We start from the raw sequence: 56,136 nt of genomic DNA, 5'->3' as shown, positions 1-56,136 counted from the left end.
CCACCCGCCAGCGCCTGCTCCTGCTGCTCGCCGTACTCGCCTTGTCGTCGCTGGCCGGCTGGCAATGGCAGCGCGACACACGCCATGAAACCGGCGACCTCACCACGCTCGATCCAGCCGGCATCAGCCGCATCGTGCTGACCCTGCCCGGCGCGCCACCCCTGCACTACGAAAAGCGCGACGGCCACTGGTGGCGCACCGACGGCCCGCCTGCGCGCGCCGTCGACGCCCGGCTCAACGACCTCGCCGATACTGCCGCGGCGCCCGTGCTGAGCTGGCGCCCGGCCAGCGATTTCGAGCCGGCGAAAGTCGGACTGGCGCCGCCGCGCGCCGTGCTGCAACTGGACGGCCAAACGCTGGAATTCGGCGAGGTGTCAGTCACCGGCCCGCAGCACTACGTGCGGGTGGGTCAGCGGGTTGCGCTGGTATCGTCGCGCTACATGCCGCGCTCGCCGGCGACGGCGACCACCGAGCTGCACTGAATCGCGGGATCACGCCTTGCCCGAACTGCCCGAAGTCGAGACCACCCGCCGCGGCATCGCACCGTACGTGGTCGGCCACCGCGTCACCGGCGTGCTGCTGCGCCGGCCCGACCTGCGCTGGCCGATCCCGCCGGAGATCGGCGAATTGCTGCCCGGCCAGCGCATCGACGCGGTGGAGCGCCGCGCGAAGTACCTGTTGCTGCACACCGAGGCCGGCAGCGCGCTGCTGCACCTGGGCATGAGCGGCGTGCTGCGCGTGCTGCCGCCGGATGCACCGGTCGGCAAGCACGATCACGTCGACATCGCGCTGGATCGCACGGACGCGCAGGCGCCGCGCCTGCTGCGTCTCACCGACCCGCGCCGCTTCGGCTGCCTGCTGTGGCAGCCGCCCGGCACCACCCACGAGCTGCTCGCCGGACTCGGCCCCGAGCCGCTCACCGACGCCTTCGACGGCGACCTGCTGTGGCGGCGCTCGCGCGGCCGCACGGCGGCGGTGAAACTGTTCCTGATGGACAACACGGTGGTCGTCGGCGTGGGCAACATCTACGCCAGCGAAGCGCTGTTCCGCGCCGGCATCGACCCGCGCAAGCCGGCCGGCAGCGTCTCGCGGGCGCGCTACGCGCGGCTGGCCACCGAAGTGAAACGCCTGCTGGCCTGGGCCATCGAACGCGGCGGCACCACCCTGCGCGATTTCCTCAACCCCGACGGCGCTCCCGGCTACTTCTTCCGCGAGCTGACGGTCTACGGCCGCACGGGCGAACCGTGCCACGTCTGCGGCACACCGATCCGACAAGTCACACTGGGGCAGCGCTCCACGTACTGGTGCCCACGCTGCCAGCGGTGAGGGCCACGGAGCTGTCGTGGCTGTAGGGCGGGCATCGCCCGCCGGACTTCCGATCCGTTCCGTGCGCCTGGGTAAGTGCGGCGGGCGGTGCCCGCCCTGCCCAGGCTGGACGCCTTGGCGCGGCGCGCCAGCGGATGTGTCACGACTCACTCCGGCCAGCGGAACTCGACGTGGGTGTTGTTGAACTCGGGGTCGTCGAGGCTGCCGCCCGGCTGCGCCACCAGGCCGCCGGGGATGCCTTCCACGTCGAGCTGCTGGCCGGCCTCGAAGTGCGCGCCGAGCGACAGCAGTTCCACCAGTTTCTCGCACAGCACGCCGGCGCGGTCGATGTCGCGCTCGGGCACGTGGCGCAGGCTGAGGTCGGGGCGGCCGAACTTGCGCATGCCGCGGGTGTGGATCCAGGAGCGGTCGGCAGCCTCCTCGCCGCTGCGCAGGATCAGCACGTGGTGGCGCGGCGGCGCGCCGTCCTTGACCAGGTAGTGGCGGCGCCAATGCGCGGCGTCGAACAGGGTGAGGATCTGCGGGTCCAGGATCGCGGTGCCGCCCACGTCGAGCATGCCGGCCAGCACGCCCAGCGTGTCGCGCAGGTAGTCGAGGCTGGCGCCGTCCTTGAGCACGCCGCGCACCACCAGCACCTCGGGGGCGATGCGCGCCTGCTCGTACGCCTCAGGCGTGTCTTCCCTGATCAGCCGGCCCAGCGCGCCATTCAGCGGGTAGCCCTCCCACTGGCGCAGCACGGCGTTCTGGAAGCGCTGGATCTCCACGCCCGCGGGCAGGCCGGGGCTGCCGTAGCGCGGCGACGGGATCAGCAGCTCCGGCTCGAACTTGCCGAACACGTAGAACTGCAGCACCACCTCGTCTTCGCCAGGTTGCCAGTACGGCCGCGGCCAGCTGGCGGGGGGAGTGGCTTCGCTCATGCGGATTCCTTGGTGGCTCGGTTCATTCGCGCTCGCCCAGCGGCAGCACGGTCTGCTGCAGCTCGATGCGGCCCTGGCCCTCGCTGATCTTCTTGAACTCGGCGCGGCTCACCGAGACATAGCGTTCGTTGCCGCCGATCTCAACCTGCGGACCGTCGGTGACGGCGTGGCCGTGCTCGTCCACGCGCACCACCATGGTCGCCTTGCGCCCGGTGTGGCAGATCGTCTTGATCTCCTGCAACTCGTCGGCCCAGGCCAGCAGGTAGCTGCTGCCCTCGAACAGTTCGCCGCGGAAATCCGTGCGCAGGCCGAACGCCAGCACCGGGATGCCGAGCCGGTCGACCACGTCGCTGAGTTGCCATACCTGCGCCTTGCTGAGGAACTGCGCCTCATCGACGAACACGCAGTGCAGCGGACCGTGCGCGGCGATGTCGGCCTCCACCAGCGCCAGCAGGTCCTCGTCGCCGGAGAAGCGTCGCGCGGCCGCCTGCAGGCCGATCCGCGAGGCGACCACGCCTTCGCCGTAGCGGCTGTCCAGCGCCGGGGTGAGGATCAGCGTGCGCATGCCGCGCTCGTGGTAGTTGTACGCGCTCTGCAGCAGCGTGGTGGTCTTGCCGGCGTTCATCGCCGAGTAATAGAAATAGAGCTTGGCCATGGGGCGCGTTCGGTTGAAGACCATGCATGGTAGCGCGACGGCCGATTGTCGATGGCTTGCCCGAAGACACAAGAGCACCCCACCCCAACCCTCCCCTGCAAGCAGGGGAGGGAGCGCACGTCAGGCCTTGTCCGGCGGCGTGCTGCCGCCGGTGAACGGCGCGCGTGCCTGGGCCAGGCGGTCGCGGCGTTCGGCGCGGCTGCGGCGCCAGTCGCGCAGGCACAGGATTGCGTAGACCAGCTTGAACAGCTGCAGCCGCCACAGCACCTTCGGCGTGTCGAACAGGTCGCCGGCCAGCATCGAGATCACCGCCTGCTCCAGTTGCCAGGTGTTGCGCGGCGAGCGGAGCATCTGCCGCATCACCGGCCCGTTGAAGCGGTGGATGAAGAACGCGAAGCGTGCCATGCCCTTGCGCTGGCGCCGTTCCAGCCGGCGCAGCAGGGCCCGCTCGCGCTGCGGTTCGCGCAACGCCGCATCGACCATGTCGGCGGCCCGCTCCGCACCGTCCATCGCCAGGTACACGCCGGAGGAAAACACCGGGTCGAGGAAGGCGAACGCATCGCCCACCAGCACCCAGCCCGGGCCGCCCATGCGGGTCGCGTCGTAGGAATAGTTGCCGGTGACATGCACCTCGTTGCCGATCAGCCCGGCGCGCTCGACGCGCCGCCACAGCGCCGGGTTGAGTTTCAGCGTGTCGAGCAGGAACTCCACCGTGCGGCCCCTGCGCTGCTTCAGGTAATCCGGCCGGCACACCGCGCCCACGCTCATCACCCCGTCGGGCAGCGGGACCATCCACATCCAGCCGTGCGCGAAGCGGTAGATGCTGACGTTGCCGGCATCTTCACCGGAACGACGATCGGCGCCGCGGAAGTGGCCGAAGATCGCCGCGCTCTGGTGCTGGCAGCTCCGGCGCCGCAATTTCATCTTCGTCGCCAGCAGCGCATCGCGGCCGCTGGCGTCCACCACGTAGCGCGCCCGGACCTCGTAGTCGCGGCCGTCGTCGGTGCGCACCTCCAGCCGGCTCTCGCGCGAGCCGCGCTGCTCCACGCGCCGCACCTCGTGCCCTTCGCGCGCGTCGGCGCCGCAGCCGCGCGCATGCTCGTACAGCATCCGGTCGAAATCCTGCCGCCACACCTGGTACGCGTGCGGCGGGCTGTGTCCGATCGCGCGGGCGAACGCGTAGACGTTGTAGCCGCGCGCGTTGTCGGCCTCGAAATCCGCGCCGGACTTGAACACGCCCAGCGCGCGCACCTTGTCCAGCACGCCCAGCCGCTCGAACACCGGCAGGTTCATCGGCAGCAGCGACTCGCCGATGTGGAAGCGCGGGTGGCGCGCCTTCTCCAGTGCGATCACCTTGTAGCCGCGGCGCGCCAGCAGGGTGGCCGCGGTACTGCCGCCGGGGCCGCCGCCGATCACCGCCACGTCGCACTGCTCGACTTCCTGTTCCGCCATGCCATTCTCCGGTGACTGCCGTGCGGCCGATTATGGCCGAAGCCGACGGGTGCGCCCGGAGCGCTCTGCTACCATCGACCGCCGCCTCACGCCTCGCTCCGATCCATGCTCAATCCACAACAACTGGCCGCCGTCGAACACTGCGACAGCCCGCTGCTGGTGCTGGCGGGCGCCGGTTCCGGCAAGACCAGCGTGATCACCCAGAAGATCGCCTGGCTGATCCAGCGCCGCAAGCTGACCGCCTCGAAGATCGCCGCGATCACCTTCACCAACAAGGCCGCGCGCGAGATGCGCGAGCGCGTGGCGAAGCTGGTCAGCAGCGAGGACGCCGCCGCGCTCACGGTCAGCACGTTCCACGCGCTGGGGCTGAAGTTCCTGCAGATCGAGCACGCCCGCGCGGGCCTGCGCCGCGGCTTCTCGGTGCTGGACGCGGACGACAGCGAGGGCATCGTGAAGGAGCTGGCGCCGAAAGGGGCCAAACCCGACGTATTGTTCGGCATCCGCAACCTGCTCAGCCGCGCCAAGAACGGCGGGCTCTCGCCGGAAGAAGCGCTGGCCGCCGCGCGCAGCCCGCGCGAGCTGGAGGCGGCGACGATCTACGACATGTACCAGCAGCGTCTGAGTGCTTTCAATGCGGTCGACTTCGACGATCTGATCCGGCTGCCGCTGCGCATCCTGGAATCCGACGCCGAGTGCCGCGACGCCTGGCGCGAGCGCCTGCGCTACCTGCTGGTCGACGAATACCAGGACACCAACGACGCGCAGTACCGCCTGCTCAAATGCCTGGCCGGCGAACGCGGCCACATCACCTGCGTGGGCGACGACGACCAGAGCATCTACGCCTGGCGCGGCGCGAACCCGGAGAACATCGACCAGCTCGGCCGCGACTGGCCGAACCTGCGCGTGATCAAGCTGGAGCAGAACTACCGCTGCGGCAAGCGCATCCTGCGCGCGGCGAACGCGTTGATCGCGCACAACCCGCACAGCCATGAAAAGAAGCTGTGGAGCGAGCACCCGGAAGGCGCGCCGATCCGCGTGCTGGAGTGCAAGGAGGCCGAGCACGAGGCCGAGAAGATCGCCTCGATCGCCACCACCCTGGCCGAGAAGCACAAGGCGCGCTGGGACGACATGGCGATCCTGTACCGCGGCAACTTCCAGGCGCGGCCGCTGGAAAAGGCGCTGCGCCTGGCGCGCATTCCGTACCACCTCACCGGCGCCTTGAGCTTCCTCGACCGCGCCGAGGTGAAGGACCTCTTGTGCTACCTGCGCCTGCTGATCAACCCCAGCGACGACGCCGCCTTCCTGCGCGTGGTCAACGTGCCGAAGCGCGAGATCGGCGCGACCACGCTGGAGAAGCTCGGCCAGCTGGCGCAGTCGCGCCATTCGTCCCTGCTCGACGCCACCCGCAGCGATGGCGTGCTGCGCCAGCTCACCCCGCGCCCGGCCGCGGCGCTGGCTTCGTTCGCCAGCCTGCTGGACGAACTGCGCAGCGCCTCGCTGCACGAGCGCGCGGCCGACCTGGTCGAGCTGATCCTGAAACGCACAGGCTACGCCGCGCAGATCGCCGCCGGCACCACCGACGCGACGGTGCGCGAACGCAAGCTGGGCAACCTGAAGGAGCTGGCCGACTGGTTCCGCGCGATGCAGAGACATACCGATAACAGCAGGGGCAACACGGCCGGCGACCTCGCCGCGCAGCTCGCCCTGCTCAGCCACGCCGACCGCGACGAGCCCGGCAACGCGGTGCGCATGATGACCCTGCACGCGGCGAAGGGGCTGGAGTTCCGCTTCGTCTTTATCGTCGGCTGCGAGGACGGCACGCTGCCGCACGAGGGCGCGCTGGACGAAGGCCGCGTCGACGAGGAGCGCCGGCTGATGTACGTCGGCATCACCCGCGCCAAGGAACTGCTGACGCTGTCGTGGTCGGCCAGGACCAAGCGCTACGGCGACGTCCACAACAACCAGCCCAGCCGCTTCCTGCACGAGTTGCCGCAGGCCGACCTGCACTGGCAGGGCAAGGACCCGGAAGCGGACAAGGAAGTGACCCGCGAGACCGCCGAGTCGCACATGGCGCGGATCAAGGCGATGCTGGCAGGCGGCTGAGTTGACGGCCCAGGGCAAATGTTTTCCAGTTCCCGCCACAACAGCCAGCCGCACGCGCCTGCCGGCGCCGAGGGATTCCCATGACCGACCCGACTCACATCGGGTTGCGGGACTGAACCGCCGCCGCGTGGCTCAGATCAGCTTCGCCGCCTCCAGCTCGCTCTTCAGGTACGCGTAGTAGATCGGCGCGGCGATCACGCCCGGCAGGCCGAAGGCGGCTTCCATCAGCAGCATGGCCACCAGCAGCTCCCACGCGCGGGCGCGGATCTGGGTGCCGACGATGCGTGCGTTGAGGAAGTACTCGAGCTTGTGGATCAGGATCAGGAACGCCAGCGCGGCGATGCCCACGCCCAGCGACACCGACATGCCGGCCACCGTGATCGCCGTGTTGGAGATCAGGTTGCCGATCACCGGCAGCAGGCCGGCCACGAAGGTCACCGCCACCATGGTCTTGGCCAGCGGCACGTGGATGCCCATCAACGGCAGCAGTCCCAGCAGGAAGACCGCGGTGAATGCGGTGTTGATCAGCGAGATCTTGATCTGCGCGAACACGATGTTGTGGAACGCGTCGGCCAGGCGCTGGCAACGCAGGCTCAGCGCCGCCGCCAGCGGGCCCATCTGGTGCGCCGGGCCGGTGCGGCCGAGCGCCACGATCGCGCCCAGCACCAGGCCGATGATGATGTGCACGAATACCCGCACCGCGCCCTTGCCCGCCAGTTGCAGCGTATCGGCATGCTTGCGGGCCAGTTCGATCGCACCCACGCGCAGGTCGTCCACGCTGTCAGGCAGGCTGTTCACCAGCGCCGGCGGCAGTTGCTGGCGCGCCTTCTCCACCAGCGGCATCAGCTGCTCCTGCCAGAGCAGTTGCGGATTGCCGATCTCGTGCCGGAACAGGCTGATCGCGCCGAGGATCAGGAGCAGCAGCAGGCCCACCACGATCGCACCCAGCACCGCCACCACCACCACCCGCGCGCGGTCGCCGGAGATGCGCCGGCCCAGCAGCGGCACCATCGCCTGCACCAGCTCGAACACCAGCAGGCCGGCCAGCAGCGCGGGCAGCAGGTGGATCCTGACGACCAGCAGCAGCACGGCCGCCGTCAGCAGGTAGCTGGCGCAGCGGATCACCGACGAGGACTCGCGCAAGGCGGGCAGGGGGGAATCCATGCGGAACGGAACCGTGGGCCAGGGAGCCGCCAGTCTGTCAGCAGCCCGCCACCGCTGCCAGCCCTGCCATGGCGCTGTCGTAAACTTCGCTCATCGTTCCGCCTCGCTTCCCGGCAAGGATTACCGCATGTCACTCCGTTTGCCCGCCGCCCTGCTCGCGCTCGGCCTGCTGGCCGGCTGCGCCACCGCGCCGCGCCAACCGGCGACCACGCTGCCGGCGGCGACGCCTGCCGCGGCTGCGGTGCCGGCGACGGTCGCCGCCAACGACAACCTCAATGCCGTGGCGTGGAGCCAGACCGCGATCGAGCACGACCTGATCTACCTGCAGACCTTCCGCAATGCGCAGGCGCAACTGCTCGCCGCGCTGCGCGACAGGCACTGGGACGCCTTGGGCAAGGGCGATCGCACCACGCCGCTCGCGGGCCTGAAGCCGGCGGTGATCCTGGACGTCGACGAGACCGTGCTGGACAACTCGCCGTTCGCCGCACGAGGCGTGCGCGGCGGCAGCGAATACAACGAAGCCGAATGGGCGGCCTGGTGCCGGGAGGAACGCGCCAGGGCATTGCCAGGCGCGGTCGAGTTCACGCAGTTCGCGGCAAAGCACGGCATCGCGGTGATTTACATCTCCAACCGCGCGAAGGACCTGGACCAGGCCACCCTGGCCAACCTGCGCAAGGCGGGGCTGCCGGTCAGCGGCCCGCAGGCGTTCCTCGGCCTGGGCACCGTGGTGGACGGCTGCGAACAGGCCGGCAGCGAGAAGGGCTGCCGCCGCCAGCTGGTCGCGCGGCACTATCGCGTGCTGATGCAGTTCGGCGACCAGATCGGCGATTTCGTGGACGTCCTCGCCAACACCGCCGACGGTCGCCGCAAGGCGGTCGCCGACTACCTGCCGTGGGTCGGCACCCGCTGGTTCGTGCTGCCCAACCCCACCTATGGCTCGTGGGAGCCGGCGCTGTTCAACAACGACTGGAGCCTGTCGCCCGGGCAACGGCGCCAGCAAAAGCTCGACACACTGCGCTCTGAATAATTTTCACACTGTAAAACAATAGATTGCAGCATAAAGAAAAAGTATTGCCTCAACTTTAACGAGCGGGTAATATCTGGTCCGCCAACACCTGCTGACCAAAATCTTCGCAGGCACGGCCATTTCCCTCCGGCTCTGCCGGATTTCCCCGTGAGGCCCAATGCCCGCGGGGTTTTCTTTTGGGAAATCCGCAAAAATTTGCGCTTCGGCCTTGTTTCGAGGTCGCCACGACCCTTACCCTGCGCGCTCACCTCGGCCGGGCGGCACGTCCGCCGCCACACCGTGAGACCCGCCCATGCGACTCCCTCCCCTGCGCCACGTCCTGTTGCCGCTGCTTGCCGCGCTGTTGCTGGGCGCATGCCACGGCAAGGACGATGCCGCCCAGCCGGGCGGCAGCTCTCCGGAGGCGGCGCTGCGGACCTCGATCGACCTGTTCAAGGCCGGCGACTTCCAGGGGCTGTGGAAGCACGCGCTGCCACCGGCCGACTACGCCCACATGCGCGCGGACTGGAGCCGCCAGCAGCTGGCGCCGGAACCGGTTGCCGCCGGGGACCGCGCCCGCTTCGACGAGACGGTGCGCAAGCTCACCGAGCCGGATGCGGAGAACAAGCTGTACGCCGAACTGCAACCGAAACTGGTCACGATGGAGCAGCAGTACAAGGATCAGCTGCCGGTGCTGGTCAGCATCGGCGAGGCGCTGGTGAAGAACGGCCTGGCACGGAACCCGACCCTGAGCGCGGCGCAGAAGAACCAGGTCACCGGCGCGCTGGACGCGCTGCTGCCGTGGGCGCAGCAGACGCCGTGGTTCGACCAGGCCCGGGCGAAGCAGGCGATCCAGGTGGCCGTGGCCACCACGCGCCAGCTCGACCTGAAAAGCCCGGAGCAGCTGCGCACGATGGACTTCGACGCCTCGATGGCCAGGTACGCCACCGCCTATGGCGGCCTCAAGCAGTTGCTGGCGATCTACGGGCTGTCGGTCGACGCCACGCTGGACTCGATCCGGCTCGGCCCGGTGTCCGGCAGCAACGGCCGCGCGGTGGTGCGGATCGACTACACCCTGCTCGGCAAACCACTGTCGACCGAGTCGATCCTGGTGCGGGAAAACGGCCGCTGGTACAGCGAGGACCTGTTGCACAACGTGCGCCAGGCGCACCAGCGCCGGCTGCAGGAGGTCGCCGGCGCACCGGCGCGCGCAAGCAGCGCCCCCGGCGCCGTAACGAAAGACTGAACATCGCGGCCATTAGAATAGACCGATGCCAATGAACAGCACCGCGGACTCCCCTGCCCGCCAGCGCGCGCCCTGGTGGTTCAACTTGGCCGGCCAGCTGCTGCAGCCGTGGGTGCGCATCCGCCGCGACCCGGCCGAGCCCACCACCTTGCTGCAGGCCGGCGTGCCGGTCTGCTACGTGATCGAGCGCGACGGTTTCTCCGACGCGCTGATCCTGCAGCGGGCCTGCCGCGAGGCGGGCCTGCCCAACCCGATGCAGCCGCTGGCCGGCACCCGTCGCCGGCGCTCGGTGTTCGCCCTGGCCCGGCGCGACGGCTGGCTGTTCGGCCGCAACCGCCGGCGCAACCCCAACGAACCGCTGCGGCAGCTGGTGCGTTCGCTGGAAGGCATCTCCGGGCACGACATCCAGATCATGCCGGTATCCATCTACGTCGGCCGCGCGCCCAGCCGCGAGAGCGGCTGGTTCCGCGTGCTGTTCTCGGAAAACTGGGTGATGGTGGGCCGCTTCCGCCGCATGCTGGCGCTGCTGCTGAACGGGCGCGACACGGTGGTGCACTTTTCCACCCCGGTGTCGCTGCGCCAGATGCTGGACGAGGCCGACACGATCGCCCCGGAACGTTTCGCACGCAAGGTCGCGCGGGTGCTGCGCGCGCATTTCCACCGCATCCGCGCCGCGGTGATCGGACCGGATCTGTCGCACCGGCGCACGGTGGTCGATGCGGTGCTGAACGCCGAGCCGGTGCGGACTGCGATCGCCGCCAGCGCGGCCAAGGAAAAGATCAGCCAGGCCAAGGCCTGGCGCAAGGCGCACAAACTGGTGCTGGAGATCGCCGCCGACTACTCGCACCCGGTGGTGCGCTCGGCCTCCTTCCTGCTCTCCAACTTCTGGAACAAGCTGTACGACGGCATCGCCATGCACCACTTCGACAAGGCCCGCGCCGCCGCGCCGGGCCACGAGGTGATCTACGTGCCCTGCCACCGCAGCCACGCCGACTACCTGCTGATGAGCTACCAGCTGCATGTGTCCGGCGTAGTGGTGCCGCACATCGCGGCAGGGGTGAACCTCAACCTGCCGGTGATCGGACCGATCCTGCGCCGCGGCGGCGCGTTCTTCCTGCGCCGCAGCTTCAAGGGCAATGCGCTGTACTCGGTGGTGTTCAACGAATACGTGGCGCAACTGATCGACCGCGGCGTGCCGATGGAATACTTCATCGAGGGTGGCCGCTCGCGCACCGGCCGCCTGCTGGCGCCGCGCGCCGGCATGCTGGCGATGACGGTGCGCGCGTTCCTGCGCGCGCCGCGCCGGCCGGTGCTGTTCCAGCCGGTCTACATCGGCTACGAGAAGCTGATGGAGGGCAAGTCCTACATCGGCGAGCTCAGCGGCCAGCCGAAGGAAAAGGAATCCCTGCTCGGCCTGCTCAAGGGCCTCAAGGTGCTGCGCCAGCGCTACGGCCACGTGGCGCTGAACTTCGGCGAGCCGGTCGAACTGACCCCGCTGCTGGACGCCGCCAGCAGCGACTGGCGCGTCGCCACCACCGACCCCGAGGCGAAACCGGAGTGGCTGAACGCGGTCACCGACCGCCTCGCCGAGCAGATCCAGATCAACATCAACCGCGCCGCCGACGTCAACCCGATCAACCTGCTGGCGCTGGCGCTGCTCGCCACGCCCAAGCACGCGATGGCCGAGAGCGACCTGCTGACCCAGCTCGAGCTGGGCAAGGCGATGCTGGAGGAACTGCCGTATTCCGACCGCATCACGCTGACCCCGATGGGTCCGGCCACGATCATCGCCTACGGCGAGCAGATGGGCTGGATCCAGCGCGTGCAGCACCCGCTCGGCGACGTGCTCACCGCCACCGGCGAGCGCGCGGTGCTGCTCAGCTACTTCCGCAACAACGTGCTGCACCTCACCACCACCGCCGCGTGGGTTGCCTGCTGCTTCCTCAACAACCGGCGCATGTCGCGCTCCTCGATCCTGCGGCTGGGCCGGATCATCTACCCGTTCATCCAGGGCGAGCTGTTCCTGCCGTGGGACGAGGACGGCTTCGCCGCGCAGATGCAGGCGACGATCGACTTCTTCGTGCGTCGCGGCCTGCTCGAATCGGTCAGCGACGGCCGCGTGCTCGAGCGCAGCCCCGGCCAGGACGACGGCGCCTACCAGCTCAAGGTGATCGCGCGCAGCCTGATCCAGGCGTTCGAGCGCTACTACATCACCATCGCCGCGCTGGCCAAGAAAGGCCCGCACACGCTGACCGGCGCGGAGCTGGAGAACGCCTGCACGCTTACCGCGCAGCGGCTGTCCCTGCTCAACGAACTGTCCGCGCCGGAGTTCTTCGACAAGGCGCTGTTCCGCGGCTTCATCCAGAAGCTGCGCGAGCGCCGGGTGGTGTGGACCGACGACGATGGCAAGCTCGACTACGACGCCGCGCTGGAGGGCATGGTGCGCGACGCGCGGGTGATCCTGTCGCGCGAGGTGCGCCACTCGATCCTGAAGATCACCCCCGGCGGCGACCGGGAGCCCATGGCGGACCAGCCCGCCCACGTCCCCGCCGACAGCGACGACGCCGCGCTGCACGAGCGCCATGTCGCGGCCGAGCACTACCAGCACCAGGCGTCGGGCAGCACCGGGGGGGCAGCGGCCGACCCGACCCCGCGGCAATGAGGCGGCCATGCCGCCCTGCAGCGGCCGCGTGCGGACGGCACCGCCGCCGGGCCCTCGCCTGATGCCGGCACGAGCCCGATAGCCGGCGCGGGGTATCCGGAGGCTTGGAGCAGGCCCTAAGATGGCCGCCCCCTGTCTGGAGTCCTTGCCCATGGCCGCACACCACGCCCTCGTCCTCGCTGCCGCCCTGCTGTCGGTGCCGGCCGGCGCTTCGGCGACCGACGCCCCAGCCCGCCAGGACGTCCGCGTGCTGCATTGCGCGCGCCTGCTCGATACCGCCGCCGGCAGGATGCTCGGCGAGACCAGCGTGGTGGTCGACGGCAACCGCATCCGTGAGCTGCACGCCGGCGCCGTGGACGTGGAGCCGTACCGCAAGGAGGCCAGCGCCGCAGGTGGCGCGTTCCAGTACATCGACCTGCCCGATTCGACCTGCCTGCCCGGCCTGATCGACAGCCACACCCACCTGACCATGGAGTTCAGCCGCTCCACCTACAGCGACAAGTTCCGCCTCGATCCGGCGGACTACGCGATCCGCAGCACGGTCTACGCCAGGCGCACGCTGCTGGCCGGCTTCACCACCGTGCGCAATCTCGGCGACGAGCACAACGAGTCCATCGCGCTGCGCAACGCCATCAACGCCGGCATCGTGCCGGGGCCGCGCATCTTCAGCGCCGGCCAGTTCGTCGGCACCACCGGCGGCCACGCCGATCCCACCAACGGCTACCGCGCGGACCTGGCCGGCGACCCCGGCCCGAAGGACGGCATCATCGACTCCCCCGGGGACGCCTGGAAAGCGGTGCGCCAGCACTACAAGGACGGCGCCGACCTGATCAAGATCATGCCCTCCGGCGGCGTGCTCGACGAAGGCAGCAGCGCCGACAACGCGCAGATGACCCTCGAGGAGATCAAGGCCGTGGTCGCCGCCGCGCACGACTACGGCTTCACCGTGGCCGCACACGCGCACGGCGCCGAGGCGATCCGTCGGGCGGTGCTCGGCGGCGTCGACTCGATCGAGCACGGCACTTACATGAACGACGCCGACATGCAGCTGATGAAGGAGCATGGCACCTGGTTCGTGCCGACCATCATCGCCGGCAAGTTCGCCGAGGAGAAGGCGAGGGAAGGCTGGTATCCGCCGCAGGTCGCCGCCAAGGCGGAGCAGGTCGGGCCGATCATCCAGGCCACCGCCGGCAAGGCCTACAGGGCCGGCGTGAAAATCGCATTCGGCACCGATGCCGGGGTTTATCCGCACGGCGGGAACGCGAAGGAATTCGTCTACATGGTGCAGGCCGGCATGCCGCCGATGTTCGTGCTGCAGGCCGCCACCACGCATGCCGCCGAGCTGCTGCACAAGCAGGACGAGCTGGGGCGGATCGCCGTGGGCCGGCGCGCCGATGTCATCGCGGTGCCGGGCAACCCGCTGGACGATATCGGCGCGATGCAGCATGTCAGCTTCGTGATGAAGGACGGCGTCGTCTACAAGGACGGCGGCAAGCCTACGCTGTAGCATGGCGCCCATGAACGAGCCGCAATCCAAGACCACCCACTTCGGCTTCCGCGACGTGCCGGTGGACGACAAGCAGAAGCTGGTCGGCCAGGTGTTCACCTCGGTCGCGCGCAGCTACGACCTGATGAACGACCTGATGTCGTTCGGCATCCACCGGCTGTGGAAGCGCCATTTCGTGGCGGTCAGCGGCGTGCGCCGCGGCGACCGCGTACTGGACCTGGCCGGCGGCACCGGCGACATCGCCGCGCTGATGAAGCCGGTGGTCGGCGACGAGGGCGAGGTGGTGGTGGGCGACATCAACGCGGCGATGCTCGGCGTGGGCCGCGACCGCCTCACCGACCGCGGCCTGGTCGCCGGCCTGCGCTGGGCCCAGCTCAACGCCGAGGCGCTGCCGTTCCCGGACAACAGCTTCGACGCGGTGACCATGGCCTTCGGCCTGCGCAACGTCACCGACAAGGACAAGGCGCTGGCCGACATCTGCCGCGTGCTCAGGCCCGGCGGCCGCGCGCTGGTGCTGGAGTTCTCGAAAGTGCAGAGCGAGCTGTTCGGCAGGCTGTACGACTTCCACTCGTTCAAGGTGCTGCCGAAGCTGGGCCAGCTGTTCGCCGGCGACGCCGACAGCTACCAGTACCTGGCCGAATCGATCCGCAAGCATCCCGACCAGGCCACCCTGAAAGGCATGATGGAGCGCGCCGGTTTCGGCCGCGTCGAGGTGCGCAACCTCACCAACGGCATCGTGGCGATCCATCGCGCGTACAAGTTCTGAGACAGCGGCCGGTCCGGCTGACCCAGATCAGTGGCCGGCCGTGATGCGCGGCGTATGTTGGGGCTCCCTTTCCTGCGAGCCCCGTCCCATGTCCATCGACACCGTTTCCGAACAGAACGTGCACCTCTTCGACGCGCGCGGGGTGGCCCGGCGCTTCCGCCACTCGGCGATCTTCGGCGCGATCGGCGCGCTGCGCTCGGGCGAGACGATGCGCTTCGTCAATGACCACGACCCGATCCCGCTGATCGCCCAGCTGCGCGAGCGCCTCGGCGACCACCTCACGGTGAACTACCGCCAGCGCGACGCCGATGCGGTGGTGATCGACTTCGGCATCACCGGCCTGCCGGGGGAGTGATGGACTACCCCGCGTTCTACGACCAGGCGCCGCGCATCGCGATGCGCGACCCGCTGGCCGAGTTTCTCGGCGCCGCCGGAGGCGGCCGGCTGGAATACAGCTACCTCGATGCGGTGCGGCTGGCCGGCCACTCCTGCCCCACCGTCGCCGGCGCCTGGCTGATGGCGCGCATGGCGCTGCAGGCGCTGTACCCGGGTGAGCCGGCCGAACGCGGCGGCATCACGGTGCGCATGCCGGCGCCTGCGGACGAAGGCGTCACCGGCGTGATCGCGCAGGTGCTGACCCTCGTCACCGGCGCCGCCGCCGAGAACGGCTTTCACGGCATCGGCGGCCGCTTCGTGCGGCGGTCGCTGCTGGATTTCGCCACCGCCCCGAGCGCCAGCGCGGTGCAGTTCGGCCGCCGCGACAACGGCGAAACGGTCGCGGTGACCCTGGACCTGTCCCGCGTGCCGCCGGCGCCGAACCTGCGCGAGCTGATGGTCGTCGCGCTGCACCCGACCGCCACCGCGCACCAACACGCCACCTTCACGCAGGCCTGGCAGGACCGCGTGCGGCGCCTGCTGCTGGAGCACGCCGACGACCCCGAAGTGGTGCGCCTGACCCGGCTGAACTGAGCGTGCGCTCAACCGGCGCGGCGCAGGTCCTGCAGCCAGGTACCGGCGCGGCGCACGTCGTCCTCGTGCTCCGGGTCGCGCCAGCTCTCGACCAGCGCAGCGTCGTACCACTCGCGCATCGCGGGCAGGTCGAGCAGGCGCTGCGCGTAGGCCATCGCGGTGCCGCCGAGCCGCAACCCGTAGCTCTGGATGCGGAACGCCACCGGTGCGTAGAACGCATCGACCGCAGTGAAGGCCTTGCCGGCGAGGAACGGGCCGGCGAAGCGCGCCAACCCCTCGTTCCACAATTCGTCGAGGCGGGCAAGGTCCCGGCGCAGCGCCGCGTCCGGCGCCTCGACGCGCACGCGGACCCCGCAGTTCATCGTGCAGGCGCCGCGCAGCGCGGCGAAACCCGCGTGCATCTCCGCCGCCGCGCAGCGCGCCCAGGCGCGCGCCAGCGGATCGGCGGGCCACGCGCCGGGATGGCGCTCGGCCAGGTACTCGACGATGGCCAGCGAATCCCACACCGTCACCTCGCCGTCGCGCAGGCACGGCACCTTGCCGGTGGGCGAGAAGGCACGGAACGCGTCCCAGCTCTCGCCGCTGCCGCCGGTGAGCGGCACCAGCCGCTCGGCGAACGGGATGTCCAGTGCGCGCAGCAGCACCCATGGCCGCAGCGACCACGAGGAGTAGTTCTTGTTGGCGATGCAGAGTTCGTACATGCGTATCTCCTGGGGTCAGGCGTCGACGATGAGCAAGGTGCCGTGGCTGCCTTCCATCACCGCATGCGCGACGCCGGCCGGCACCAGGCACAGTTCGCCGGCCCCCACCGTCCGCACCTGATCGGCGAAGCGCAGCCGCATACGACCTTCGAGCACCAGCAGTGCCTCGGCCTGGTCGTGGATCTCCTCCGGGTAAGCGGCGGCATCCATCCGCAGCAGTTTCAGCCGGGCCTGCCCCACGCCTCCGAGCAGCCGTGATCGCCACGCCTGCGGCAACTGCCGCGCCAGCATGCCGAGATCGACGACGTCGGGTGCTGGCGCATCAGGACCGTTCATTGGCGCATGCCTGCGCAAGAACCGGCGCCGGTGGCGATGCGCGGCGCCGGGCGTTTGCCAGCACCACACCGCCCACGGTGATCGCGCCGCCGACCAGGATCAGCGCGTTCGGCACCTCGTGCAGCCACAGCCAGCCGATCAGCAGGGCGATCGGCGGCGACAGGTAGATGAAGCTGCTGACCCGCGACGCCGAGGCGCGGCTCACCGCCATGTTCCAGGCCAGATAGCCGACGAAGGTGGGCGCGATGCCCAGCCACAGCAGCGCGCCGATCCGCGGCCAGCTCGCGACGCCCAGCGCCTGCGGCAACCGCCAGCCGAATGGTGCGGTGGCGAGCGTGCCCGCGAAGAACGTGAACGCCGTGACGCCGAGCATGCTGTTGCGCGCGAACAGCGCCTTCTGGCCCACGAAGTAGATCGCCGAGGCGAGCACGCACAGCAGCACCAGCAGTGCCTTCGGGTCCACCTCCACCCGTTCACCGCTGGCCAGCACCACCAGCACGGTGCCGACCAGTGCCACCGCCAGGCCGACCCAGGTGCGCAACGTCAGCCGCTCGCGCAGCCAGAACGCCGACACCGCCGCGGTGGCGGCCGGCACCAGCGAAATCAGGATCGAGGCGGTGCCACTGGCGATCCGCGTCTCGGCGTAGTTCAGGCACAGGTGATAGACGGTGAGGCCGATCACGCCGAGCAGGGCCAGCTGCGGCCAGTCGCGCCGGGCCGGCAGCGGCACGCGCCGTGCCCGCAGCAACACGGCGAAGCACAGCGAGCCGATCAGCAGCCGCGCGAACGCCACCTCGCCGGGGGTGAACGCGGGCAGCGCATAGGCGATCGCGGCGTACGCCGACGACCAGGTGAGCAGGGCGATCGCGATGCCGGCCAGGGCGCGGCCATCGAGACGTTCGACGGTATCCATGGGGACGGATTCCAGGGGGTGGGAAGTGCGCATCCTAGTCCTGGCGCCCCGGGCGGTGAATAATGCATCGCATCGTGTGCGCCGCGTTTGACCGGCGAATGAAACCATCGCGAGGGCCTCCACCTTGGATTCGAAACCGGAACTCGACGGCAAGGACTGGCAACTGCTGGAAGCCCTGCAGCAGGACGCGCGACTGGGATACGCCGAACTGGGCCGCAAGGTGCGCCTGTCGGCGCCGGCGGTGGCCGAGCGGGTGAAGCGACTGGAGGAGGCCGGCGTGATCAGCGGCTACCGCGCGGTGGTGGAGCCGAAGCGGCTGGGCTACCGCATCGAGGCAATGGTGCGGCTGCGCTGCGACGGCGGCATCTGCGCGCGCATCGGCGTCGTCGTGGCGGACATCCCCGAGGTGCTCGACTGTCGCCGCCTCGCCGGCGAGGACTCCGCCCTGCTGCGCGTGGTGGCGATGTCGATCAGCCACCTGGAAAGCGTGCTCGACCGCCTGCTGAAGATCCACGCCAGCATCAGCACCACCACCCTGGTCGTGCTGCAGGCACCCCATGCGAACCGTGCGATCAACCGCGCGATGTGGGACACCGCGCGCAAGTTCTCCGCCGATTGAGCCGCGTCGCCACGCGCCTGCCACACGGTTGCGGTACTCCTGCCGGTGCACCGCTTCCTTTCGACCAGCCCTGTGAATCGCCATGACCAGACCATTGCCGCCCACCCCGCCCCCCGCCGCAACCGACGCACCGGCCGATCCCGCCCGCCGCAAGCTGCTCGGCGGCATTGCGCTGGCCGGTGCCGCGCTGGCCACCGGCGGCTGCCAGCTCGCCAGCGGCAGCCGCCCCGCGCGCACCGGCCGCGCCGCGGAGGCCGCGCTGGATGCGGCGCTGCGCGAGCACGTCCGCCACGTCGTGGTGATCTACGCGGAGAACCGCAGCTTCAACAACCTGTTCGCGGATTTCCCCGGCCTCGAACGGCCGCTGGCCGCGCTGGCGCCGGAGCAGTACCGCCAGCGCGACCGCGACGGCCGCCCGCTCGATACGCTGCCGCCGATCTGGCACGGCCTGGTGCCGCACGAACAGACGCTGGACAACCGCCGCTACCAGATCGGCGAGGACGCGATCCGCAACCTCGCCAACGCACCGTTCGCGCTGCGCACGCCGCAGGGCGAGCCGCTGCCGCCGGCGCTGGTCACGCGCGACCTGATCCACAACTTCTACAACAACCAGCTGCAGATCAACGGCGGCCGCAACGACGGCTTCGTGGCCTGGGGCGACAGCGGCGCGCTGGTGATGGGCCGCTACGCGGAAGGCGCGGCGGACCTGCAGCTGTGGCGGCTGGCGCGGCAGTACACGCTGTGCGACAACTTCTTCATGGGCGCCTTCGGCGGCTCCTTCCTCAACCACCAGTACCTGATCGCGGCGCAGCCGCCATTCTTCCCGCGCGCGGACCAGGGGCCGGCCAGGCAGCAGATCGCGCAGGTGGAAGGCGACGATCCCGCCGGCATCCGGCTGAAGCTGGCCGAAGATTCCCCCGCCAGCGCGATGCAGGGCCGTCCGAAGTTCGCCTCGCGCAACGTGCTCACGCCGGACTTCTGGGCGGTGAACACGATCGGGCCGCCCTACGCACCCGGCCTCACCCGCAACCCGCACGATCCGCTGCTGGCCGATCCTGCCGACCCCAGCACGCTGCCGCCGCAGAACCACGCCACCATCGGCGACCGGCTCGACGCGCAGGGCATCGACTGGGCCTGGTACGCCGGCGGCTGGCAACTGGCCCTGGACGGCGGCGGCATGCGCGGCACGCACGGGCAGTTCCCCTACGGCCCCAACTTCCAGATCCACCACCAGCCGTTCAACTACTTCCGCCAGTTCGCGCCGGGCAGCGCCGCACGCGCGCAGCACCTGCGCGACGCCGGCACCGGCGACAGCGCCGCCAGCAACCGCTTCATCGCCGCCATCGAGAGCGGCACGCTGCCGCCGGTGGCGTTCTACAAGCCGCAGGGCGATCTCAATATGCACGCGGGCTACTCGGACGTGGCCGCCGGCGACCGCCATATCGCGCATATCATCGATGCGCTCCAGCGCAGCCCGCTGTGGGAACACACCCTGGTGGTGATCACCGTGGACGAGAACGGCGGCTGGTGGGACCATGTGGCGCCGCCGAAGGGCGACCGCTGGGGGCCGGGCACGCGCATCCCCGCGCTGGTGGTGTCGCCGTTCGCGAAAAAGGGTTTCGTCGACCACACCGTCTACGACACCGGCTCGATCGCCCGCTTCATCACGCGCCGCTTCGGCCTGCAGAAACTGCCCGGCCTCACCCTGCGCGAGCAGGCGATGATCGCCGCCGGCGGGCCGCCGCCGGGCGACCTTACGGCCGCCCTGCAGTTCGCCTGATTCGACCGGCCTCTCCCCCGGCAGCGGAGAAGCCCATCTCCACGAGGTTCCCCGCATGCGCGAGCTGTATCCCGAGATCGAGCCGTACCGCCCCCACCGGCTCGCCGTCGACGCGATCCACACCCTGCACGTGGAGGAATGCGGCAACCCCGCCGGCCTGCCGGTGGTGTTCCTGCACGGCGGCCCGGGCGCGGGGCTGTCGGCCTACCACCGCCGCTTCTTCGACCCGGCGCGCTACCGCATCGTGCTGTTCGACCAGCGCGGCGCCGGCCAGTCCACCCCGTTCGCCGAACTCACCGACAACACCACCTGGCACCTGGTCGCCGACATCGAGGCGATCCGCGAGCACCTGGAGATCGAGCGCTGGGTGGTGTTCGGCGGCTCGTGGGGCTCGACCCTGGCCCTGGCCTACGCCGAGGCGCACGCGGAGCGCGTGCTGGGCCTGGTGCTGCGCGGCATCTTCCTGGGCCGGCCGCAAGAGCTGCGCTGGTTCAACGAGCTGGACGGCGGCGCCGCGCAGATCTTCCCCGAGCGCTGGGCGCGTTTCCTCGCCTTCATTCCCGAGGCCGAACGCGACTCGATGCTGGACGCCTACTGGCGCCGCCTCACCAGCGACGACGAAGCCACCCGGCTCGCCGCGGCGCGGGCGTGGAGCGCGTGGGAAGGCGGCAGCACCACCCTGCTGCACGACCCCGACGCCGGCGGCGAATTCGAGGATCCGCACAAGGCGGTCAGCCTGGCCGTGATGGAGGCACACTACTTCCGCCACAACATCTTCCTCGAACCCGGCCAGCTGCTGCGCGACATCGGCCGCATCCGGCACCTCCCCGCCACCATCGTGCACGGCCGCTACGACATCATCTGCCCGATGAAGAGCGCGTACGACCTCAGCCTGGCCTGGCCCGAAGCGCACCTGCAGGTGGTGCTGGCCGGCCACAGCGCGGCCGACCCGGCGATCGTGGACAAGCTGGTTGCAGCAGCCGACCAGATGGCAGATCGCTACTGCTGAGCCGCCAGCTCCACCAGTACCGCAAGGACTGCATGCTTGTGCCGGTTGCCGGCGTCGGCCTGCAGCTCGCTCACGAAGGCGCGGTCAATCTTGATGACGTCCAGCGGCAGGTGCTGCAGATAGCTCAACGAGGCCGACGACCAGGAACTGCACGCTGGAAGCGAACGCGATGCCGATGGTGGCGATCAAGGCCGCGACGAAGTAGCCGAGCGCCGGCGGATCCGCGCCAGTCAGCATGCCTCCCCTCGCCCAGGTCCTGGCCGCCGATGCGCAACCGTCGATCATAGCGACTTCCATGCCGCAAGCTTGCACCTTCCGCCGCCCGGAAAAAAGTTTCCGCGCTGCGCCGCCCGCAACCACCGCCAGCCCGCGCCAGGGTCTTCCGTCACGGGCCAGGCAAGCCGTCGCGATGGCATACTCATCGCCTCCCCCGCACCCGGAGCCGCTGCATGCGCCTGTTTTCCATCCTCGCCTTCGGCACGCTCATGCTGCCACTGGCGGCCCGTGCCAACGACCCGAACTCCTACGCACAGCCCGACCAGGTGCGCGTGACCCACCTGGACCTGGAGCTGGCGATCGACTTCCCGCGCAGGCAGCTCGACGGCGAGGCCACGCTGAAGCTGGACTGGAAGAATCCCAGGGCGCAGTCGCTGGTGCTGGACACGCGCGATCTGAAGATCGCCAGGGTCGAGGCGCTGGCCGCCGACGGCAAGGCCACGCCGCTGAAGTACGCGTTGGCCCCTAGTGACAAGGTGCTGGGCAGCAAGCTGACCATCGCCGCGCCGAAGCATCCGGCGCAGGTGCGCATCGTCTATGCCACCTCGCCCGAGGCTTCCGGCCTGCAGTGGCTGACGCCGGCACAGACCGCCGACAGGAAGCTGCCCTTCATGTTCTCGCAGTCCGAGTCGATCCACGCGCGCTCGTGGGTGCCGCTGCAGGATTCGCCGGCGATCCGCTTCACCTACGACGCCCGCGTCAGCGCGCCGAAGGACGTGCGCGTGGTGATGAGCGCGATCAACGACGCGAAGCACCCGCTGGATGGCAGGTTCGCCTTCGACCAGCCGCATCCGATCCCGTCCTACCTGCTGGCGATCGCCGCCGGCGACCTCGCGGTGAAGGAGACCGGCCCGCGTTCGGCCGTCTACGCGGAGCCGTCGGTGGTCCACAAGGCCGCGCACGAGTTCGAGGACACCGAGAAGCTGATCGCCGCCACCGAGCAGCTGTACGGCCCGTATGCGTGGGGCCGCTACGACATCCTGGTGCTGCCGCCGTCGTTCCCGTTCGGCGGCATGGAAAACCCGAACATGACGTTCGCCACGCCGACCGTGCTGGTCGGCGACAAGAGCCTGGTCTCGCTGGTCTCGCACGAGCTGGCGCATTCGTGGTCGGGCAACCTGGTAACCAGCGCCGCCTGGCGCGACATCTGGCTCAACGAGGGCTTCACCACCTACGTGCAGGGCCGCATCACCGAGGCGGTGTACGGCAAGGCGCTGGCCGACGAGGAGGCGCTGCTGTCCGCCCGCGCTCTGCAGAAGAGCATCGGCACGATGGCCGCCAACGCGCAGAAGCTGGCCCCCGACCCGCGCGGCATCGGCGCCGACGACGCGCTGTCAGACGTGGCCTACGACAAGGGCTCGTGGTTCCTGCGCACGCTGGAGCAGCGCTTCGGCCGCGAACACTTCGACGCGTACCTGAAGGGTTACTTCCACCACTTCGCATTCCAGAGCATCACCACCGAACAGATGCTCGACTACATGAGGCCGAACCTGATCGAGAAGTATCCCGGCAAGATGGGCTGGGACGAAGTGAAGGCCTGGGTCTACGGCGAAGGCATCCCGAAGGATGCGCCGCTGCCCGACTCGCCGCGCTTCAACGCGATCGATCGCGAGCGCAACGATTTCCTGGCAGGCTCGCTGGCCGCAGGCAAGCTGGACGCGAAAGGCTGGAACACGCAGGAGTGGATGTACTTCCTCGACCGCCTGCCCGACGCGCCGCCGCTGGCGAAGATGCAGGAACTCGACGCCGCCTGGCACCTCACCGGCACACCGAACGCGGAGATCGGCATGCGCTGGTACAGCCATGCGATCGCCGCCGGCGACAAGGCGGTGTGGGATGCCGCCGCCGAACACATGACCCGGATCGGCCGGATCTACCTGACCACGCCGCTGTACAAGGCGTTCGTGAAGACGCCCGAAGGCCTGGCCTGGGCCGAGCAGGTCTACGCCAAGGCCAGGAGCGGCTACCACCCGCTGACCCAGCAGGTGGTGGAGGGCATCCTCGCCAAGGCGAAGAAGGCGAAGTAACCAAGCTCCTCCCCCTGCAAAGCTTTAGGGGAAACCAAGCTCCTCCCCCTGCAAAGCTTTAGGGGAAAACCAAGCTCCTCCCCCTGCAAAGCAGGGGGAGGTTGGGAGGGGGTAGGCTTTTGATCTTCGATCAAGACCAAGATCAAAAGCACCCCTCCCCAGCACTCCCCAGCGTTGCAGGGGAGGGGTATTTCCACCACGATCGACAAGAAAACCATCATGCCGCCATCGACGAACACCGCCCCGCTCTGGAAACGCATGCTGCTGCGCCGGCTGAAATTCCTGGCGTGGCTGGTGGCGCTGCTGGCGATCGTGCTCGGCGGCAGCTATCTGCTCGCGCCGCAGTGGCTGCTGCAGGCCAACGTCACGCGCGAGGCGATGGCCGCGCACCTGGAGAAACACTCGGTGCAGGCCGGCGATACGCACTGGGTCTATTACGAAGGCGGCCAGGGGCCGACCATCGTGCTGCTGCACGGTTTCGACGCGGACAAGAGCGTGTGGCTGCAGACGGCGAAGCTGCTGACACCGCACTTCCACCTGGTCATTCCCGACCTTCCGGGCTGGCGCGAATCCTCGCGCGACGCCGGCGCCAGCTACAACATCGACGCCCAGGCCGCGCGCCTCGACAGCTTCGTGCAGACCCTGGGCCTGCAGCGCTTCGTGCTGGTCGGCCATTCGATGGGCGGCGCGATCGCCGGGGTGTACGCCAGCGCACATCCCGAGCACGTGGCCGCACTGGCGCTGGTCGACGCGTTCGGCCTGAACGGCCGGGAGAACGCGTTCGCCCGCGACGCGCTGGCCGGCAGGAACCCGTTCGTGTTCGACGACCGCGCCGGCTTCGAGCGCGCCACGGCGCTGGCGTTCGACAAGCCGCTCGGCCTGCCAGGCCGTTTCGTCGACGTGTTCATCCAGCGCAACCAGCACGATCGCGCCTTCATCGAGCGCACCTTCAACGAGCTGCGTGAGCCTGCACAATACCTTTCCGTGCAGAACCGGCTCGGCCAGCTCACCATGCCGGTGCTGGGCCTGTGGTGCCACGACGACCGCATCGTCGACATCTCCGCGCTGGACAGCCTGCGCAACGGCCTCACCGCCGCCAGCGCGATCAGCACCAGCACCATCAACGGCTGCAACCACATGCCGATGCTAGAAAAACCCGAGCAGACCGCGCAGATCCTCACCGGCTTCGCGTTGTCGCACTGAGCCCCGGCGCAGGCACCATCGGTTGCTGAACGGATCCGCTCCTCCCTAGCGCATTATTGTGAATCGCGTGTGACACCATGGGAGAATACCGCCGTGACGCCGCGGTCGTGGCGTATCCACGCGCGTGAAGGCAGGACGGTGCAGCAAGTGATGAAACGGAACCCCTGGCGCATCTTCGTGGACGCAGTGGTGCGAATGTCCGCCACCCGCACCAACTACTGGGCCGAACTCGGCGTGGACAGCGTGCTGTGCCTGCTGTTGCTGGTGCTGGGCTGGCAAAGGCATGTGGGTGGCGCGCCGACCGCGCTGCTGGCGATCGGCCTGGGCCTGCTCGCCTTCAGCTTCATCGAGTACCTCTTCCACCGCTGGCTGTTCCACACGCGGGTGCCGCTGTTCACCCAGGGCCACGACCTGCACCACGCGCGGCCGCTGGGCTACGACTCGCTGCCGTTCTTCCTGCCCCCGGTGGTGCTGCTGGCGCTGGCCGGCGTGTTCATGCTGGTCATGCCGACGGGCTTCGCCCTGCTGCTGGCCAGCGCGATCACCTTCGGTTACATCGTCTACGGGCTGAGCCACTTCGTCATCCACCACGTGCGCTTCCGCCAGCCGCTGCTGCGACGCTGGGCCGCCACGCACCACGTGCACCACTACCACCCGGACAGCAACTTCGGCGTCACCACGCCGCTGTGGGACGTACTGCTGGGCACGAAATACGTGCGCCAGCCCAGGAACCGTTGAACCGGGTCGCTCGCCGCATCAATCCGCCACGTCGGCGACCAGGCGGTCGAGTTCGGCCTTGAGGATCGCGCCATGCTGGCGCAGCCAGTCGCGCTGCTCGCGCCAGTCCGGAAACAGGTTTTCGACCTGCGCCCAGAACCGCGGCGAATGGTTGCGTACCTTGAGATGGCACAGCTCGTGCGCCACCACGTAGCGCAACGCCGACGGCGGCGCCAGCGCCAGGGCGAGGTCGAGGTTGATGCGGTCGCGGGTATCCAGGCTGCCCCACAGGCTCTTCATCGGGCGGATCCGCAGCGAGGTCGGCGCCAGCCCCAGTTGCGGCACGTAGCCGGCCAGCCAGCGCGAGACGTCGCGGCGGATCAGGGTTTCCAGGTGCGAGGCGAGCAGGCCGCGGGCGATCGGCAGCGCGCGGGTGTGCGGGCGCGGGATCACCAGGGTCAGCCCGGTCGCATGCGGCTCGATCTTCGGATAGGCGCCTTCGGCCCAGTCCAGTTCGGCCAATTCGCCGCGCAGCGGGAAGCTGCACGGATAGCCCACGCGCAGCGGCGGCAGTGGCTCCACGATCAGGTTCAGCTCGTCGAGCTTCTGCTCCAGCCAGTCGGCGTGGCTACGCAGGAACGCGCTGACCTGGGCCGGGTGGGTACCCAGCGGATAGGTCACCCGTGCACCCTGCGGCGTCACGGTCAGACGCAGCCGGCGGGCGCGCGGATGGGCGGTCTTCAGCACCCGGATGATGCTGCCGCCCACGGTCGCCAGTTCCAGCCAGTCGCCTTCCAGATGCTGCGCCATGATCCTGCCTGCTCTTGCCTGGGCCCGTTCAGATCAGAGATGGGAATCCGGCCGCCCGCGGGTGGCCGGACGGCCAGTATGGCGCGCCCGTGGACCGGGCGTCATGAATTTTTTCGTTCAGCCGTCGGCCGGACGCGGCAGGCCGAACCATTCCTCCAGCTTGCCCAGCAGCCGCTCCAGTTCCAGCGTCAGCAGGGCGAAACCGGCGTCCAGCTCGGCATGGGCGTCGGACTGGCTGTCGCCCAGCTCGTCCATCACCACGTCGAGGAACTTCAGCTTGCGCACGATCAGGTCCTCGCCCAGCACGAAACTGATCCGCTCATCGAAGGTGAGACCGAGCATGAACACCTGCTTGCCGTTGCGCAGGTGCTCCTTGACCTCCTCGGCGTCCAGGTCCTGCCGGCGGCAGCGGGCGATCGCGCCGGTGGCGGTGGCCGGGTCGCGCAGTTCGCATTCGTCGCCCAGGGCGAGGCCGGCAGGCAGGTTGCCGTTGGCCAGCCAGTCGGTCATCAGCACGCGCGGGCCTTCCTCCGGCGCCAGCGGCACGGCCGGGAAGCTGCCCAGCGCCTCGCGGATCTGGGTCAACGCGTTCTCGGCCGACTTGCGGCTGGAGGTGTCCAGTACCAGCCAGCCGTTCTTCCTGTCGACGTAGGCGGACATCCGCGAATTGCGCACGAAGGCACGCGGCAGCAGCTCGGTCAGCAGGTCTTCCTTGATCCGCTTGCGCTCGCGTCCGCCCACCTTGCGGCCTTCCTCCTCGGCGATCTTCTGCACCTTGCGCTGCAGCTCGTCGTTGACCACCGCAGCCGGCAGCAGCTTGTCCTCGCCGCCCACGGTCAGCAGGGTGCACTGCTTCACCGTGTGCGTGAGCGGCTCGCCCTCGCCGCGCCCGACCGGCGGCACGAAGCCCTTGGTGAACATTTCCAGCGGCCCGCACGGGCGCAGCCGGTGCTCGGCCAGCGCTTCATCGAGGCGGCCCAGGTCATCAGCAACGGTGAGGGAAAAACGGAACAGCGTGAGGTTGCGGAAGAACATTCGGTATCCGGATCAGTGTTTCAAGAGAAGTGGAGGCTCCCGTGGGCGCCGCTGGATTACTGGCCGCTTCCTGCGGCCAGCCCTTCGGGACGCCTGCGGCGTTCGCTTCGGCATCCTGCCTTCGCGAACCGGCTTGCGCCGGGATGACGATCAGGAGTGTCAGCGGGAAACGGCAGCGACCGCCGCGGCCACGGTGTCGAGGTTGGCCCGGTTCAGCGCGGCCACGCAGATGCGCCCGCTGTCCAGCGCGTAGATCGCATGCTCGTCGCGCAGCCGGTGTACCTGCGCCTTGCTCAGGCCGGAGTAGGAGAACATGCCGGCCTGGCGGTTGATGAAGCCGTAATCCGGCGCACCGTGCACCGCCAGCCGCTCGACGAAGCCGGCGCGCATCGCATGGATGCGCTCGCGCATGCCGCCCAGCTCCTGTTCCCAGCGTGCATGCAGCTCGGCGCTGCCGAGCACGCCGGCGACCAGCGCGGCGCCCTGCGTGGACGGGCTGGAGTAGTTCGCGCGGATGGTCTGCTTGATCTTCGACAGCAGCCGCACCGCCTCGTCGCGGTCGGCGCCGACCATCGACAGCGCGCCGACTCGCTCGCCATACAGCGAGAACGACTTCGAATACGAATTGGCCACCACGAACGCCTCGATCCCCGACGACGCCAGCAGGCGCACGCCGGCGGCATCGGCGTCGGCGCCCTGGGCGAAGCCCTGGTAGGCCATGTCGACGAACGGCAGCAGCCGGCGCTCCTTGAGCAGCGCGATCAGCTGCGCCCACTGCGCCGCGTCCAGGTCGACGCCGGTCGGGTTGTGGCAGCACGCGTGCAGCAGCACCACGGTGCCGGGCTCGAGCCGGCCCAGGTCCTCCAGCATGCCGGCGAAGTCCAGGCCATGGCTGGCCGGGTCGTAGTAGCGGTACTCCAGTAGGGCGAAGCCGGCGGTGCGGAACACCGCGTGGTGGTTGCCCCAGCTGGGGTTGCTGATGGCGATCTTCGCGCCCGCCCCGGCCACCTGCTTCAGCACGTCCGCCGCCACCCGCAACGCGCCGCTGCCGCCCACGGTCTGCACGGTGGCGACGCGGCCGGCCGCCAGCAGCGGCGAGTCGGCGCCGAACACCAGCTGCTGGGTCGCCCGGTTGTACGCCGGCATGCCGTCGATCGGCAGGTAGCCGCGTGGCCGCGCCGCCGCGGCCAGCGCCTGTTCCACCTCGCGCACGCTCGGCAGCAGCGGGATGCGGCCCTGCTCGTCGATGTAGATGCCCACGCCAAGGTTGATCTTGCCGGGGCGCGGATCGGCCAGGTAGGTTTCGGTGAGGCCCAGGATCGGATCGCCAGGGGCCAGTTCAACGGATGCAAAGTAGGACACGGCAGTTACTCGGCTCAGGTGGTGGATGGTTGGAGGGTTCGGGTGGATGCCGCGGCGGACGATGCGCCGAAGCTGAAATCGAACAGCCCGCGGTCGGCCAGTTGCGAGGGCGACACATGGCCCAGCGCGCGGAAGATGTTCTCGCTGCGCCCGGGCTGCTGCTGATCCCATTCGGCCAGCATGCGCTGCACCGCCTTGCGCTGCAGGTTGTCCTGCGAGCCACACAGGTTGCACGGAATGATCGGAAACTGCCGCTGCGCCGCGTATTCGGCGATGTCGCTTTCGCGGCAGTACGCCAGCGGGCGGATCACCACGTGGCGGCCATCGTCCGAGCGCAGCTTGGGCGGCATCGCCTTCAGCTGCGCCTGGTAGAACAGGTTGAGGAAGAACGTGGCGAGGATGTCGTCGCGGTGGTGGCCCAGCGCGATCTTGGTGATGCCGTTGTCCGCCGCCCAGGTGTACAGCGCGCCGCGCCGCAGCCGCGAGCACAGGCTGCACATGGTCTTGCCGGCCGGGATTACCCGCGTCACCGTGCTGTAGGTGTCCTGCTCGATGACGTGGAACGGCACGCCGCGCGCGGTCAGATAATCCGGCAAGACGTGCCCGGGGAAATCCGGCTGCTTCTGGTCCAGGTTCACCGCGATCAGCTCGAAGCGTACCGGCGCCTTCGCCTGCAGTTGCAGCAGCAGGTCCAGCAGGGTGTATGAATCCTTGCCGCCGGACAGGCACACCATCACCTTGTCGCCGTCCTCGATCATCCCGAAGTCGCCGATCGCCCGGCCCACCTGCTGGCGCAGGCGCGCGGCCAGCTTGCCGGCTTCGGCAGCGGCGACAGGCGGATGGGGCATCCCGGGTTGGGTGGACATGGCGGCTGGCAGGACGGGGGAATGCCCATTGTAGCCGGCCGTTCGCCCCGCCACCGGCCGGCGAACGGCGTTAGACTAGGAGAACCGTCCCAGCCGCCGCCGATGCCATGCAGGTTCAGGATCACGCCGAGATCGTCCATCTCCTGGCCGAATTGCGGATGGAGCACCGGGATCTCGACGCGGCGATCGAGCAGCTCGCCTCGGCGATCGGCCGCGACGAACTGCAGCTGACCCGGCTGAAGAAGCGCAAGCTGCTGCTGAAGGACAACATCGCCCGGCTCGAGAGCAAGCTGATCCCTGACCTCGACGCCTGAACACCGCACCGGACTCCCGATGAACCCGTTCGCCCCGATCCGTCTGCACGACGAATACGTCGCGCTGGAACCGCTCAGCCTCGATCACGTGCCGGCACTGGAAGCCGCCGCCGCCGACGGCGAGCTATGGAACCTCACGGTCACCAGCGTGCCGCCGCCGGGGCAGGCGCGCAGCTACGTCGAGAAGGCGCTGCAGGGCCAGGCCGAGGGACACATGCTGCCGTTCGCCGTGCGCGAGGGCGGCAGCGGCGAGATCGTCGGCAGCACCCGCTATTACGAGATCGACGCCACGCTGCCGCGCCTGGCCGTCGGCTACACCTGGTACGCCAAGCGCTGGCAGAAGACCCACCTCAACACCGCCTGCAAACGCCTGCTGCTGGAGCATGCGTTCGAGTCGCTGGATTGCGTGGCCGTGGCCTTCCACACCGACGAGAACAACGAGGATTCGCAGCGCGCGATCGAACGCCTCGGCGCGCAGCGCGAAGGCGTGCTGCGCGCGCACAAGCGGCGCACCGACGGCAGCCTGCGCAACACGGTCTGCTTCAGCATCCTCGCCGACGAATGGCCGAACGTGGCGAACTGGCTGGAGATGCGGCTGAGCCGGCTCGTCGCTTCGTAGGGCGGGCACCGCCCGCCTGCTTTCAACCGTGCCGATACAGCCTGGAACAAGAGCGGCGGGCGCTGCCCGCCCTACGGAACGGCTGTGCGCTCCTACAGCAGGCGGTTGACCAGCCGGTCCAGCCGGGTGCGGTTCAATCGCCGCAGCAGCCGGCGCACTTCGGCCGGGTAGCGCCGCGGGCTTTCCAGCGCGCGGTAATCGGCCACCCGCGTGGCGTGGCGGCGCAGGGCCGCCCACTCCGCCTCGTGTTTCGCCTGCAGCAGATGCGCGGGGTCGCGCAGCACCAGGCCGTTTTCCAGGTCCAGCGACCAGGCGCGCGGGTTGAGGTTGTTGCCGGTCAGCACGGCCACGTCGTCGTCGATGAACAGGCCTTTCAGGTGGTAGCTGTTGTCGCCGTCGCGCCACAGGTGCAGGTTGAGCTGGCCACTGTCGATCTGCCGGCGATGCGCCCGCGCGAAGCGGCGCAGGTTGTTCTCGTACAGGTACGGCAACAGGCCGATCGTCTTGAACGGCTGCTCCGGCGGAATGTAGAAATCGTTGGCGACCTTGTCGCCGACCATGAGGTCGATGGTGCAGCCGCGGCGCAGCAGCTGGCCCAGCACCACCCGCACCGGCCGCGGCAGGTTGAAGTACGGCGTCAGCAGGATCAGCCGGCGGCGCGTGCCGCCCAGCAACGCCAGCAGCGCCTCGTTGAGCGCGTTGTCGCCGCGGCCGAAGCCGAGCAGCGGCGTCACCGCCAGTTCGCCGGCTCCCGGCACCTCGTGCGGCACCTGGTAGGCGGCATGCTGCAAGGCCTGGCGGAATTCGCGGATCGCCGGCTGCAGCGTCCGGGTGGACGGCACCGTGGCCGCGTCCAGCCGGCACACCGCCGCGCTTTCGGCGAAGTACTGCTGCACGAACCCCGCCATGGCATCGGCCAGGCCGCGATGCAGCAGCAGGTGGTAGCGGTCGAGCCGGTAGCGCCCGTGCCGCGCCAGGTAGACATCGTTGAGGCTGGCGCCGCTGTACAGCACCGCATCGTCGATCACGAAGCCCTTCAGGTGCAGCACGCCGAACAGCTCGCGGTTCTGCACCGGCACGCCGTGGATTTCCACCCCAGGCCCAAACCGCGCGGCGTATTCGCGGTACATGCCGGCGTTGCCCGCGCTCTTCTGTTTGCCGATCAGGCCGCGCTGCGCACGATGCCAGTCGACGAACACCGCCACCTGCAGCGCCGGCCGGCGCGCCTTCACCGCGTACAGCGCGTCGAGCACCTCGCGGCCACCGTCGTCGTCCTGCAGGTACAGCGCCACGATCACGATGCGCCGGGTGGCCTGTGCGATGCGCTGCAGCAGCTCGCGCCGGAATGCGGCGGGATCGGGCAGCACGGCGATGTCCTCGGCGGAGACGGCGAAGGACGGCAGCGCGACCGGCGCCGCGCGCGGCTTGCGCCGGAACGGCAGCATGTGCGCGAGTCGGCCGGGGGCGGCGATCAGCTTGTTCATGGCGACACCGGTACGCAACAGCGCCCATCATCGCAAACCGCGGCGGACGCGCCTACCGTCGGCTAGTTTTTAGTTTTCGCCCGCGCGTGGCTGCACCTCGATGGTGGCGGTCATGCCGGCGGCGATCAGCGTATCGGGCGGGAGCCCCGCGGTGTCGATCGCAATGCGCACCGGCACCCGCTGCGCCAGCCGCACCCAGTTGAAGGTGGGGTTGACGTCGGCCAGCAGGTCGTTGCCGGTCGGGTTGTCGCGATCCGTGATGCCGCGGGCGATCCCGGTGATGGTGCCCTTCAGGTGCACGTCGCCGGCCATCAGGCGGATATCGACCGGGTCGCCCACGCGCAGCTGCGGCAGCTTGGTTTCCTCGAAGTAGCCGTAGATGTAATAGCCGTGGCTGTCGATCAGCGCCAGCCGCGGGCTGCCGGTACTGGCGTAGTCGCCGACGCGGATGTCGAGGTTGGTGACGTAGCCGTCCACCGGCGCGCGCACCTCGGTGCGCTCGAGATTGAGCCGGGCCTGGTCCAGCGCGACCTGCGCCTGCTCCACCGCGGCCTGCGCCTGCTCGCGCACTGCCGAGGCCTGGCTGCCGCCGGCCTGCGCCTGGGCCCAGGTAGCGCGGGCGGAATTCGCGGTGGCGGTGGCATTGGTGCGCTCTTCCCTGGTGACGATGTCACCCAGACGCTGGCGGCGCGCAGCCTCTTCCGCACGCATGTCGTATTCGGCCTTGCGCGCCGCGGCGCTGGCCAGCGCCGCGTTGATGTTGGCGCCGGCGGCACGGGCGCTGGCCTCGGCGGCATCCAGGTTCGCCTGCGCCTGGTCGACCGCATAGCGGAACCGCGCGGGATCGATGGCGAACAGCAGGTCGCCCTTGTGCACGGACTGGTTGTCGCTCACCGCCACACGGGTGACCAGGCCGGAGACGTCCGGCGCGATCCGCACCACCTCGGCGCGCACACGGCCATCGCGGGTCCACGGCGAATACAGGTAGTTCTTCCACAGGGCATGGCCGAGCAGGGCCGCCACGATCACGATGATGCTGGTGACGGCAAGGCGCAACAGCAGGGGTTTGTTGTTCATGGGATGGACTCAGTGGATCAGCAACAGTCCGGCGGCGCCGAACAGGCAGGCGAACAGCGCCAGCCGCACCAGCGACGGATGCAGCACGTAGCGGTACAGGCCAAGCCGCCCGATCACCTCGTCGAGCAGCCACATCAGCAGCAGGCAACCCAGGAAGATCACCACCAGGCCGGGCATCATGGCGCCGCCGATCGATACTTCACGAGGCATGGACAGGCTCCTCCGCCACCGGCATGTACGGCGCCAGTGCCGATTCGTCGTCGCGCAGCACGCTGCGCAGCTGGTGCAGGTGCAGCAGCACGCGGCGGCTGCCGGCCTGCGCGCCCGACTGGCCGCGCCTGATCCCCGTGATCGCCTCGGCGACTGCCTGCTCAGCCTGCTGCCAGCGCAGGGGGTCCGGCGCCTCGAACAGCCAGGCCACGGCCTGCACCGCCTGCTGCGCGTACCGCTCCAGCGGAGCCGGCAACTGGCTGCCGGCCATGTCCTGGCGCAGCTCGATCAGGGCGCGGCCGCACTCGTGCACGGTCAGCGCCCAGGCCAGCAGGTCGCGCGATTCGCGGCTGTCCGGCCGGGTATACGTCACCACCTGCAGAAACAGGTCGCGGTTGACGCTCTCGAAGTGGTACGCCAGCCCCGCCAGCGGCGCGCTGGCGGCCTGCACCACCTGCCGGCGCAACTGGCGCAGCTGGCGCGCGCGCTGCCAGCCGGTGCCGGCAATCGCCGGAATGGCCATGAAGGCCACCGCGCAGAGCCCGAACCCGGCCAGCTGCGCCATCGCCTCGTTGATGAAGAACGCCGGGTCGTAACTCATCCGGTTGGTCAGCTGCATGCTGAGGACGAAACCGATGCCATAGCCCACGCCCATGGTGGAAACCAGCGGCTTCGCCTGTACGTAGAAGCCGGGAATCAGGAACGGCAGCGTGGCCACGATGAACATGGCGTAGCCGTCGCAGCTCGGCAGCAGCCAGAACGTGACGACGAACGCCATGGCCATGCCAAGCCCCTGGGCGAACAGGGTGTGGAACGCCGCAGACACCGGATTCGGCGCCATCGCCAGCAGGCCGGCAAAGATCGTGGCGATCAGCATCGCGCTGGCGCCGTGCGGCCAGCCGCTGGCCAGCCAGAACGCGCCCAGCGCAATCATCGTGAGGAAGGTGCGCAGCACCGCAAGGGCGGCGCCGGCATAATCGTTGCCGCGGCGGAACTGCACCCGTTCCACGTTGCCGCGCAGGCGCTTGGCGCGCAGCGAGCTCACCACCAGCGTGAAGCCGTGCAATTCGTCGGCGAAGCGCTGCAACAGGATCGCGCCGGTGTCGAAGTCCAGCCGTGCCGGCTCCCCCGGCAGCGTATCGCGCAGATGCTGCGCCAGTGCCGGCAGCGTCTGTTCGCAGGCCCGCAGCCGCGGTGCCAGGACGGCCGGGTCGTGCCGCTGCGCCGGCTCCGGCGACAACGCCTCGCCGATCGGCTGGTACAGCGCGATCAGCGCATCGGCGGCATCGGGGCGGCCCTTGCGCTGCAACCGGTTGATCAGGTGGTGCACCGACTGGAAGGTGGTGGTGGCCGACATGTAGCGCTGATTGAGCAGCCGGATGCGGCTGCTGCGCGCACGCGCCTCCGGATCCTCGAAGATCACCGCGGCGCGCAGGTTTTCCAGCTGCACCGCGCCCCGCACGAAACGCAGGTAGGCCTGTTCCATGTCACCACGGGCGATCGCGCCGCCGGTGCTGCTGCGGGCGAAATCGAGGAAGTGCCCGATCTGATCACGCGCTTCGCACCGCAACGTCTCGCGCAGGCGGGTGGGCAGCACCAGGTCGCTCACCGCACCGGCCACGATCACGCCCAGCAGCACCTCGCTCACCCGCATCACCGCCGAGTCGAACACGTTCAGCGGATTGCCGACCGCCGGCAGGGTGACGATCGCGGCGGTGTAGCCGGCCAGCACGAAGCCGTAGGACATGAAGTTGCGGTACAGCGTGGCGCCGCCGGCGCACAGCGCCGCCCACAGCGACATCGACAGCAGGAACAGCTCGCGCTGCTGCGGGAACAGCGCCATCAGCAGCACGCCGAACACACTGCCGGCCAGCGTGCCGATCGCCCGGTAGAAGCTCTTCGCCAGCACCATGCCGCTCTGCGGGTGCATCAGCAGCACGATCGTGATCATCGTGGTGGACGGCTTCTCCAGCTGCAGCCACATCGCCAGCCAGGTCGCCGCATACAGCGCCAGCGCGGCCTTGAACACGAACAGCCACGCACTGCCCTCGCCGGCGAAGGCCTCGGCCAGCCACTGCCGGAGCGGGGGGCGCGGCCCGGATTCGATGACGGCGGCGGTCACGGCTTCAGGCCTGCTCGAGGTGATCCAGGAATTTCTTCAGCAGCTTTTCCAGCTGCGCAGCCTCGCGCGGCTGCAGGCCGGAGGTCTGACGCTCCAGCAAGGTGCAGACGTCGGGCAGGAAGCCCTGGATCATCGCCACCCCCGCCCCGGTCAACGTAAGCGCGATCCGGCGACGGTCCTCGTCGCTGGCGGTGCGCTCGATCAGGCCCTTGTTGCACAACTCGTCGGTCAGCCGCGTGATGTTGGCGGACTTCTCCCCCGCTGCTGCCGCCAGCTGCGACGGGCTCAGCGTATACCCCTCGGTGCCGTACAGCATCATCAGCAGGTCGTATTCCGGATGGTTGATGCCCCACGGCTTCAGCAGCGCATTGGCATCGTCATGCAGGCGCTTGTAGAGATGCTTGACCAGCCGCACCAGCACCGCCGGCTCGCGTGGAAACGCGGGGTGACGACGGCAGGTGACCGCAAGGCGCTGCTCGGTGGGTGCAAAGCTGTTCACGGCATCAATCATTAGATGTTACGTATATTATACATATATGTACTATACGTATATGAAGTTTATGCCAACCTCCCACACGGTGCAAGTACCGGTCAGCGCGCATGAAAAAGGCGCCCTGCAGGGCGCCTCTCGATGGCCGGAGCCGGCGGGCTTCAGCCGCCGTGCATGGGGAAGGTCTGCAACTGGCCCGGGGCCGAGCCGGAACCGGCCGGCGCCCGCGGCGTACCGGCCGGCACGGGCTGGTGCGCACCGCACTGGTAGGCGCCCCACGGCTGCGAGCCGGCGGCCGGTTCGGCAAGCGGCTTGATCGTATCGGCGTGCATCTTGGCGGCCTCGTTGCGGGCCAGCACTTCCAGCTCGTCGCGCACCTTGATGTCGTTGCGGTCGACCGGGCCGACGCGGTCCATCACCGACACGGTGACCTTGCCCAGTTCGCGGCAGGAGGAGACGTCGCCGCTCCACGCCGTGCGTACGTTCTTGGCGGCGTCGTCCAGGGTGATGCCCCAGCTGCAGGCGCCGAGCAGGAGGATGGGGACGAGCAACAGCAGGGTCTTGCGCATAGGTGGCTCCGCGACGATGGCTTGGACATGATGGAGGCCGGGCGTTGCCGGCCCGGCCTCCATCCTAGCGCGGGGACGGCGGCGCGTCCCCCAACCGATACACAACGCGTGGCGGCGGCGGATGCCAACGCCACGCACGGGCTCATTTCACGGGCTTGCCGTCGGCATCGAGCACCTGCACTTCGCCGAGCTTCAGCGCGCGGATCGGCGCCTCGATCTTGTTGAGGTCGCCGACGATCACCCAGGTCAGCTGGTCGGGGTGGATGACCTGCTTCGCCGCCGCCTCCACCGACGCATCGGTCTGCGCCTCGATGCGCGACTTCAGGGTCTGCACGTAATCGTCCGGCCGGTGGTACAGCGCAATGCCCTGCAGCGCGCCCATCACCGCCGCGGTGGTCTGGTAGCTGCCCGGCATGCTGCGCACGTCGCCGACCTTGATCTTGCCGATCTCCTGCGCGGTCAGCGGCTGATCACCGATCACGCCCTTGGCCTCCTTCAGCATCTCGGCCACCGACGGCGCGGTCTTGTCGGTCTGCACCGGCGCGTACAGCATGAACGGGCGCTGGCCCTGCGCGTTCTGCAGGAAGCTGAAGGCGCCGTAGGCCCAGTGCTTGTCCTCGCGTAGGTTCATGTTGAGGCGCGAGGTGAAGGTGCCGCCGAACGCCCCGTTCATGGTCTGGATCTCCAGGTTATTCGGCGCCTCGGTGGACGGCGCCAGGCTGCCGGCGAGGATCAGGCTCTGCTGCGCGCCGGGGCGGTCGACCAGGTACACGCGCACCTGCTTCGGCGAAGCGACCTTGCCGATGTTCTTCGCCGGAACCTTGCCGGCCGGCGCCTTCCAGTTGCCGAACGCGGCGTTCAACGGCGGGATGATCTTGTCCAGCGTGGTGTCGCCGGCGACCAGAATCTGCATGTTGTCCGGCCGGATGAAATCGCCGACGAACGCACGCATGTCGGCGGCACTCAGCGACTTGATCGAGGCCTCGGTGCCGGAGCCGGTGAACGGGATCGCGTAGGCGTGGCCCTGGCCGTACAGCAGCGGCGGCAGGGTGCGCAACGCGATGCCGGTCGGCTGGCTCTTCTCCTGGGCGATGCGCGCCAGCCACTGGCCGCGCAGGCGGCCGATGTCGGCCTCACGGAACGCCGGATTGCGCACGATGTCGGCGAACAGCTCGAGTGACGGCTTCAGCTGGTCGTCCAGCGCGTTCAACGAGGCATTGCAGTAGTCCAGCCCGCAGCCGCTGGCGATGATGGCGCCGAGGCGCTGCTTGCGCTTGGCGATCTCGACCGAGTCGAGTTCCTTGCTGCCCTCGTCGAGCATCGCCATGGTGAAGCTGGAGGTGCCCAGCTTGCGGCCCTGGTCGGCCGCGTAACCGGCGTCGAACAGCAGCTGCAGCTGCACCGCCGGCACCGCATGGCGCTCGGCCAGGATCACCTCGACGCCGTTGTCCAGCTTGCCGCGCTGCAGGGCGGGAAAGCTGAGGTCCGGGAACGCGCCGACGGCGGGCACGCCCTTGCTGCGGTCGACATCACTCCTCACCGTGCGGTAGTCGCCCTTCGCCGACAGCGCCGGCGCCGGCGCGCCGCTGACCGCGGCACGGCCGGCCACGGTGGCCATGTCGGTGTCCTCGACCTTGCCCGGCACCACGGTCAGCGTGTAGTCGCCCCTGGCGATCCACCGGTTCGCCACCGCGCTGACCTGCGCCGGGGTGGCCACCATGAATTCCCTGAAGTCCTTCAGGTAGGCGCCCGGATCGTTGCGGTACAGCTGGCCCTGGGCCAGGATCGAAGCCTGCGTGTTGACCTTTTCCAGCCCGCGGACGAAGGAGGCGCGGGTTTCCGTCTTGACCCGTGCCAGCTCGTCGGCGCTGGCGCCGTCCTTCAGGAATTTCCGCCACTCGTCGGCGATCGCCGCCTCGACTTTGGCCGGGTCGGCGCCCTTCTTCACGTCCACCTGCAAGTTGAACAGGCTGGCCAGCACGTGCTGCTCGACGTCGACCGAGACGCTGTCGGCGAGCTTGTCCTGGTAGACCAGCCGCTGGTACAGCCGCGAGGTCTTGCTGCCGCCCAGCACGGCGGCGGCCAGTTCCAGCAGGTTCTCGTCGCGGCTGCCGCGGCCCGGCACGTTCCACTCGCGATAGATGCGCACCTGCGCCACGTTGTCAGTCATCGTGCCGCGGGTCGAGCGGTCGCGCGGCGCCACCCACGGCTGCGGCCGCGGCACCTGCGGACCGGCGGCGATGTCGCCGAAGTACTTCTGCATCTTTTCCTTCGCCAGCGCCGGCGTGATGTCGCCGGACAGCACCACCACCGTGTTGGCGGCGCCGTAGTAGTCGCGGAACCACTGCTTGACGTCGGCCAGCGAGGCGGCGTTGAGATCCGCCATCGAGCCGATGGTGTCGTGGTGGTACGGATGGTTGGCCGGGAACGCCTCGGCCTGGATCAGCTCGCTGGCGCGGCCGTACGGCTGGTTCTCGCCCTGGCGCTTTTCGTTCTGCACCACGCCGCGCTGCTCGTCGAGCTGCGGCTGGCCGATCGCACCGAGCAGGTGGCCCATGCGGTCCGATTCCATCCACAGCGCCATGTCCAGCGCACTGGTAGGCACGGTCTCGAAATAGTTGGTGCGGTCGAGCCAGGTGGTGCCGTTCTGGTCGGTGGCGCCGGCCAGCTCGAACGGCTTGAAGAATTCGTCCTTGTGGTTTTCCGAGCCCTGGAACATCAGGTGCTCAAACAGATGCGCGAAACCGGTCCTGCCCTTAGGCTCGTACGACGAACCGACGTGGTACCACATGCTCACCGCCACCACCGGCGCCTTGTGGTCCTCGTGCACCACCACGGTCAGCCCGTTCGGCAGGGTGAAGCGGGTCCAGGCGAGTTCGGGGATCTGTTGCTGTGTCGTCGCCGCCACCGCGGCGGTGTCGGCTGCGGCCAGCGCAAACGGCATGCCGCCGGTCAGGGTCAGCAGGCCGGCGATGAGCAGGGCAAGCGGTTTCTTCGTCACGGTGAACCTCCTGTTTCACGGATAAGTCTCCGCAGGCTAGCGATGCCCCACGGGCATCGCAAATGACCTGTGGCACGGTCGCCGCCGGCCTGTCCGGCTGTCCGGCAGCGGGCGGACGACTGTCCGCGGACAATGTCGCGGCTGCCCGATCCGCTTATTTAAATTAGACGAATCAATAACTTGTCAACATGTCTCGGCATGGCACGGGGATTGCTCAGGGATAAGCGCAGGAACCTTCCCCTTCATACGGAGACATGACCATGAAATTCGAGACCATGATGTTGCACGGCCTGTTCATCGCCTGCCTGGCGGTCTGCAGCCTGATCCTCGCCGCCATGGTGACGGCCACGCCGGCATCGGTGCAGCTCGCCGCCAGGGGCAGCGCCGCCGCGATCCTGCTGGCCGCACCGAGCAGCTGCGCGTTGCCGCCGGACGGGGTGGTCTGCCCCCGGATTGGCAGCTGAGCTGCTCGACGCCGACCGGCACGGACACGCGATAATGGCCGGATGCTCCATGTCATCCTGTTCCGTCCCGAGATCCCGCCGAACACCGGCAACGTGATTCGCCTGTGCGCGAACACTGGCGCCGTGCTGCACCTCATCCGGCCGCTCGGTTTCGCGCTCGACGATGCCCGGCTGCGGCGCGCCGGGCTGGACTACCACGAGTACGCCAGCGTCGCGGTGCATGACGACCTGGCGTCCTGTCTCGACGTCATCGGGACGCCGCGGGTGTTCGCCTTCACCACCCGCGGCCAGGTCGCCCACGTCGATGCCCGCTTCGCCGACGGCGACGCGCTGCTGTTCGGCTGCGAGACCGCCGGCCTGCCGGGCGAGGTGCTGGAAACCATTCCCGCCGGACAACGCCTGCGCCTGCCGATGCGCCCGGACAGCCGCAGCCTGAACCTGTCGAACACGGTCGCCGTGGCCGTCTACGAAGCGTGGCGCCAGCTCGGCTTCCCCGGTGCGGTAAAGGCCTAGCGCCTTGCCGGCGGGCTACAATCGCCGGATGAACGCCGCCACTCCCAACTCCTGGTTACCGCAGCCGCTGCGCAAGCTCGCCGGCCGCGCGCTGGAAACCGCGCTGAACCACACCTTGTCGCTGGACCCGGACACGCAGCAGCGGCTGGTCGCGCTGAACGGCCGCAGCGTGCAGCTGCACCTGCGCGGACCGGAGCTCGCGCTGGCGGTAACCGTCGACGGCACGCGCTTGCGAGTGGGCCCGCCGCAAGACGACAGCCAGCTGAAGGTGGCCGCCACGCCGGGCAGCCTGCTGGCGATGATGTTCCGCCGCGACGATGACGGCATCGCGCCGGGCAAGGTGGAGATCGCCGGCGACGCCGAGCTGGCGCGCCGGCTGGAAAAGCTGGCCGGCAAGTTCGCCCCGGATTTCGAAGAAGCATTCGCCCGCAGCTTCGGCGACGTGCTCGGCGTGCCGCTGGCGAAAGCCGTGCGCAAGGGCCTCGCCCATGCCCGCGAGACCGCCGGCCACCTCACCGAAGACACCGCCGGCTGGCTGCGCGACGAGGCGCGCGTAGCAATGGCGCCGGGCGAGGTCGAGGGCTTCCTCGACGGCGTTGACGCCTTGCGCGAACGCAGCGAACGGCTCGAATCGCGCGTGCAGCGGCTGCTGCAGCGCCTGCAGGGCAACGCCGCGTGACGCCGCTGAAGGTGGTGCCGCGCCTGCTGCGGGTCGCCTCGGTGCTGCTGGCGTACCGGCTCGACGAACTGGTCGACGCCGCCCACCTGTATCGCCCGCTGAAGCTGCTGCGGCCGCTGGTGGCGCGCCCGCGCACCGACATCCGCGGCCTGCCGCGCGGCGCGCGCCTGCGCCACGCGCTGACCGAGCTGGGCCCGATCTTCGTCAAGGCCGGCCAGGTGCTGTCCACCCGCCGCGACCTGGTGCCGGCGGACATCGCCGACGAGCTGGCCCTGCTGCAGGACCAGGTCGCGCCGTTCGCCGGCAGCGCGGCACGCACCATCGTCGAGCAGGAACTGAAATCACCGATTGGCCGTCTATACGCCCAGTTCGACGAAACGCCGCTGGCCTCCGCCTCGATCGCGCAAGTGCACGCGGCCACCCTTCACGACGGCCGCGAGGTGGTGGTTAAGGTGCTGCGTCCCGGCATCGACGCGCAGATCGCCCGCGACGTGAAGCTGCTGCGCTCGCTGGGCGAGCTGGCCCGGCACTGGCACCCGAACGCCGACAAGATCCGCCCGCTCGACGTGGTGGCCGAAGTCGAGAAGATGCTGGAGAACGAACTGGACCTGCAACGCGAAGGCGCCAGCGCCAGCCTGCTCAAGCGCAACTTCGCCAGCGGCACCGACCTGTACGTGCCCGAGGTGCACTGGGAACTTACCAGTGCGCGCGTGCTCACCCTGGAGCGCGTGCACGGCATCAGCAGCGACGACATCGCCGCCATCGACGCCGCCGGGCTGGACCGCAAGGCGCTCGCCGCCAAGGGCGTGCGGGTGTTCTACGAGCAGGTGTTCCGCGACAACTTCTTCCACGCCGACGCCCACCCCGGCAACATCTGGGTCGACCCCACGCGCACCGGCGAGCCGCGCTTCATCGCGCTGGACTTCGGCATCATGGGCTCGCTGCCCGAGGCCGACCAGTACTGGCTGGCGCAGAACTTCATCGCGCTGTTCGAACGCGACTACGCGCGCATCGCCAAGCTGCATGTGGACGCCGGCTGGATGCCCGTCGACGTGCGGCTGGACGAACTGGAGGCAGCGGTACGCACGGTATGCGAGCCGTACTTCACCCGCCCGCTGTCGCAGATCTCGCTGGCCGAACTGGTGGTGAAGCTGTTCCAGACCGCGCGCCGCTTCCAGCTGACCCTGCAGCCGCAGCTGATCCTGCTGCAGAAGACCCTGCTCAACATCGAGGGCGTCGGCCGCATGCTCGATCCGGAGATCGACATCTGGGCGGTGGCTCATCCCGTGCTGAAGCGCATCCTGCGCGAACGCTACAGCCCGCGGCGCACCCTGCGCGAAGTACGCAGGCGGTTGCCCGAGTGGCTGCACGAAGCGCCGCAGCTCCCCGAGCTGGTGCGCGACGCGTTGCGCCAGATCGCACGCGGCGAGCAACGCGCGCTGGGCGACCCCGCCGAACTCAAGCTGCTGCACGACAACGCACGACGCCAGCACAAGCTGCTCGCCGGCGGCCTGCTCGGCGGCTCGCTGCTGCTCTCCGCCACCCTGCTGTGGACGCTGGCGCCGAAGCACGGCTTCTGGCTGCCGGCCTGCATCGCTGCCGCCGGATTATTCGCCTTCGCACTCGGCTGGCCGCGCTCGCGCTGACCGACATACTGCCGTAGGGCGGGCACTGCCCGCCGGCTCTTCGCAGGCGGCGGGCAGTGCCCGCCCTACGCCGCAACGCATTTCCCGGTATACACGCATGCTCGACATCCTCTACCAGGACGACGCCCTGATCGCGCTGAACAAGCCCGCGAACCTTGCCGTGCATCGTTCGAAGATGGTGGGCAACGCCGAGGAGTTCCTGATCGATCTGCTGCGCGAGCAGATCGGCGACAGCGTGTACCTGGCGCACCGGCTCGACCGCGCCACCAGCGGCGTGCTGCTGGTGGCGCGCAGCAAGGAAGTCGCCGCCGCGCTGGGCGAGCAGTTCATGAGCCGCCTGCTGCACAAGCAATACCTCACCGTGGTGCGCGGCTGGCCGGAACCGGCCGAGGGCCTGATCGACTATCCGCTGCCCGGTTCGCGCGAAACCGGTCCGCGCCGCGAGGCGCGCACCCACTACCGACGGCTGGCCACGGTCGAGGTGCCGATCGCGCTCGGCCGCTACCCGCAGCAACGCTACGCGCTGCTGCTGGCCGAGCCGGAAAGCGGCCGCTTCCGCCAGATCCGCAAGCACCTGGCGCACATCCACCACCCGGTGATCGGCGACTGCCAGCACGGCCGCGGCGACCACAACCGGCTGTACAAGCAACACTTCGGCTGCCACCGGATGCTGCTGCACGCGTGGCGGCTGCGTTTCGCGCATCCGCTGAGCGGCACGGCGATGGCGCTCGAGGCACCCTTGGATGCCGCATACGCCGGGCTGCTCGATCGCTTCGGCTGGAGACTTGGAGCAGGAGTGAGTGGAGAGGAGTGAGAAACGAGAGAGCCAAGGCAAGCCGTACCGGCGCTTTTCTCTCACTCCCCGCTTCTCCCCTACACTTCCCGCATGCTGATCATCAGCCGCACCCTTGCCCTGCCCGAATCCGAACTGGTCGAGCGCTTCCTGCGCGCCGACGGTCCGGGCGGGCAGCATGTGAACCGCACCGAGAGCGCGGTGGAGCTGCGCTTCGACGTGGCGAACTCGCCGTCGCTGCCGGAAGAAGTCCGCACCCGATTGCTGGCCCGGCGCGACCGCAGGCTCACCGCCGAGGGCGTGCTGGTGATCCAGGGCCGCCGGTTCCGCGACCAGGGGCGCAATCGCGACGACGTACGCGAGCGGCTGGTCGAGCTGATCCATGGCGTGCTGCTGCCGCCGAAGAAACGCGTGGCCACCAAACCGACCCGCGCCTCGAAGGAGCGCCGTCTGGTCGGCAAGCAACAGCGCGGCAGGATCAAGCAGACGCGCTCGCGCAAACCGGACCTCGAATGAAGGGACGCCTGTTCACCCCCGCCCAGCTGCCGGCGCTGATGCCCCGTCTGCGCGACGGCTGGCAGCGCCGCACCTGCCGCGCCGCACTGCGCATGGCTGGCTGGAGCCTGGTCGGCGAGTTCCCCGACGTGCCCAAACTGGTGCTGATCGCCGCGCCGCACTCGTCCTGGTGGGACGGCGTGTGGGGGCTGCTGATCAAGGTCGCGATCGGCGCCGACGTGCATTTCATGGGCAAGCAGGAGCTGTTCTTCTGGCCGCTGGGCGCCCTGCTGCGCCGGCTCGGCGGCATGGCGATCGATCGCGGCAGCGCGCAGGGCGTGGTCGAGCAGATGATCGACCAGTTCCGCCAGCGCGACCGGCTGTGGCTGGGCATTGCGCCAGAGGGCACGCGCAAGCCGGTGAAGCGCTGGAAGAGCGGCTTCTGGCGCATCGCCCGCGAGGCCGGCGTGCCGATCTTCCCGGTGGCCTTCCATTACCCCGACAAGACCATCCAGCTCGGTCCGCTGCTCGACACCAGCGGCGACATGGACGCAGACCTCGCCCGTCTGCGTGCGTTCTACGCGCCGTTCCAAGGCAGGCATCGCAACGTCTGATCGCCTCTCCTCCGCATTCCGGATTCCTCCATGCTCGGCATCCAGCACTACGACACCTTCCTGCTGGCCTGCATCGCGCTGAACCTCACGCCGGGGCTGGACACGTTCTACATCCTCGCGCGCAGCGGCCGCGAAGGCCACGTCGTCGGCCTCGGCGCCGCACTGGGCATCAACGCCGGCTGCGTGGTGCATACGCTGGCCGCGGTACTGGGGCTGTCGGCGATCCTGATGACCTCGGCTACCGCGTTCACCGCGCTGAAGTACCTCGGCGCCGCCTACCTGGTGTGGGTCGGCCTGCGCATGCTGCTCGGCAAGCAGGCGACGCATGCACACGCCACCACGCGTGGCCAAGGCTTCGCCGCCGCGTTCCGCCAGGGTCTGCTCACCAACGTGCTGAACCCCAAGGTGGCGCTGTTCTACCTCGCCTTCCTGCCGCAATTCGTCGCGCTGCAGGCGCCCCGGGCGCAACTTGGGTTGCTGGTACTCGGCCTGAGCTTCATCGGCACCGGCCTGTGCTGGTCGCTGGTGCTGGCCCTGCTCGGCTCGCGCATCCATCGGCTGCTGCAGCGGCAACCGCGCATCGGGCGCTGGATGGACCGCCTGTGCGGCGCCGTGCTGCTGGGTTTCGGGTTGAAACTGGCGCTGCAGCGTCCGCATTGATCTTCAGCGTCCCGAATGGCCCGGCTCGTCGTAGTCGCGATGGGTCAGCAGGCCGGGGCGGACCAGGTCGACGAAGGCGCGCGCCTCGGCGCTGAGGAACTTGCCCTTGCGCATCACCACGCCGTAGCTGCGCTGCGGGAAGTACTGCTTCATGTTGCGCACCGCCAGCCGCGTGTGGTCGGCCGCGGTGATGCAGATGCCGGTGACGATCGAGATACCCAGGCCCATCGCCACGTATTCCTTGATCACGTCCCAGCCGCCCACCTCGATCGCCACGTGGTACGGCACCTGGCGTTGCTGGAACACCAGGTCGACCAGGCGGTAGGTGGACAGCCGCTGCGGCGGCAGGATCAGGCCGTACGGCGAGATGTCCTCCAGCGTGATCTTCTCCTTCGCCGCCAGCGGATGGTCCGGCGGCAGGATCAGCATCGGGTCGTAGTGCTGCACCGGCGCCCAGGCGATGTCGTTGGGCACGTCCAGCATCGAGCCGACCGCGAAGTCGGCCTCGTCCGCACGCAACAGCGCCAGGCCATCCTTGCCGGTGACGTTGGCCAGCTGCAGTTGCACGGCCGGGTGCTGCTCGCGATAGCGGCGTACCAGCTCGGGCAGCAGGTACTGGATGGTCGAGGTGCCGGCGGCGATGGTCAGCCGTCCGGCCTGCAACCCCTTGACCCGGGCCTGGAAGTCGCGGTCCAGCGTGTCCCAGCCTTCGACCAGCGGCCGCGCCAGCTCGTACAGCGCCTCGCCGGCGTCGGTGAGGTTGATGCGCCGCCGACGGCGTTCCAGCAGGGTCACGCCCAGTTCGCGCTCCAGCGCCTGCAACTGCAGGCTGATCGTGGGTTGCGAAAGGAACAGCGCCTCGGCGGCCCGGGTCAGCGTGCCCAGCTTCACCACGCTGACGAAGGCGCGCAGCTGCTTGTGGCGGTTGCCCTTGTAGTAGAAGCGGCCGGCATCGGCGGGCTCGCCGCCAGCACGCTTTTTTGCTGCGCTGCGGTGTATTTTTTTTGACTTGTTTGGTGTACCCGTGTGCTTTTTCATCGAAGTATTTCAGTCAATTATGTTACAGATTGGATTTATCAATATTTATGATTGAAACATTCACTTTGTCAAACACATGATTGCTGGCCTAGCTTCGAGTCACCAACGACGCGGAGCAAACCCATGGCAGTCCCACAGGAACGGCTTGAACTCGGCACCGTCGAGATCCACGCCGACCCGGCCGGTTACGCAGGCATCCTGACCCCCGCGGCACTGGACTTCCTGGCCCGGTTGCACCGCCGCTTCGAGCCCACCCGGCAGCAGTTGCTGCAGGCCCGGCGCGAGCGCCAGGCCGGTTATGACGCCGGCGGCCTGCCGGATTTCCGTGCCGACACGGCGGCGATCCGCGCATCCGAGTGGACGGTGGCGCCGATCCCGGCCGCGCTGCAGGACCGCCGCGTCGAGATTACCGGCCCGGTCGAGCGCAAGATGATCATCAACGCGCTCAACTCCGGTGCGAAGGTGTTCATGGCCGACTTCGAGGATTCCTCGGCGCCGACCTTCGCCAACCAGCTCGACGGCCAGCTCAACCTGCGCGACGCGGTGAACGGCACGATCGGCTTCACTTCGCCCGAGGGCAAGAGCTACCGCGTCAACGACAATCCGGCCGTGCTGGTGGTGCGCCCGCGCGGCTGGCACCTGCACGACAAGTTCTTCAGCGTGGCCGGCGAAGCGGTGGCCGGCGCACTGGTCGACTTCGGGCTGTTCGCCTTCCACAACGCCCACGCGCTGCACCGCCGCGACCGCGGCCCGTACTTCTACCTGCCGAAACTCGAGGCGATGGAGGAAGCCGCGCTGTGGGACGCGGTGATGGCCGCCGCCGAGGACGAGCTGCAGCTGCCGGTCGGCACGATGAAGGCCACCGTGCTGATCGAGACGCTGCCGGCGGCGTTCCAGATGCACGAGATCCTGCACGCGCTGCGCCGCCGCGCGGTCGGGCTCAACTGCGGCCGCTGGGACTACATCTTTTCCTATCTGAAAACCCTGCGCGGCCATCGCGACCGCCTGCTGCCGGAGCGCGGCCAGGTGCAGATGACCGCACCGTTCCTGAAGGCGTATTCCGAGCTGCTGATCCAGACCTGCCACCGCCGCGGCGCGTTCGCGATGGGTGGCATGGCCGCGCAGATCCCGATCAAGGGCGACGACGCGGCGAACGAGGCCGCGCTGGCCAAGGTGCGCGCCGACAAGCTGCGCGAGGTCAAGGCTGGCCACGACGGCACCTGGGTGGCGCATCCCGCGCTGGTGCCGGTCGCGCAGCAGATTTTCGATGAATACATGCCGGCGCCGAACCAGCTGGGCACGCTGCGCCAGGATGTGCAGGTGAGCCGCGAACAGCTGCTCGCCGCGCCGAACGGCACGATCACCCGCGCCGGCTTCGACAACAACGTCGAGGTCTGCCTGCGCTACACCGCCGCCTGGCTGGACGGCCTGGGCTGCGTACCGATCCACCACCTCATGGAGGACGCCGCCACTGCCGAAATCGCCCGCGCGCAACTGTGGCAGTGGCTGCACCACGCCGACGCGCCGGCCGGCGGGACGTCGGCCGGGGACAACCTGGAATTCCCCGACCACGCGCCGATCGACTTCGCCCTGTTCGACCACGCCGTGGCCGCACACACCCATCGCCTGCGCGGCAGCCACCATCCCGGGGCCGCTCGTGCCGACGCCGCGGCCGCCCTGCTCACGGCGATGACCCATGCCAGCACGCTTGGCGACTTCCTCACCCTGCCCGCTTACGACCAGCTCGCCTGATCCATCCGGATCCGACCGCCACGAACTTTCGCTTACGGAGCCATGCCATGAAGACCACACTGCCCACCGCCGAACAGATCTCGCTGGACTGGAACAACAACCCGCGCTGGGTCGGCGTCCAGCGCAATTACTCCGCCGAGGACGTGGCGCGCCTGCGCGGCACCGTGGCGGTCGAACACTCGCTGGCCCGCCGCGGCGCCGAGCGGCTGTGGAAGTCGCTGCACCAGGAAGATTTCGTCAACGCGCTGGGTGCGCTCACCGGCAACCAGGCGATGCAGCAGGTCAAGGCCGGCCTGCAGGCGATCTACCTCAGCGGCTGGCAGGTCGCCGCCGACGCGAACGTGGCGGGCGAGATGTACCCCGACCAGTCGCTGTACCCCGCCAATTCGGTGCCGCTGGTGGTCAAGCGGATCAACAACACACTGTTGCGGGCCGACCAGCTGCACCACGCCGAGGGCAAGGACGACTGCGACTGGCTGGTGCCGATCGTGGCAGACGCCGAGGCCGGCTTCGGCGGCGTGCTGAACGCGTTCGAGCTGATGAAGGCGATGATCGAGGCCGGTGCCGCCGGCGTGCACTTCGAGGACCAGCTGGCCTCGGTGAAGAAGTGCGGCCACATGGGCGGCAAGGTGCTGGTGCCGACCCGCGAGGCGGTCGACAAGTTGAACGCCGCGCGACTGGCCGCCGACGTCGCCGGCGTGCCGACCCTGCTGGTGGCGCGCACCGATGCCGACGCCGCCGACCTGCTCACCTCGGACATCGACCCCAACGACCGCCCGTTCATCACCGGCGAGCGCACCGTCGAGGGCTTCTTCCGCGTGCGCCCGGGACTGGACCAGGCGATCAGCCGCGGCCTCGCCTACGCGCCGTACGCCGACCTGATCTGGTGCGAGACCAGCAAGCCGAACCTGGACGACGCGCGCCGCTTCGCCGAGGCGATCCACGCGAAGTTCCCCGGCAAGATGCTGGCCTACAACTGCTCGCCCAGCTTCAACTGGAAGAAGAACCTGGACGACGCCACCATCGCGAACTTCCAGAAGGAACTGGGTGCGATGGGCTACAAGTTCCAGTTCATCACCCTGGCCGGCTTCCACAGCCTGAACTACGGCATGTTCGACCTGGCGCACGGCTATGCGCGCCGCCAGATGAGCGCCTTCGTGGAACTGCAGGAAAGGGAATTCGCCGCCGCCGAGCGCGGCTTCACCGCGGTCAAGCACCAGCGCGAGGTGGGCACCGGCTACTTCGACCAGGTGACCCAGGCGATCCAGCAGGGCCAGTCCTCGACCACCGCGTTGAAGGGTTCGACCGAAGAGGCACAGTTCAAGCACGCTTCGGCGGCGTGAAAAGCGAGAAGTGAGTGGAGAGGAGTGAGAGAAAAGCGCCGGTACGGCTTGCCTTGGCTCTCTCTCGTTTCCCACTCCTCTTCACCCACTCCCGCTTCAAAACCGCCGGTATTGCAACGCCTCGGCCAGATGCTCGCGCTCCAGCAACGCAGCACCGCCATCGAGGTCGGCGATGGTGCGGGCCACCCGCAGCACGCGATGGTAGGCGCGCGCGGACAGGCCCAGCCGCTCCAGCGCCGATTCGAACCAGCGCCGTTCCGCCGGCCCCAGCGCGCAGTCACGCTCCAGTTCGCGCGTGCTGATCTCCGCGTTCGGCCGGCCTGCGCGCATCAGCGACTGCCGCCGCGCCTTGAGTACGCGCGCGCGCACCGTGGCGGAATCCTCGTCGCGCTCGCCGCGCGGCGTGCCCAGGTCGGCCAGCGGCACCGGCGGCACCTCCACGCACAGGTCGATGCGGTCGAGCAGCGGCCCGGAGATGCGCGCACGGTAACGCTGGATCTGGTCCGGCGTGCACTGGCAGCGCGGATCGCCGGCGTGGCCGCAGGGGCAGGGATTCATCGCCGCGACCAGCTGGAACTGCGCGGGAAAGGTCGATTGCCGCGCCGCGCGCGAGATCATGATATGGCCCGATTCCATCGGCTCGCGCAGCACCTCCAGCACGTGCCGGCTGAACTCGGGCAGCTCGTCCAGGAACAGCACGCCGTTGTGCGCCAGCGAGATCTCGCCCGGGCGCGGGTTCGAGCCGCCGCCGACCAGCGCCACCGCCGAGGCGGTGTGGTGCGGCGCGCGAAACGGGCGCCGGCGCCAGTGCTTAGGGTCGGTGATCTGCCCAGCCACCGACAGCACGGCGCATGTTTCCAGCGCCTCCGACTCCGACAGCGGCGGCAGGATGCCGGGCAGGCGCTCGGCCAGCATGGTCTTGCCGGTGCCGGGCGGCCCCACCAGCAGCAGGTGGTGGCCCCCCACCGCGGTGATCTCCAGCGCACGCCGCGCCTGCAGCTGGCCGCGCACGTCGGCCAGGTCCGGGCCACCGTCGGCGCCGCCGTCGCTGGGAATCCCCACCGGCATCGACAGTTCGTGCGCGCCGCGCAGCCAGCCGCACACTTCGGCGAGGGTGTCGGCGACCCGCACGTCCACATCCGACACCAGCGCCGCCTCGGCGGCGTTCTCGCGCGGTACCACCACACGGCGCCCGCGCGCCCGCGCGCGCAGCAGGGCCGGCAGAATGCCGGACACGCTGCGCAACATGCCGGTCAGCGCCAGTTCGCCAAGGAATTCGCAGTCGTCCAGCTTCTCGCGCGGCACCTGGCCGCTGGCGGCAAGGATGCCCAGCGCGATCGGCAGGTCGAAGCGGCCGCCGTCCTTGGGCAACTCGGCCGGCGCCAGGTTCACCGTGACGCGGCGGCCAGGGTACTCGAACGCGGTGTTCTGGATCGCCACGCGCACACGGTCGCGCGCCTCGCGCACCGCGGCCTCGGGCAGGCCGACGATGCTGGTGCTCGGCAAGCCACCGGAAAGATGCACCTCGACCATCACCTGCGGCGCGGCGATCCCTTCCTGGGCCCGACTCAGGGTGACGGCAAGACTCATGCGACCGCTGGTCGGCGGCGCGTGGCGGACAGGTTGCTGACAGGCACGGACATCGGCGGCTCCATCAGCAGCGCTGAACAAATAACCGCCTCCGATCGTTCTCGGGGTGAGGGTGACGGATCGGAGGCGGCTCCCGGGAGGTGGTTGTCACGAACCCGCGCGGGCAGCCACCGCGGCCTCCAGTTCGGCCACGCGTCGCTCCAATTCGTCGACCTTGGCGCGGGTGCGCGCCAGTACCTGCGACTGGACTTCGAATTCTTCGCGGGTGACCAGATCGAGGCGGCGCAATCCTTGCGCCAGAACATCTTGGAAGTTGGCTCGCAAGTCCTGATGCGCCTGTGCCACCCCTGGCGGTACCAACGACACAAGCCGCAGGGCAATCTGGTCGATATCCTGCCTATCCATCATGGATAGCGCCTCGAGCTCGTCGAGGTAAATACTAGATGAACGGAAATCGCGGGCACCATCGGCAGGCTCCATCAAAAGTTGTAGGGATTGTCCTACACGTGCGGTTTCCAGGCGACAACCCTTCACCGGGCAGGCAGAATGCCAAGCCGACCCATCCGATGCCTTGCAAGGAACAAACCATGAAGCTGGTCGTGGCGATCATCAAGCCGTTCAAGCTGGACGACGTGCGCGAAGCGCTGGCCGAGGTCGGCGTGCAGGGCATCACGGTCACCGAAGTGAAGGGTTTCGGCCGCCAGAAAGGCCACACCGAGCTGTACCGTGGCGCCGAGTACGTGGTCGACTTCCTGCCCAAGATCAAGGTGGAGGTGGCGGTGGCCGACGACCAGCTCGACCGCGTGATCGAAGCGGTGCAGACCTCCGCCCGCACCGGCAAGATCGGCGACGGCAAGATCTTCGTCAGCACGCTGGAGCAGGTGATCCGGATCCGTACCGGCGAGCTGGACCACGACGCGCTGTAATTCCGTCGCGGCCCGCGCCGGCACTCGCCGCGAGCGGCCTTCCCGCCGACTTATGCACAACTTGTTGGGTTGACCCTGCCTGGGTCACCCGATATGTTGTGTGCGTCGGTGCCCGACAGTAGCAACTGACGGGCTTGAGGGAATCCGGTGGGAATCCGGAACTGCCCCGCAGCGGTAGAGCGGAAACGAACGTCCTCACATGCACTGGCCCTCGGCGGCCGGGAAGCGAGGGCAAGTAGGCGGATCGCTTTGATCCTCGTCCGCAAGTCCGAAGACCTGCCGGCACACCGGGACGAACGTGTCCGGGTGCGTAGTGACGGCTTCCGCGGGGAAGTGCGTCGTGGAGCAGGTCGCCGCCCGGCGCCCGGCTTGCGCGTCGCCCTCCGGAATCCGGCGCTATCAGGCCCTGCGCGCGGGAGCAGGCGTTTGATGTCCATGCCGGAGCCACCAGCCATGCAACCTCTCGATACCGTTGGGCACGAGCGCACCGCCGCGCGCGCCGACTCGCCCGCCGCCATGGGCGAAACGCCCGCGTCCGAAACCGCGTTCGCGCTGACCCCGCCGCACAACGCGGCGCCGATGCGCGTGACCAAGCGCAATGGCGGCCAGGAAACCGTCGACGTCAACAAGATCGTGCGCGCGGTGACGCGCAGCGCCGAAGGTCTGCACGCGGTGGACCCGCTGCGGGTGGCGCTGAAGACCATCGGCGGCCTGTACGACGGCGCCACCACCCAGGAGCTCGACCAGCTCTCGATCCGCACCGCCGCCGCGCTGACCGCGGAGGAACCCGAATACGGCCAGCTCGCCGCGCGCCTGCTCGGTGCGTACATCGACAAGGAGGTCAGCGGCCAGGAAATCCAGAGCTTCTCGCAGTCGATCGCGCGCGGCGCCGAACTCGGCATCCTCAACGACCGCCTGCGCGACTTCGTCGCCACCAACGCGCGCAAACTCAACGATGCGATCGATCCGCTGGCCACCCGCCGCTTCGAATACTTCGGCCTGCGCACGGTGTACGACCGCTACCTGTTGCGCCATCCGCAAAAGCGGCTGGTGATCGAGACACCGCAGCACTTCTTCATGCGCATCGCCTGCGCGCTGGGCGGCAACGAGATCGGCGAGACGCTGGAACTCTATCGACTGCTGTCGTCGCTGGAATACATCGCCAGCTCACCCACGCTGTTCAACGCCGGTACCGCGCACGAGCAGCTCAGCTCATGCTACCTGCTCGATTCGCCGGTCGATTCGCTGGAGTCGATCTACGACAAGTACGCCGACGTGGCCAAGCTCAGCAAGTTCGCCGGCGGCATCGGCCTGGCCTATTCGCGGGTGCGTTCGCGCGGCTCGCTGATCCGCGGCACCAACGGCCACTCCAACGGCCTGCTGCCGTGGCTGAAGACGCTGGACGCCTCGGTCGCCGCGGTGAACCAGGGCGGCAAGCGCAAGGGCGCCGCCTGCGTGTACCTGGAATCGTGGCACGCCGACATCGAGGACTTCCTCGAGCTGCGCGACAACACTGGCGACGATGCGCGCCGCGCGCACAACCTCAACATCGCCAACTGGATTCCCGACGAATTCATGCGACGGGTCGAGAGCGACGGCGACTGGTCGCTGTTCGATCCGAAGGTCGTGCCGCACCTGGTCGACAGCTGGGGCGGGACGTTCGACCGCGCCTACGCCGAGGCGGAAGCGGGCGGCCTCGCCGTGAAGACGGTGAAGGCACGTGAACTGTACGCGCGCATGATGCGCACGCTGGCGCAGACCGGCAACGGCTGGATGACCTTCAAGGACCGCTGCAACGCCACCAGCAACCAGACCGCCAGGCCGGACAACGTGATCCACCTGTCCAACCTGTGCACCGAGATCCTGGAAGTGAGCTCGGCGAACGAAACGGCCGTGTGCAACCTCGGCTCGGTGAACCTGGCGCGACATGTTGCCGATGGTGCATTCGACTTCGGGCAGCTGGCCGCGACCGTACGCACCGCCGTGCGCCAGCTCAACCGGGTGATCGACCTCAACTACTACCCGATCGAGACCGCACGCACCGCGAACATGAAGTGGCGCCCGGTGGGCCTGGGCGTGATGGGCCTGCAGGACGTGTTCTTCCGGCTGCGCCTGCCGTTCGACTCGGCCGAGGCGCTGGCGCTGTCCACCCGCATCGCCGAGGAAATCTATTTCCATGCGCTGTCGCAATCGTGCGAACTGGCCGCGGTCGACGGTGCGCATCCCGGCTTCGCCGAGAGCCGCGCTGCCGACGGCGAGCTGCAGTTCGACTACTGGCCGCAAGCCGCGCCGCACGATGCCGCGCGCTGGGACGCCCTGCGCGAACGCGTCCGGCAGCACGGCCTGCGCAACTCGCTGCTGATCGCGATCGCGCCCACCGCCACGATCGCCTCGATCGCCGGCTGCTACGAATGCATCGAGCCGCAGGTGTCCAATCTGTTCAAGCGGGAAACACTGTCCGGCGATTTCCTGCAGGTGAACCGCCATCTCGCCGACGAGCTGAAGGCGCTGGGCTTGTGGACGCCGGAAATACGCGACGCGATCAAGCTGGCGGAGGGCTCGATCCAGGGCATAGCGGCGATCCCCGAGCGCCTGCGCCGGATCTACCGCACGGTGTGGGAGCTGCCGCAAAAATCGCTGATCGATCTGGCCGCCTCCCGCGGAGCCTGGATCGACCAGAGCCAGTCGCTGAACCTGTTCATGGAAAATCCGAACATCGGGCAGCTCTCGTCCATGTACATGTACGCATGGAAGGCCGGCATCAAGACCACCTACTACCTGCGCTCGCGCCCGGCGACGAAGATCGCCAAGACCACGGTGTCGGCCGTCTCCGACCAGGCCCAGGCCAATGCCGCAGTGTTCTGCTCACTGGAAAATCCCGAGTACTGCGAGGCTTGCCAGTAACGCTCCTGGCTCCTCCCCCTGCATGCAGGGGGAGGTTGGAGAGGGTTGCTCGGGCTTGCCGGAAGAGCCACCCCTCCCCAACCCTCCCCTGCGATGCAGGGGAGGGAGCCCTTTTCTCAGAAGGAACCACCATGTCCGCCCAACCTGCCCGCAACGCCCACATCCTCGATCCCGGTTTCGAACTCACCCTGCGCCCGATGCGCTATCCCGGCTTCTACGAGATGTACCGCAACGCGATCAAGAACACCTGGACCGTCGAGGAGGTGGATTTCTCGATGGACACGCGCGACCTCGACACCAAGATGTCCGCCGCCGACCGCCACCTGATCCGGCGGCTGGTGGCGTTCTTCGCCACCGGCGACACCATCGTCTCGAACAACCTGGTGCTGAACCTGTACCAGCACATCAACGCGCCCGAAGCGCGCATGTTCCTGTCGCGCCAGTTGTACGAGGAAGCGCTGCACGTGCAGTTCTACCTCACCCTGCTGGATACCTACATCCCCGATCCGGGCGAGCGCAACGCCGCGTTTGCGGCGATCGAGACGATCCCGTCGATCCAGCAGAAGGGTGCGTTCTGCTTCAAGTGGATCGACTCGATCCAGGACCTGCGCCGGCTGGAGGCGCGCGAGCAGCGGCGCCAGTTCCTGCTCAACCTGATCTGCTTCGCCGCCTGCATCGAAGGGCTGTTCTTCTACGCCGCGTTCGCCTACGTCTACTACCTGCGCTCGCGCGGGCTGTTGCACGGGCTGGCCGCCGGCACCAACTGGGTGTTCCGCGACGAGAGCGGGCACATGGCATTCGCGTTCGAGGTGGTGCGCACGGTGCGCGCGCAGGAGCCGGAGCTGTTCGACGAGGCGATGCGCGCGCAGGTGGAAGAGATGCTGGAGGAAGCGATCGCCTGCGAGACGCGCTTCGCCGAGGACGTGTTGTCCGGCGGCGTGGCCGGCATGTCGGTGAAGGACATGCGCCAGTACCTCGAATACTGCGCCGACCAGCGCCTGGCCCAGCTCGACCTGCCGAAGAAGTACGGCGCGAAGAACCCGTTCGACTTCATGGACCTGCAGGACGTGCAGGAACTGGCCAACTTCTTCGAGCGCCGCGTCTCGGCCTACCAGGTCGGCGTGCAGGGCGAGGTGGCGTTCGACATGGCGTTCTGAGCGACATGCCGGGCGGCCTGTTGACTACAGGTGTAGTCAAACGGTACCCGGCCATGCGCAAACCCTCCATCGGCGACCAGGAACTGGCGCTGTTGCAGCACATCGACGAATGCAGCGCCGCCTCGGTCGGCGAGGTGGCGGCGAGCTTCGGCGCAAAAGGCCGGGCTTGCCTTAATGCCAGTCAGTTAAGGTATTGACGTAACGGGAATGACCCAAGAGGCTCATGCTTTTCCATGAGCCTCTTGCTTT

At 68.8% G+C, this 56,136-nt stretch carries 53 protein-coding genes, 1 pseudogene and 1 riboswitch (1 of these 55 only partly in view); of the genes and pseudogenes, 32 read left to right on the top strand and 22 right to left on the bottom strand.

Going from position 1 to position 56,136, the window contains the following annotated elements; genetic code table 11:
• Positions 1-482, top strand: the 3' portion of a protein-coding gene (locus AC1Q5A_RS14335; protein ID WP_492701746.1) for a hypothetical protein. It extends 10 nt beyond the left edge of the window; the window shows 482 of its 492 coding nt (coding positions 11-492); its start codon lies off the left edge, out of view; it ends in the stop codon at positions 480-482.
• A gap of 16 nt (positions 483-498) precedes the next feature.
• Positions 499-1,326 (top strand): bifunctional DNA-formamidopyrimidine glycosylase/DNA-(apurinic or apyrimidinic site) lyase, encoded by an 828-nt coding sequence (gene mutM, locus AC1Q5A_RS14330; protein ID WP_492701744.1) that lies wholly within the window; start codon positions 499-501, stop codon positions 1,324-1,326.
• 146 nt (positions 1,327-1,472) lie between these two features.
• Here mutM and AC1Q5A_RS14325 read toward each other — a convergent pair whose 3' ends face one another.
• From AC1Q5A_RS14325 to AC1Q5A_RS14315, 3 genes are all read right to left on the bottom strand, one after another.
• Entirely contained in the window at positions 1,473-2,243 is a 771-nt protein-coding gene (locus AC1Q5A_RS14325) for a hypothetical protein (protein ID WP_492701742.1), read from the bottom strand.
• A 22-nt stretch (positions 2,244-2,265) separates the two neighbouring features.
• On the bottom strand, positions 2,266-2,898 hold the full coding sequence (locus AC1Q5A_RS14320) for a thymidine kinase (RefSeq protein WP_492701740.1): 633 nt from the start codon (positions 2,896-2,898) through the stop codon (positions 2,266-2,268).
• 120 nt (positions 2,899-3,018) lie between these two features.
• The gene (locus AC1Q5A_RS14315) at positions 3,019-4,350 is read right to left on the bottom strand and encodes an NAD(P)/FAD-dependent oxidoreductase (protein WP_492701738.1); all 1,332 of its coding nucleotides are present in this window, start codon (positions 4,348-4,350) and stop codon (positions 3,019-3,021) included.
• A 105-nt stretch (positions 4,351-4,455) separates the two neighbouring features.
• Between AC1Q5A_RS14315 and AC1Q5A_RS14310 the strand changes: the two genes are divergently transcribed.
• Positions 4,456-6,453 (top strand): UvrD-helicase domain-containing protein, encoded by a 1,998-nt coding sequence (locus AC1Q5A_RS14310; RefSeq protein WP_492701736.1) that lies wholly within the window; start codon positions 4,456-4,458, stop codon positions 6,451-6,453.
• A gap of 132 nt (positions 6,454-6,585) precedes the next feature.
• Here AC1Q5A_RS14310 and AC1Q5A_RS14305 read toward each other — a convergent pair whose 3' ends face one another.
• The gene (locus AC1Q5A_RS14305; protein WP_492701734.1) at positions 6,586-7,617 is read right to left on the bottom strand and encodes an AI-2E family transporter; all 1,032 of its coding nucleotides are present in this window, start codon (positions 7,615-7,617) and stop codon (positions 6,586-6,588) included.
• Between the two features lie 127 nt (positions 7,618-7,744).
• Between AC1Q5A_RS14305 and AC1Q5A_RS14300 the strand changes: the two genes are divergently transcribed.
• The 7 genes from AC1Q5A_RS14300 (at position 7,745) to AC1Q5A_RS14270 (ending at position 15,773) form a co-directional block, all read left to right on the top strand.
• The gene (locus AC1Q5A_RS14300; protein WP_492701732.1) at positions 7,745-8,644 is read left to right on the top strand and encodes a 5'-nucleotidase, lipoprotein e(P4) family; all 900 of its coding nucleotides are present in this window, start codon (positions 7,745-7,747) and stop codon (positions 8,642-8,644) included.
• A gap of 292 nt (positions 8,645-8,936) precedes the next feature.
• Entirely contained in the window at positions 8,937-9,869 is a 933-nt protein-coding gene (locus AC1Q5A_RS14295; RefSeq protein ID WP_492701730.1) for a hypothetical protein, read from the top strand.
• Between the two features lie 31 nt (positions 9,870-9,900).
• Positions 9,901-12,531, top strand: a complete 2,631-nt coding sequence (gene plsB, locus AC1Q5A_RS14290; protein WP_492701728.1) for a glycerol-3-phosphate 1-O-acyltransferase PlsB — start codon at positions 9,901-9,903, stop codon at positions 12,529-12,531.
• A 151-nt stretch (positions 12,532-12,682) separates the two neighbouring features.
• The gene (locus tag AC1Q5A_RS14285) at positions 12,683-14,038 is read left to right on the top strand and encodes a metal-dependent hydrolase family protein (RefSeq protein ID WP_492701726.1); all 1,356 of its coding nucleotides are present in this window, start codon (positions 12,683-12,685) and stop codon (positions 14,036-14,038) included.
• 10 nt (positions 14,039-14,048) lie between these two features.
• Entirely contained in the window at positions 14,049-14,804 is a 756-nt protein-coding gene (ubiE, locus tag AC1Q5A_RS14280) for a bifunctional demethylmenaquinone methyltransferase/2-methoxy-6-polyprenyl-1,4-benzoquinol methylase UbiE (RefSeq protein WP_492701724.1), read from the top strand.
• Positions 14,805-14,892: 88 nt separating this feature from the next.
• On the top strand, positions 14,893-15,159 hold the full coding sequence (locus tag AC1Q5A_RS14275) for a DUF2249 domain-containing protein (RefSeq protein WP_114343220.1): 267 nt from the start codon (positions 14,893-14,895) through the stop codon (positions 15,157-15,159).
• Positions 15,159-15,773: a hypothetical protein gene (locus tag AC1Q5A_RS14270; RefSeq protein WP_492701722.1), complete on the top strand. Its 615-nt coding sequence runs from the start codon at positions 15,159-15,161 to the stop codon at positions 15,771-15,773. The genes AC1Q5A_RS14275 and AC1Q5A_RS14270 overlap by 1 nt, the downstream gene beginning before the upstream one ends.
• Positions 15,774-15,781: 8 nt before the next feature.
• Here the strand turns inward: AC1Q5A_RS14270 and AC1Q5A_RS14265 are convergent, their stop codons facing one another.
• Genes AC1Q5A_RS14265 through AC1Q5A_RS14255 form a run of 3 tightly spaced genes read right to left on the bottom strand, consistent with a single transcriptional unit; the run spans position 15,782 to position 17,723 of the window.
• Positions 15,782-16,474 carry a glutathione S-transferase family protein gene (locus AC1Q5A_RS14265; protein ID WP_492701720.1) on the bottom strand — a complete coding sequence of 231 codons (693 nt, stop codon included), beginning with the start codon at positions 16,472-16,474 and terminating at the stop codon, positions 15,782-15,784.
• 15 nt (positions 16,475-16,489) lie between these two features.
• Complete coding sequence (locus AC1Q5A_RS14260) at positions 16,490-16,810, bottom strand: cupin domain-containing protein (protein WP_492701718.1); 321 nt, start codon at positions 16,808-16,810, stop codon at positions 16,490-16,492.
• A complete protein-coding gene (locus tag AC1Q5A_RS14255) occupies positions 16,797-17,723 on the bottom strand; it encodes a DMT family transporter (RefSeq protein ID WP_492701716.1) in 927 nt (308 codons plus the stop codon). The genes AC1Q5A_RS14260 and AC1Q5A_RS14255 overlap by 14 nt, the downstream gene beginning before the upstream one ends.
• 124 nt (positions 17,724-17,847) lie before the next feature.
• Here AC1Q5A_RS14255 and AC1Q5A_RS14250 point away from each other — a divergent pair, with 124 nt between their 5' ends.
• The 3 genes from AC1Q5A_RS14250 to pip all read left to right on the top strand — a co-directional run bounded on the left by AC1Q5A_RS14250 (position 17,848) and on the right by pip (position 21,131).
• On the top strand, positions 17,848-18,342 hold the full coding sequence (locus tag AC1Q5A_RS14250) for an Lrp/AsnC family transcriptional regulator (protein WP_492701714.1): 495 nt from the start codon (positions 17,848-17,850) through the stop codon (positions 18,340-18,342).
• 82 nt (positions 18,343-18,424) lie between these two features.
• Positions 18,425-20,122 carry an acid phosphatase gene (gene acpA, locus AC1Q5A_RS14245; protein WP_492701712.1) on the top strand — a complete coding sequence of 566 codons (1,698 nt, stop codon included), beginning with the start codon at positions 18,425-18,427 and terminating at the stop codon, positions 20,120-20,122.
• A 55-nt stretch (positions 20,123-20,177) separates the two neighbouring features.
• Positions 20,178-21,131: a prolyl aminopeptidase gene (pip, locus tag AC1Q5A_RS14240; RefSeq protein ID WP_492701710.1), complete on the top strand. Its 954-nt coding sequence runs from the start codon at positions 20,178-20,180 to the stop codon at positions 21,129-21,131.
• Between the two features lie 84 nt (positions 21,132-21,215).
• Here pip and AC1Q5A_RS14235 read toward each other — a convergent pair whose 3' ends face one another.
• Complete coding sequence (locus AC1Q5A_RS14235) at positions 21,216-21,416, bottom strand: hypothetical protein (protein ID WP_492701708.1); 201 nt, start codon at positions 21,414-21,416, stop codon at positions 21,216-21,218.
• Positions 21,417-21,580: 164 nt separating this feature from the next.
• Here AC1Q5A_RS14235 and AC1Q5A_RS14230 point away from each other — a divergent pair, with 164 nt between their 5' ends.
• From AC1Q5A_RS14230 to AC1Q5A_RS14220, 3 genes are all read left to right on the top strand, one after another.
• Positions 21,581-23,434, top strand: a complete 1,854-nt coding sequence (locus AC1Q5A_RS14230) for a M1 family metallopeptidase (protein WP_492701706.1) — start codon at positions 21,581-21,583, stop codon at positions 23,432-23,434.
• Positions 23,435-23,692: 258 nt separating this feature from the next.
• Positions 23,693-24,637 (top strand): alpha/beta fold hydrolase, encoded by a 945-nt coding sequence (locus AC1Q5A_RS14225; RefSeq protein WP_492701844.1) that lies wholly within the window; start codon positions 23,693-23,695, stop codon positions 24,635-24,637.
• 150 nt (positions 24,638-24,787) lie between these two features.
• Positions 24,788-25,375, top strand: coding sequence for a sterol desaturase family protein (locus tag AC1Q5A_RS14220; protein ID WP_492701704.1), 588 nt, complete (start codon positions 24,788-24,790; stop codon positions 25,373-25,375).
• 18 nt (positions 25,376-25,393) lie between these two features.
• Here the strand turns inward: AC1Q5A_RS14220 and AC1Q5A_RS14215 are convergent, their stop codons facing one another.
• From AC1Q5A_RS14215 to ttcA, 4 genes are all read right to left on the bottom strand, one after another.
• Entirely contained in the window at positions 25,394-26,164 is a 771-nt protein-coding gene (locus AC1Q5A_RS14215; RefSeq protein ID WP_492701702.1) for a M48 family metallopeptidase, read from the bottom strand.
• A 117-nt stretch (positions 26,165-26,281) separates the two neighbouring features.
• Positions 26,282-27,199 (bottom strand): recombination-associated protein RdgC, encoded by a 918-nt coding sequence (locus AC1Q5A_RS14210; RefSeq protein ID WP_492701700.1) that lies wholly within the window; start codon positions 27,197-27,199, stop codon positions 26,282-26,284.
• Positions 27,200-27,358: 159 nt separating this feature from the next.
• Positions 27,359-28,561 carry an amino acid aminotransferase gene (locus AC1Q5A_RS14205; protein ID WP_492701698.1) on the bottom strand — a complete coding sequence of 401 codons (1,203 nt, stop codon included), beginning with the start codon at positions 28,559-28,561 and terminating at the stop codon, positions 27,359-27,361.
• Positions 28,562-28,575: 14 nt separating this feature from the next.
• Positions 28,576-29,409: a tRNA 2-thiocytidine(32) synthetase TtcA gene (ttcA, locus tag AC1Q5A_RS14200; RefSeq protein WP_492701696.1), complete on the bottom strand. Its 834-nt coding sequence runs from the start codon at positions 29,407-29,409 to the stop codon at positions 28,576-28,578.
• A gap of 125 nt (positions 29,410-29,534) precedes the next feature.
• Here ttcA and AC1Q5A_RS14195 point away from each other — a divergent pair, with 125 nt between their 5' ends.
• Positions 29,535-29,741, top strand: coding sequence for a YdcH family protein (locus tag AC1Q5A_RS14195; RefSeq protein ID WP_027484175.1), 207 nt, complete (start codon positions 29,535-29,537; stop codon positions 29,739-29,741).
• A 19-nt stretch (positions 29,742-29,760) separates the two neighbouring features.
• A complete protein-coding gene (locus AC1Q5A_RS14190; protein ID WP_492701694.1) occupies positions 29,761-30,360 on the top strand; it encodes a GNAT family N-acetyltransferase in 600 nt (199 codons plus the stop codon).
• Positions 30,361-30,452: 92 nt separating this feature from the next.
• On the opposite strand, the gene pssA is transcribed toward AC1Q5A_RS14190, so the two are convergent.
• The 7 genes from pssA to AC1Q5A_RS14155 all read right to left on the bottom strand — a co-directional run bounded on the left by pssA (position 30,453) and on the right by AC1Q5A_RS14155 (position 39,313).
• The gene (gene pssA / locus AC1Q5A_RS14185) at positions 30,453-31,844 is read right to left on the bottom strand and encodes a CDP-diacylglycerol--serine O-phosphatidyltransferase (protein ID WP_492701692.1); all 1,392 of its coding nucleotides are present in this window, start codon (positions 31,842-31,844) and stop codon (positions 30,453-30,455) included.
• 69 nt (positions 31,845-31,913) lie between these two features.
• Complete coding sequence (locus tag AC1Q5A_RS14180; protein WP_492701690.1) at positions 31,914-32,921, bottom strand: HlyD family secretion protein; 1,008 nt, start codon at positions 32,919-32,921, stop codon at positions 31,914-31,916.
• Positions 32,922-32,930: 9 nt separating this feature from the next.
• A complete protein-coding gene (locus AC1Q5A_RS14175; protein ID WP_492701688.1) occupies positions 32,931-33,131 on the bottom strand; it encodes a DUF1656 domain-containing protein in 201 nt (66 codons plus the stop codon).
• The gene (locus tag AC1Q5A_RS14170; protein WP_492701686.1) at positions 33,121-35,253 is read right to left on the bottom strand and encodes an FUSC family protein; all 2,133 of its coding nucleotides are present in this window, start codon (positions 35,251-35,253) and stop codon (positions 33,121-33,123) included. Before AC1Q5A_RS14170 ends, AC1Q5A_RS14175 begins: the two co-directional genes overlap by 11 nt.
• 4 nt (positions 35,254-35,257) lie before the next feature.
• Entirely contained in the window at positions 35,258-35,752 is a 495-nt protein-coding gene (locus AC1Q5A_RS14165; protein WP_492701684.1) for a MarR family transcriptional regulator, read from the bottom strand.
• 152 nt (positions 35,753-35,904) lie between these two features.
• A complete protein-coding gene (locus AC1Q5A_RS14160) occupies positions 35,905-36,312 on the bottom strand; it encodes a DUF4156 domain-containing protein (protein WP_492701682.1) in 408 nt (135 codons plus the stop codon).
• Between the two features lie 142 nt (positions 36,313-36,454).
• Positions 36,455-39,313, bottom strand: a complete 2,859-nt coding sequence (locus tag AC1Q5A_RS14155; protein ID WP_492701680.1) for a M16 family metallopeptidase — start codon at positions 39,311-39,313, stop codon at positions 36,455-36,457.
• A gap of 260 nt (positions 39,314-39,573) precedes the next feature.
• Between AC1Q5A_RS14155 and AC1Q5A_RS14150 the strand changes: the two genes are divergently transcribed.
• From AC1Q5A_RS14150 to AC1Q5A_RS14115, 8 genes are all read left to right on the top strand, one after another.
• A complete protein-coding gene (locus AC1Q5A_RS14150) occupies positions 39,574-39,777 on the top strand; it encodes a hypothetical protein (protein ID WP_492701678.1) in 204 nt (67 codons plus the stop codon).
• Between the two features lie 42 nt (positions 39,778-39,819).
• Positions 39,820-40,290 (top strand): tRNA (cytidine(34)-2'-O)-methyltransferase, encoded by a 471-nt coding sequence (locus AC1Q5A_RS14145; protein ID WP_492701676.1) that lies wholly within the window; start codon positions 39,820-39,822, stop codon positions 40,288-40,290.
• Between the two features lie 28 nt (positions 40,291-40,318).
• A complete protein-coding gene (locus AC1Q5A_RS14140; RefSeq protein ID WP_492701674.1) occupies positions 40,319-40,969 on the top strand; it encodes a ubiquinone biosynthesis accessory factor UbiJ in 651 nt (216 codons plus the stop codon).
• Between the two features lie 5 nt (positions 40,970-40,974).
• Complete coding sequence (gene ubiB, locus AC1Q5A_RS14135) at positions 40,975-42,615, top strand: ubiquinone biosynthesis regulatory protein kinase UbiB (RefSeq protein ID WP_492701842.1); 1,641 nt, start codon at positions 40,975-40,977, stop codon at positions 42,613-42,615.
• A 97-nt stretch (positions 42,616-42,712) separates the two neighbouring features.
• Positions 42,713-43,429, top strand: coding sequence for a pseudouridine synthase (locus AC1Q5A_RS14130; protein WP_492701672.1), 717 nt, complete (start codon positions 42,713-42,715; stop codon positions 43,427-43,429).
• A gap of 72 nt (positions 43,430-43,501) precedes the next feature.
• The gene (arfB, locus tag AC1Q5A_RS14125) at positions 43,502-43,924 is read left to right on the top strand and encodes an alternative ribosome rescue aminoacyl-tRNA hydrolase ArfB (RefSeq protein WP_492701670.1); all 423 of its coding nucleotides are present in this window, start codon (positions 43,502-43,504) and stop codon (positions 43,922-43,924) included.
• A complete protein-coding gene (locus tag AC1Q5A_RS14120; protein WP_492701668.1) occupies positions 43,921-44,517 on the top strand; it encodes a lysophospholipid acyltransferase family protein in 597 nt (198 codons plus the stop codon). The genes arfB and AC1Q5A_RS14120 overlap by 4 nt, the downstream gene beginning before the upstream one ends.
• A 30-nt stretch (positions 44,518-44,547) precedes the next feature.
• A complete protein-coding gene (locus tag AC1Q5A_RS14115) occupies positions 44,548-45,177 on the top strand; it encodes a LysE family translocator (RefSeq protein ID WP_492701666.1) in 630 nt (209 codons plus the stop codon).
• A gap of 3 nt (positions 45,178-45,180) precedes the next feature.
• Here AC1Q5A_RS14115 and AC1Q5A_RS14110 read toward each other — a convergent pair whose 3' ends face one another.
• Complete coding sequence (locus AC1Q5A_RS14110) at positions 45,181-46,215, bottom strand: LysR family transcriptional regulator (RefSeq protein WP_492701664.1); 1,035 nt, start codon at positions 46,213-46,215, stop codon at positions 45,181-45,183.
• Positions 46,216-46,338: 123 nt separating this feature from the next.
• Here AC1Q5A_RS14110 and aceB point away from each other — a divergent pair, with 123 nt between their 5' ends.
• Together aceB and aceA are read left to right on the top strand one after the other, a co-directional pair.
• On the top strand, positions 46,339-47,967 hold the full coding sequence (gene aceB, locus AC1Q5A_RS14105) for a malate synthase A (protein ID WP_492701662.1): 1,629 nt from the start codon (positions 46,339-46,341) through the stop codon (positions 47,965-47,967).
• Between the two features lie 47 nt (positions 47,968-48,014).
• Entirely contained in the window at positions 48,015-49,310 is a 1,296-nt protein-coding gene (gene aceA / locus AC1Q5A_RS14100) for an isocitrate lyase (protein ID WP_492701660.1), read from the top strand.
• 96 nt (positions 49,311-49,406) lie between these two features.
• Here aceA and AC1Q5A_RS14095 read toward each other — a convergent pair whose 3' ends face one another.
• Complete coding sequence (locus AC1Q5A_RS14095; protein WP_492701658.1) at positions 49,407-50,900, bottom strand: YifB family Mg chelatase-like AAA ATPase; 1,494 nt, start codon at positions 50,898-50,900, stop codon at positions 49,407-49,409.
• 147 nt (positions 50,901-51,047) lie between these two features.
• Complete coding sequence (locus AC1Q5A_RS14090) at positions 51,048-51,308, bottom strand: accessory factor UbiK family protein (protein WP_114343812.1); 261 nt, start codon at positions 51,306-51,308, stop codon at positions 51,048-51,050.
• A 179-nt stretch (positions 51,309-51,487) separates the two neighbouring features.
• Between AC1Q5A_RS14090 and glnK the strand changes: the two genes are divergently transcribed.
• The 4 genes and pseudogenes from glnK to AC1Q5A_RS14070 all read left to right on the top strand — a co-directional run.
• On the top strand, positions 51,488-51,826 hold the full coding sequence (gene glnK / locus AC1Q5A_RS14085; RefSeq protein ID WP_492701656.1) for a P-II family nitrogen regulator: 339 nt from the start codon (positions 51,488-51,490) through the stop codon (positions 51,824-51,826).
• A gap of 89 nt (positions 51,827-51,915) precedes the next feature.
• Positions 51,916-52,124, top strand: a riboswitch (cobalamin riboswitch).
• Between the two features lie 218 nt (positions 52,125-52,342).
• The gene (locus AC1Q5A_RS14080; RefSeq protein WP_492701839.1) at positions 52,343-54,730 is read left to right on the top strand and encodes a ribonucleoside-diphosphate reductase subunit alpha; all 2,388 of its coding nucleotides are present in this window, start codon (positions 52,343-52,345) and stop codon (positions 54,728-54,730) included.
• Positions 54,731-54,861: 131 nt separating this feature from the next.
• A complete protein-coding gene (locus AC1Q5A_RS14075; RefSeq protein ID WP_492701654.1) occupies positions 54,862-55,887 on the top strand; it encodes a ribonucleotide-diphosphate reductase subunit beta in 1,026 nt (341 codons plus the stop codon).
• A gap of 53 nt (positions 55,888-55,940) precedes the next feature.
• Positions 55,941-56,039: pseudogene (locus tag AC1Q5A_RS14070) on the top strand (BlaI/MecI/CopY family transcriptional regulator); the annotation flags it as partial.
• Between the last annotated feature and the right edge of the window lie 97 nt (positions 56,040-56,136).

Source organism: Rhodanobacter sp. GW835-FHT13D09, from assembly GCF_058793995.1.
This window is presented reverse-complemented; position numbering and strand designations above follow the sequence as displayed.

Coding starts and splice junctions, on each gene's coding strand:
- AC1Q5A_RS14075 (WP_492701654.1), top strand. CDS start 54,862: ATGTCCGCCCAACCTGCCCGCAACGCCCACATCCTCGATCCCGGTTTC.
- ubiE (WP_492701724.1), top strand. CDS start 14,049: ATGAACGAGCCGCAATCCAAGACCACCCACTTCGGCTTCCGCGACGTG.
- AC1Q5A_RS14295 (WP_492701730.1), top strand. CDS start 8,937: ATGCGACTCCCTCCCCTGCGCCACGTCCTGTTGCCGCTGCTTGCCGCG.
- AC1Q5A_RS14325 (WP_492701742.1), bottom strand. CDS start 2,243: ATGAGCGAAGCCACTCCCCCCGCCAGCTGGCCGCGGCCGTACTGGCAA.
- aceA (WP_492701660.1), top strand. CDS start 48,015: ATGAAGACCACACTGCCCACCGCCGAACAGATCTCGCTGGACTGGAAC.
- AC1Q5A_RS14080 (WP_492701839.1), top strand. CDS start 52,343: ATGGGCGAAACGCCCGCGTCCGAAACCGCGTTCGCGCTGACCCCGCCG.
- pip (WP_492701710.1), top strand. CDS start 20,178: ATGCGCGAGCTGTATCCCGAGATCGAGCCGTACCGCCCCCACCGGCTC.
- acpA (WP_492701712.1), top strand. CDS start 18,425: ATGACCAGACCATTGCCGCCCACCCCGCCCCCCGCCGCAACCGACGCA.
- AC1Q5A_RS14300 (WP_492701732.1), top strand. CDS start 7,745: ATGTCACTCCGTTTGCCCGCCGCCCTGCTCGCGCTCGGCCTGCTGGCC.
- AC1Q5A_RS14270 (WP_492701722.1), top strand. CDS start 15,159: ATGGACTACCCCGCGTTCTACGACCAGGCGCCGCGCATCGCGATGCGC.
- AC1Q5A_RS14215 (WP_492701702.1), bottom strand. CDS start 26,164: ATGGCGCAGCATCTGGAAGGCGACTGGCTGGAACTGGCGACCGTGGGC.
- AC1Q5A_RS14095 (WP_492701658.1), bottom strand. CDS start 50,900: ATGAGTCTTGCCGTCACCCTGAGTCGGGCCCAGGAAGGGATCGCCGCG.
- AC1Q5A_RS14260 (WP_492701718.1), bottom strand. CDS start 16,810: ATGAACGGTCCTGATGCGCCAGCACCCGACGTCGTCGATCTCGGCATG.
- AC1Q5A_RS14195 (WP_027484175.1), top strand. CDS start 29,535: ATGCAGGTTCAGGATCACGCCGAGATCGTCCATCTCCTGGCCGAATTG.
- AC1Q5A_RS14140 (WP_492701674.1), top strand. CDS start 40,319: ATGAACGCCGCCACTCCCAACTCCTGGTTACCGCAGCCGCTGCGCAAG.
- AC1Q5A_RS14150 (WP_492701678.1), top strand. CDS start 39,574: ATGAAATTCGAGACCATGATGTTGCACGGCCTGTTCATCGCCTGCCTG.
- AC1Q5A_RS14175 (WP_492701688.1), bottom strand. CDS start 33,131: ATGCCTCGTGAAGTATCGATCGGCGGCGCCATGATGCCCGGCCTGGTG.
- AC1Q5A_RS14255 (WP_492701716.1), bottom strand. CDS start 17,723: ATGGATACCGTCGAACGTCTCGATGGCCGCGCCCTGGCCGGCATCGCG.
- AC1Q5A_RS14090 (WP_114343812.1), bottom strand. CDS start 51,308: ATGATGGATAGGCAGGATATCGACCAGATTGCCCTGCGGCTTGTGTCG.
- pssA (WP_492701692.1), bottom strand. CDS start 31,844: ATGAACAAGCTGATCGCCGCCCCCGGCCGACTCGCGCACATGCTGCCG.
- AC1Q5A_RS14285 (WP_492701726.1), top strand. CDS start 12,683: ATGGCCGCACACCACGCCCTCGTCCTCGCTGCCGCCCTGCTGTCGGTG.
- AC1Q5A_RS14275 (WP_114343220.1), top strand. CDS start 14,893: ATGTCCATCGACACCGTTTCCGAACAGAACGTGCACCTCTTCGACGCG.
- AC1Q5A_RS14310 (WP_492701736.1), top strand. CDS start 4,456: ATGCTCAATCCACAACAACTGGCCGCCGTCGAACACTGCGACAGCCCG.
- AC1Q5A_RS14230 (WP_492701706.1), top strand. CDS start 21,581: ATGCGCCTGTTTTCCATCCTCGCCTTCGGCACGCTCATGCTGCCACTG.
- AC1Q5A_RS14305 (WP_492701734.1), bottom strand. CDS start 7,617: ATGGATTCCCCCCTGCCCGCCTTGCGCGAGTCCTCGTCGGTGATCCGC.
- glnK (WP_492701656.1), top strand. CDS start 51,488: ATGAAGCTGGTCGTGGCGATCATCAAGCCGTTCAAGCTGGACGACGTG.
- AC1Q5A_RS14110 (WP_492701664.1), bottom strand. CDS start 46,215: ATGAAAAAGCACACGGGTACACCAAACAAGTCAAAAAAAATACACCGC.
- AC1Q5A_RS14160 (WP_492701682.1), bottom strand. CDS start 36,312: ATGCGCAAGACCCTGCTGTTGCTCGTCCCCATCCTCCTGCTCGGCGCC.
- AC1Q5A_RS14225 (WP_492701844.1), top strand. CDS start 23,693: ATGCTGCTGCGCCGGCTGAAATTCCTGGCGTGGCTGGTGGCGCTGCTG.
- AC1Q5A_RS14115 (WP_492701666.1), top strand. CDS start 44,548: ATGCTCGGCATCCAGCACTACGACACCTTCCTGCTGGCCTGCATCGCG.
- AC1Q5A_RS14130 (WP_492701672.1), top strand. CDS start 42,713: ATGCTCGACATCCTCTACCAGGACGACGCCCTGATCGCGCTGAACAAG.
- plsB (WP_492701728.1), top strand. CDS start 9,901: ATGAACAGCACCGCGGACTCCCCTGCCCGCCAGCGCGCGCCCTGGTGG.
- AC1Q5A_RS14315 (WP_492701738.1), bottom strand. CDS start 4,350: ATGGCGGAACAGGAAGTCGAGCAGTGCGACGTGGCGGTGATCGGCGGC.
- AC1Q5A_RS14210 (WP_492701700.1), bottom strand. CDS start 27,199: ATGTTCTTCCGCAACCTCACGCTGTTCCGTTTTTCCCTCACCGTTGCT.
- AC1Q5A_RS14220 (WP_492701704.1), top strand. CDS start 24,788: ATGAAACGGAACCCCTGGCGCATCTTCGTGGACGCAGTGGTGCGAATG.
- AC1Q5A_RS14235 (WP_492701708.1), bottom strand. CDS start 21,416: ATGATCGACGGTTGCGCATCGGCGGCCAGGACCTGGGCGAGGGGAGGC.
- AC1Q5A_RS14320 (WP_492701740.1), bottom strand. CDS start 2,898: ATGGCCAAGCTCTATTTCTATTACTCGGCGATGAACGCCGGCAAGACC.
- AC1Q5A_RS14265 (WP_492701720.1), bottom strand. CDS start 16,474: ATGTACGAACTCTGCATCGCCAACAAGAACTACTCCTCGTGGTCGCTG.
- ttcA (WP_492701696.1), bottom strand. CDS start 29,409: ATGCCCCATCCGCCTGTCGCCGCTGCCGAAGCCGGCAAGCTGGCCGCG.
- arfB (WP_492701670.1), top strand. CDS start 43,502: ATGCTGATCATCAGCCGCACCCTTGCCCTGCCCGAATCCGAACTGGTC.
- AC1Q5A_RS14190 (WP_492701694.1), top strand. CDS start 29,761: ATGAACCCGTTCGCCCCGATCCGTCTGCACGACGAATACGTCGCGCTG.
- AC1Q5A_RS14180 (WP_492701690.1), bottom strand. CDS start 32,921: ATGAACAACAAACCCCTGCTGTTGCGCCTTGCCGTCACCAGCATCATC.
- aceB (WP_492701662.1), top strand. CDS start 46,339: ATGGCAGTCCCACAGGAACGGCTTGAACTCGGCACCGTCGAGATCCAC.
- AC1Q5A_RS14120 (WP_492701668.1), top strand. CDS start 43,921: ATGAAGGGACGCCTGTTCACCCCCGCCCAGCTGCCGGCGCTGATGCCC.
- AC1Q5A_RS14145 (WP_492701676.1), top strand. CDS start 39,820: ATGCTCCATGTCATCCTGTTCCGTCCCGAGATCCCGCCGAACACCGGC.